At 71.5% G+C, this 56860-nt stretch carries 47 protein-coding genes and 2 pseudogenes (1 of these 49 cut by a window edge); 34 read left to right on the top strand and 15 right to left on the bottom strand.

Going from position 1 to position 56860, the window contains the following annotated elements:
• Both D7X96_RS17955 and D7X96_RS17950 read left to right on the top strand, forming a co-directional pair.
• A protein-coding gene (locus D7X96_RS17955; RefSeq protein WP_306449830.1) for a lamin tail domain-containing protein crosses the window boundary here: on the top strand, nt 1–529 show its 3' end. Its footprint begins 1100 nt before the window's first position; only the last 529 of its 1629 coding nucleotides appear in the window; its start codon lies off the left edge, out of view; it ends in the stop codon at nt 527–529.
• Nucleotides 526–966, top strand: a pseudogene (locus D7X96_RS17950) (thermonuclease family protein); the annotation flags it as partial. The gene D7X96_RS17955 and the pseudogene D7X96_RS17950, both read left to right, overlap by 4 nt.
• A 63-nt stretch (nt 967–1029) precedes the next feature.
• On the opposite strand, the gene D7X96_RS40285 reads toward D7X96_RS17950, so the two are convergent.
• Nucleotides 1030–1737, bottom strand: coding sequence for a hypothetical protein (locus tag D7X96_RS40285; RefSeq protein ID WP_167510851.1), 708 nt, complete (start codon nt 1735–1737; stop codon nt 1030–1032).
• Nucleotides 1738–2127: 390 nt separating this feature from the next.
• On the opposite strand from D7X96_RS40285, the gene D7X96_RS17945 reads away from it, so the two are divergent.
• Both D7X96_RS17945 and D7X96_RS17940 read left to right on the top strand, forming a co-directional pair.
• Nucleotides 2128–4386 carry a PAS domain-containing sensor histidine kinase gene (locus D7X96_RS17945; protein WP_121770281.1) on the top strand — a complete coding sequence of 753 codons (2259 nt, stop codon included), beginning with the start codon at nt 2128–2130 and terminating at the stop codon, nt 4384–4386.
• A 108-nt stretch (nt 4387–4494) separates the two neighbouring features.
• Nucleotides 4495–5316, top strand: coding sequence for a hypothetical protein (locus D7X96_RS17940; RefSeq protein ID WP_121724828.1), 822 nt, complete (start codon nt 4495–4497; stop codon nt 5314–5316).
• A gap of 4 nt (nt 5317–5320) precedes the next feature.
• Here the strand turns inward: D7X96_RS17940 and D7X96_RS17935 are convergent, their stop codons facing one another.
• The gene (locus tag D7X96_RS17935; protein ID WP_121770273.1) at nt 5321–6244 is read right to left on the bottom strand and encodes a TerC/Alx family metal homeostasis membrane protein; all 924 of its coding nucleotides are present in this window, start codon (nt 6242–6244) and stop codon (nt 5321–5323) included.
• Between the two features lie 197 nt (nt 6245–6441).
• Here D7X96_RS17935 and D7X96_RS17930 point away from each other — a divergent pair, with 197 nt between their 5' ends.
• The 11 genes from D7X96_RS17930 to D7X96_RS17880 all read left to right on the top strand — a co-directional run bounded on the left by D7X96_RS17930 (nt 6442) and on the right by D7X96_RS17880 (nt 22390).
• Complete coding sequence (locus D7X96_RS17930) at nt 6442–6849, top strand: arsenate reductase/protein-tyrosine-phosphatase family protein (RefSeq protein ID WP_120553188.1); 408 nt, start codon at nt 6442–6444, stop codon at nt 6847–6849.
• A gap of 256 nt (nt 6850–7105) precedes the next feature.
• Nucleotides 7106–8005, top strand: coding sequence for a DUF2135 domain-containing protein (locus D7X96_RS17925; RefSeq protein ID WP_120547262.1), 900 nt, complete (start codon nt 7106–7108; stop codon nt 8003–8005).
• A gap of 12 nt (nt 8006–8017) precedes the next feature.
• Complete coding sequence (locus D7X96_RS17920; protein ID WP_120547263.1) at nt 8018–8650, top strand: DUF1175 family protein; 633 nt, start codon at nt 8018–8020, stop codon at nt 8648–8650.
• A complete protein-coding gene (locus D7X96_RS17915) occupies nt 8647–10248 on the top strand; it encodes a hypothetical protein (protein ID WP_167510852.1) in 1602 nt (533 codons plus the stop codon). Before D7X96_RS17920 ends, D7X96_RS17915 begins: the two co-directional genes overlap by 4 nt.
• The gene (locus tag D7X96_RS17910) at nt 10245–14960 is read left to right on the top strand and encodes an alpha-2-macroglobulin family protein (protein ID WP_121770271.1); all 4716 of its coding nucleotides are present in this window, start codon (nt 10245–10247) and stop codon (nt 14958–14960) included. The genes D7X96_RS17915 and D7X96_RS17910 overlap by 4 nt, the downstream gene beginning before the upstream one ends.
• Nucleotides 14961–14963: 3 nt before the next feature.
• Entirely contained in the window at nt 14964–17234 is a 2271-nt protein-coding gene (locus tag D7X96_RS17905) for a SpoIID/LytB domain-containing protein (RefSeq protein WP_121770270.1), read from the top strand.
• Nucleotides 17235–17294: 60 nt separating this feature from the next.
• A complete protein-coding gene (locus D7X96_RS17900) occupies nt 17295–18281 on the top strand; it encodes a hypothetical protein (protein ID WP_147468342.1) in 987 nt (328 codons plus the stop codon).
• A 119-nt stretch (nt 18282–18400) separates the two neighbouring features.
• Nucleotides 18401–19084, top strand: a complete 684-nt coding sequence (locus D7X96_RS17895) for a DUF4142 domain-containing protein (protein WP_120547268.1) — start codon at nt 18401–18403, stop codon at nt 19082–19084.
• A gap of 81 nt (nt 19085–19165) precedes the next feature.
• On the top strand, nt 19166–20140 hold the full coding sequence (locus D7X96_RS17890) for a hypothetical protein (RefSeq protein WP_121770268.1): 975 nt from the start codon (nt 19166–19168) through the stop codon (nt 20138–20140).
• Nucleotides 20118–20906, top strand: coding sequence for an ATP-binding cassette domain-containing protein (locus D7X96_RS17885; protein ID WP_370450130.1), 789 nt, complete (start codon nt 20118–20120; stop codon nt 20904–20906). The genes D7X96_RS17890 and D7X96_RS17885 overlap by 23 nt, the downstream gene beginning before the upstream one ends.
• A complete protein-coding gene (locus tag D7X96_RS17880) occupies nt 20903–22390 on the top strand; it encodes an ABC transporter permease/substrate-binding protein (RefSeq protein WP_120547270.1) in 1488 nt (495 codons plus the stop codon). The genes D7X96_RS17885 and D7X96_RS17880 overlap by 4 nt, the downstream gene beginning before the upstream one ends.
• Before the next feature lie 4 nt (nt 22391–22394).
• On the opposite strand, the gene D7X96_RS17875 is transcribed toward D7X96_RS17880, so the two are convergent.
• A complete protein-coding gene (locus D7X96_RS17875) occupies nt 22395–23369 on the bottom strand; it encodes a COX15/CtaA family protein (RefSeq protein WP_121770280.1) in 975 nt (324 codons plus the stop codon).
• A 147-nt stretch (nt 23370–23516) separates the two neighbouring features.
• Here D7X96_RS17875 and D7X96_RS17870 point away from each other — a divergent pair, with 147 nt between their 5' ends.
• Nucleotides 23517–24641 (top strand): hypothetical protein, encoded by a 1125-nt coding sequence (locus D7X96_RS17870; RefSeq protein WP_120547271.1) that lies wholly within the window; start codon nt 23517–23519, stop codon nt 24639–24641.
• A 10-nt stretch (nt 24642–24651) separates the two neighbouring features.
• On the opposite strand, the gene D7X96_RS17865 is transcribed toward D7X96_RS17870, so the two are convergent.
• Nucleotides 24652–26058, bottom strand: coding sequence for an NAD-dependent succinate-semialdehyde dehydrogenase (locus tag D7X96_RS17865; RefSeq protein ID WP_121770267.1), 1407 nt, complete (start codon nt 26056–26058; stop codon nt 24652–24654).
• Nucleotides 26059–26465: 407 nt separating this feature from the next.
• On the opposite strand from D7X96_RS17865, the gene D7X96_RS17860 reads away from it, so the two are divergent.
• The 4 genes from D7X96_RS17860 (at nt 26466) to D7X96_RS17845 (ending at nt 29460) form a co-directional block, all read left to right on the top strand.
• Nucleotides 26466–26879: an ExbD/TolR family protein gene (locus D7X96_RS17860; protein WP_121723251.1), complete on the top strand. Its 414-nt coding sequence runs from the start codon at nt 26466–26468 to the stop codon at nt 26877–26879.
• A gap of 11 nt (nt 26880–26890) precedes the next feature.
• Nucleotides 26891–27328 carry an ExbD/TolR family protein gene (locus D7X96_RS17855; RefSeq protein WP_120547274.1) on the top strand — a complete coding sequence of 146 codons (438 nt, stop codon included), beginning with the start codon at nt 26891–26893 and terminating at the stop codon, nt 27326–27328.
• Nucleotides 27329–27409: 81 nt separating this feature from the next.
• Nucleotides 27410–28138, top strand: coding sequence for a phosphatase PAP2 family protein (locus tag D7X96_RS17850; protein ID WP_121770266.1), 729 nt, complete (start codon nt 27410–27412; stop codon nt 28136–28138).
• A gap of 170 nt (nt 28139–28308) precedes the next feature.
• Nucleotides 28309–29460, top strand: a complete 1152-nt coding sequence (locus D7X96_RS17845) for a hypothetical protein (protein ID WP_147442669.1) — start codon at nt 28309–28311, stop codon at nt 29458–29460.
• Nucleotides 29461–29478: 18 nt separating this feature from the next.
• On the opposite strand, the gene D7X96_RS17840 is transcribed toward D7X96_RS17845, so the two are convergent.
• The gene (locus tag D7X96_RS17840) at nt 29479–30840 is read right to left on the bottom strand and encodes an eCIS core domain-containing protein (RefSeq protein WP_158626595.1); all 1362 of its coding nucleotides are present in this window, start codon (nt 30838–30840) and stop codon (nt 29479–29481) included.
• 646 nt (nt 30841–31486) lie between these two features.
• Here D7X96_RS17840 and D7X96_RS17830 point away from each other — a divergent pair.
• The 4 genes from D7X96_RS17830 (at nt 31487) to D7X96_RS17815 (ending at nt 38465) form a co-directional block, all read left to right on the top strand.
• Complete coding sequence (locus D7X96_RS17830) at nt 31487–33247, top strand: histone deacetylase family protein (protein WP_121770264.1); 1761 nt, start codon at nt 31487–31489, stop codon at nt 33245–33247.
• Nucleotides 33248–33274: 27 nt separating this feature from the next.
• Nucleotides 33275–33943 (top strand): acyltransferase, encoded by a 669-nt coding sequence (locus D7X96_RS17825; protein WP_120547279.1) that lies wholly within the window; start codon nt 33275–33277, stop codon nt 33941–33943.
• Nucleotides 33944–34095: 152 nt separating this feature from the next.
• Complete coding sequence (locus D7X96_RS17820) at nt 34096–36195, top strand: ATP-binding protein (protein WP_120547320.1); 2100 nt, start codon at nt 34096–34098, stop codon at nt 36193–36195.
• A 209-nt stretch (nt 36196–36404) separates the two neighbouring features.
• Entirely contained in the window at nt 36405–38465 is a 2061-nt protein-coding gene (locus tag D7X96_RS17815; RefSeq protein ID WP_121770279.1) for a neutral/alkaline ceramidase, read from the top strand.
• A gap of 1 nt (nt 38466) precedes the next feature.
• Here D7X96_RS17815 and D7X96_RS17810 read toward each other — a convergent pair whose 3' ends face one another.
• Nucleotides 38467–39267: a hypothetical protein gene (locus D7X96_RS17810; protein WP_244219625.1), complete on the bottom strand. Its 801-nt coding sequence runs from the start codon at nt 39265–39267 to the stop codon at nt 38467–38469.
• A gap of 227 nt (nt 39268–39494) precedes the next feature.
• On the opposite strand from D7X96_RS17810, the gene D7X96_RS17805 reads away from it, so the two are divergent.
• The 3 genes from D7X96_RS17805 to D7X96_RS17795 all read left to right on the top strand — a co-directional run bounded on the left by D7X96_RS17805 (nt 39495) and on the right by D7X96_RS17795 (nt 41356).
• Nucleotides 39495–39989, top strand: a complete 495-nt coding sequence (locus tag D7X96_RS17805) for a gluconokinase (RefSeq protein WP_121770277.1) — start codon at nt 39495–39497, stop codon at nt 39987–39989.
• Nucleotides 39990–40065: 76 nt separating this feature from the next.
• Entirely contained in the window at nt 40066–40959 is an 894-nt protein-coding gene (locus D7X96_RS17800) for a hypothetical protein (protein ID WP_147468341.1), read from the top strand.
• Nucleotides 40960–40987: 28 nt separating this feature from the next.
• Nucleotides 40988–41356, top strand: coding sequence for a hypothetical protein (locus tag D7X96_RS17795; RefSeq protein WP_147468340.1), 369 nt, complete (start codon nt 40988–40990; stop codon nt 41354–41356).
• Nucleotides 41357–41371: 15 nt separating this feature from the next.
• Here the strand turns inward: D7X96_RS17795 and D7X96_RS17790 are convergent, their stop codons facing one another.
• The gene (locus tag D7X96_RS17790; RefSeq protein WP_121770261.1) at nt 41372–41998 is read right to left on the bottom strand and encodes a phenylalanine--tRNA ligase beta subunit-related protein; all 627 of its coding nucleotides are present in this window, start codon (nt 41996–41998) and stop codon (nt 41372–41374) included.
• Nucleotides 41999–42073: 75 nt separating this feature from the next.
• Between D7X96_RS17790 and D7X96_RS17785 the strand changes: the two genes are divergently transcribed.
• Both D7X96_RS17785 and D7X96_RS17780 read left to right on the top strand, forming a co-directional pair.
• A complete protein-coding gene (locus D7X96_RS17785) occupies nt 42074–42436 on the top strand; it encodes a cupin domain-containing protein (RefSeq protein WP_120547286.1) in 363 nt (120 codons plus the stop codon).
• A gap of 159 nt (nt 42437–42595) precedes the next feature.
• Nucleotides 42596–44218, top strand: a complete 1623-nt coding sequence (locus D7X96_RS17780; protein WP_121770260.1) for an ABC-F family ATP-binding cassette domain-containing protein — start codon at nt 42596–42598, stop codon at nt 44216–44218.
• Nucleotides 44219–44258: 40 nt separating this feature from the next.
• Here D7X96_RS17780 and D7X96_RS39600 read toward each other — a convergent pair whose 3' ends face one another.
• From D7X96_RS39600 to D7X96_RS17755, 6 genes are all read right to left on the bottom strand, one after another.
• Nucleotides 44259–44495, bottom strand: a complete 237-nt coding sequence (locus tag D7X96_RS39600) for a hypothetical protein (protein WP_147468339.1) — start codon at nt 44493–44495, stop codon at nt 44259–44261.
• Between the two features lie 4 nt (nt 44496–44499).
• On the bottom strand, nt 44500–45024 hold the full coding sequence (locus D7X96_RS17775) for a hypothetical protein (RefSeq protein ID WP_121725518.1): 525 nt from the start codon (nt 45022–45024) through the stop codon (nt 44500–44502).
• Nucleotides 45025–45182: 158 nt separating this feature from the next.
• Nucleotides 45183–45368, bottom strand: coding sequence for a hypothetical protein (locus D7X96_RS17770; RefSeq protein ID WP_147468338.1), 186 nt, complete (start codon nt 45366–45368; stop codon nt 45183–45185).
• A gap of 13 nt (nt 45369–45381) precedes the next feature.
• A complete protein-coding gene (locus D7X96_RS17765; protein ID WP_121770259.1) occupies nt 45382–46821 on the bottom strand; it encodes an aldehyde dehydrogenase family protein in 1440 nt (479 codons plus the stop codon).
• Between the two features lie 27 nt (nt 46822–46848).
• On the bottom strand, nt 46849–48300 hold the full coding sequence (locus D7X96_RS17760; protein WP_120547289.1) for an aldehyde dehydrogenase family protein: 1452 nt from the start codon (nt 48298–48300) through the stop codon (nt 46849–46851).
• A 40-nt stretch (nt 48301–48340) separates the two neighbouring features.
• Nucleotides 48341–49012, bottom strand: a complete 672-nt coding sequence (locus tag D7X96_RS17755) for a TetR/AcrR family transcriptional regulator (protein WP_120547290.1) — start codon at nt 49010–49012, stop codon at nt 48341–48343.
• Nucleotides 49013–49138: 126 nt separating this feature from the next.
• Between D7X96_RS17755 and D7X96_RS17750 the strand changes: the two genes are divergently transcribed.
• Entirely contained in the window at nt 49139–49765 is a 627-nt protein-coding gene (locus tag D7X96_RS17750) for a phospholipase D-like domain-containing protein (RefSeq protein ID WP_120547324.1), read from the top strand.
• A 46-nt stretch (nt 49766–49811) separates the two neighbouring features.
• Complete coding sequence (locus tag D7X96_RS17745) at nt 49812–51203, top strand: sensor histidine kinase (protein ID WP_121724790.1); 1392 nt, start codon at nt 49812–49814, stop codon at nt 51201–51203.
• 17 nt (nt 51204–51220) lie between these two features.
• Here the strand turns inward: D7X96_RS17745 and D7X96_RS17740 are convergent, their stop codons facing one another.
• Nucleotides 51221–51595, bottom strand: a complete 375-nt coding sequence (locus D7X96_RS17740; RefSeq protein WP_014393392.1) for a helix-turn-helix transcriptional regulator — start codon at nt 51593–51595, stop codon at nt 51221–51223.
• A gap of 427 nt (nt 51596–52022) precedes the next feature.
• Nucleotides 52023–52904 carry an NAD(P)H-dependent flavin oxidoreductase gene (locus tag D7X96_RS17735; protein WP_233610141.1) on the bottom strand — a complete coding sequence of 294 codons (882 nt, stop codon included), beginning with the start codon at nt 52902–52904 and terminating at the stop codon, nt 52023–52025.
• Nucleotides 52905–53143: 239 nt separating this feature from the next.
• On the opposite strand from D7X96_RS17735, the gene D7X96_RS17730 reads away from it, so the two are divergent.
• From D7X96_RS17730 to D7X96_RS40470, 3 genes and pseudogenes are all read left to right on the top strand, one after another.
• Nucleotides 53144–55114 carry a HEAT repeat domain-containing protein gene (locus tag D7X96_RS17730; RefSeq protein WP_121770258.1) on the top strand — a complete coding sequence of 657 codons (1971 nt, stop codon included), beginning with the start codon at nt 53144–53146 and terminating at the stop codon, nt 55112–55114.
• A 52-nt stretch (nt 55115–55166) separates the two neighbouring features.
• Complete coding sequence (locus D7X96_RS17725; protein ID WP_120547293.1) at nt 55167–56129, top strand: ParA family protein; 963 nt, start codon at nt 55167–55169, stop codon at nt 56127–56129.
• A gap of 8 nt (nt 56130–56137) precedes the next feature.
• Nucleotides 56138–56860: pseudogene (locus tag D7X96_RS40470) on the top strand (extensin-like protein); the annotation flags it as partial.

The following is a 56860-nucleotide window of genomic DNA, read 5'->3' as shown; positions in this document are numbered from 1 at the left end:
GACGGGCCAGTCCCGCGCGCCCCGCGTTCCCACAGTGGGCTCCCTGGTGCTCACCGAGTTCATGGCGGACCCCGCCGCCGTCCCGGATGCGCAGGGCGAATGGGTGGAGCTGCTCGCGCTGCGCGAGGTGGACCTCAACGGGGTGACGCTCGCCAACGAAGCGGGCAGCTCCGCCCTGGAGTCCCCGCTGTGCCTGTCGATGAAGGCCGGGAGCTTCGCGGTCCTCGCGCGCGTCGAAGACGCTTCGCTCAACGGTGGGCTGCCCTCGGTGCTCGGCACCTTCGCGTTCGGCCTGGGCAACGGCGCGGGCGCCCATGTCCTCAAGCTGTCCGCGCAGGGAACCGTCCTGGACTCCGTGGCCTTCACGGACGCGGCGAAGCCCGGGGTGTCTTCGCAGCTGGACGCCCGGGTGCGGGACGCCACCGGCAACGACGCGGCCGGGGCCTTCTGTTCCACGCCCCCGGGGCTGACCTACGGCGCGGGCGACCGGGGCACGCCGGGCCGGGAGAACCGGACGTGCGCGCCATGAGGACACAGGTCCTGGGATGGCTGTGGCTGCTCACCGTCCTGTCCGCCTGTGGCGGCGGGGAAGGGGAGTGCGGCCCGAGCACGGGCGTGGTGACGAAGGTCATCGACGGAGACACCGTCGTGCTCCAGGACGGCGAGCGGATCCGCTACCTGCTGGCCGACACCCCGGAGACGACGAAGGGCCACGACGACTGCTTCGGCGAGGAGGCCGCGGCGTTCAACCGCTCGCTCGTGGAGGGCCGCGCGGTGCGGCTGCGGGATGGAGAGGCGTGCACGGACCGCTACGGGCGGCGGCTCGCCTATGTGTCCGTGGACGGCGAGGACGTGAACGCGCTGCTCGTGCAGCGCGGCTACGCGTGCACGCTGTTCATCCCACCGGCCGGAGCCTCCCGGCGCGGCGAGTTCGAGGCCCTGGAGCTGGAGGCCCGGCGCGCACGCCGGGGCCTGTGGGGGCGCTGCCCGGCGCCGTGTCCCAGGGGCCGGCGCCCGGCGGCGTCCACCCTACGGCAGCGTGTCCATCACCGCCCGGGCCAGCTCCGACTCCAGCGGCCACGCAGCGGGGCGGCGCGACGTGGTGAGGCCCAGCGTGCCCTCCGAGAGCCGCGCCCCGAACGCGTCCCCCACGGACAGCTTCACCTTGCGCACCCGCTCCCGGAGCACGTCGCCCACGTCGGGCGTCGAGGCCAGCCTGGCCAGCACCTTGCCGGTGCGCTCGACGAGCCACGCCAGGGGCTGGATGTTGGCCTCGGACTCCAGCTCGTCGGCCGAGCCGAGCTCCACCGCGACCTTCGAGCCCCAGGCGCTGGACAGCGTGTCGGCCAGCGCGGGCAGGTGCCGGCGCAGGTGCATGGGCGAGGACTCGGGCATCGACTTCGCGGGCGTGTCCAGCACCGTGGCCTCGTGCAGCGTGAGCGCTTCAATGACGCCGTCCGGAACGAACGTCACGTCCAGGCCCTCCCCGTGCGAACCGTAGCCTCCGGAGGTGATGAGCAGCACGCCGCGCCCCTGGCGGAACTCGCCGTACTCCCGGATGAGCCCCGTCACCTCGCGCCCGCTGCGCAGGTACAGCGTCACCTGCGGCAGGTTCAGCGGCAGGCCCTCGTTGCGGCGGCGCATGAGGATGCTCATCGCCTCCAGCACCTCCCAGACGCTGCGCACGTTGCCCCGGGCCAGCGACTCCAGCGGATCCACCATGGGGGGCGTGCTCATGACCGGCCCTCCGCCGCCAGGGCTTGTCCCTGGGTCCACGTCCCCGGGGGCACCAGCCCCGTCGTCCGCGTGCCCTGTCCGCCGGTGCTGCGTTCCGCGAATGCCATGGCCTGCTGCCTCCCGTGTGCTGGAGGGACAGTTTCCCCCAGGTCCCTGACGGGACCCATCGGTTCACGGAGGCCTCCCATGGCCGCCCGCCATGTCCCCGGGTTCCATCCCAGAGGTGGACAATCCACCGCTCCCCCTCCCGCAGGCCCCATCCATATCGCGGCGCGTAATGGGCATCTTCCCTCCACTCCGGACACGTCCAGGAAGCAGGGTTACCTTGACGCTCACTCTTCCCACAGCAGGCGGCCTGCCTTGTCCGGCCCGTACCCTCGGGGCGCGGGCATGAACCCGGTCGCGTCCACGACGGACTCGCTCGCGGACCTGATGGAGGCGCGGCGCGAGGACATCCTCCGGCGCTGGGGCGCCCGGCTGGAGCCCGGCATGTCCGCGGAGCTCCAGGGCCGGCTGGAGGGGATGCTCAAGCTGGTGGACGCCCTCGTGCTCGTCCTGCGTCAGGGGGGCGTGGAGACGTGGTCCGCCGGGGCGGTGTGGGCCCATGCCCGGGAGATTGGACTGCGGCGCTTCCAGGCCGGCGCCCGGGTGGAGACGCTGGTGGAGGAGTACGGCCTCTTGCGCGAGGCCATCCTGGAGGTGCTGGATGCGTCCCACCGGCCGCTCGGCTTGGATGAGCTGCGCATGCTGTGGCGCGCGCTGGACCGGAGCCTGACGGAGGCCGTGGCCCACTACGTCCAGGAGCATGAGCAGGCGATGCGCTCGCGGGAGCGGCGGCTGCAGGAGATCCTCGACCACGCCCCGGCCGCCATCTACGCGAAGGACGGGGCCGGGCGGTACCTCTTCGTCAACCACCCGTTCGAGACCATCTCCGGCCACGAGCGCGCGTCGGTGCTGGGGCGCTCGGACCTGGAGCTGTTCCCCCGGGAGACGGCGGAGCGCTTCCGCCACAACGACCGCCGGGTGCTCAACGCGAAGGCGCCGCTCGTCTTCGACGAGGAGGTGCTCCAGCCCGACGGGGTGCACCTCTACCACACGATGAAGTTCCCCCTGCCCGGCGTGGTGCAGGGCGAGTCGTGGGCCCTGTGCGGCGTGTCCACGGACATCACCACCACGCGCGTGCTGCGCCAGGAGCGCGACGAGGCCCGCGAGCAGCTCCAGCGCGTGCTCACGCAATTGCCTGTCGTGCTGTGGGCCTTCGACGCGCAGGGCGTGTTCACCCTCTTCGAGGGTGAGGGTGTGACGTCCACGAGCGTGCCCTCGCGGGTGATGCGCGGACGGTCCGTCTTCGACGTGTTCCGGAACCGGCGCGACGTGCTGGAGGTCATCCTGCGCGCCCTGGCCGGCGAGCCGATGTCCACCGAGCTGTACCTCATGGGCGTCTGGTTCGAGGTCCGCCTCCTGCCGGTGTTCGACGCGGGCGGCCGGGTGGTGAGCGTGTCCGGCGTGTCGCTGGACATCACCGAGCGGCGCCGGGCGGAGCAGGAGCTGCGGGCGTCGGAGACGCGCTACCGCCTGGCCACCCAGGCCACCCGCGACGTCATCTGGGACTGGGACCTGGTGACGGATGAAATCCACTGGAGCGAGCTGGCGCCGCGCATGCTCCGGATGGATACGTCCCAGGGGCCGCCCGTCATGGACATGGCGTGGTGGATGGACAGCGTGCACCCCGACGATCGCGAGCGGGTGAGGCGGGAGCTGCAGGAGGCGCTCGACAGCCGCGAGGGCCACTGGGTGGCCGAGTACCGGCTGCGCCGGGGCGACGGGACGTGGGCCTTTCTCGAGGACCGGGGCCGCGTGGTGAAGGACCTCCAGGGCCGCCCCGTGCGCATGGTGGGCGCCATGCAGGACGTCACCCAGCGGCATGAGGCGGAGGCCGAGGCCAGGCGCCGCGCGGAGTTCGAACAGCTGCTCATCGGCATCGTGGGCCACGACCTGCGCAACCCCATCTCCGCCATCACCATGGCCGCCACGTCGCTGGCGAAGCGCGAGGACGCCGACCCGCGCGAGAAGAAGGCCGTGGCCCGCATCCTCTCCAGCGCCGAGCGCGCGCGCCGCATGCTGCGCGACGTGCTGGACTTCACCCAGGCCCGGCTGGGCGGCGGCATCCCCATGGATCCGCGCGAGGTGGACCTGCTGGACCTGGTGCGCCAGGTGATGGACGAGGTGCAGCAGGCCCACCCGGACCGGCGCCTGGAGGTGGACGGGCGGGGAGAGACCCGGCTGCGGTGCGACCCGGACCGGCTGGCGCAGGTCATCACCAACCTGGTGAACAACGCGCTCGCCTACGGAGACGCCTTCTGCCCGGTGCGCGTGCGGCTGCGCGGCCAGCCGGGCGCGGTGACGCTCGCGGTGAAGAACCAGGGCCCCCCCATTCCCCCGCAGCTGCTGCCGCACCTGTTCGAGCCCCTCAAGCGCGCCGAGGCCCGCGAGGGCAACCACCGCGCCGCCCACGGGCTGGGGCTGGGGCTCTTCATCGTGAAGCACATCGTGGATGCGCACGGGGGCCGGATGCGCGTGCGCTCCACCGTCCAGGACGGCACCACCTTCCTCATCCATCTGCCGCGCCGCCCGCCCGCCAGGGACTGAAGCGGCGGCCCTCCGGGGCGCGCTTGCCCTGGCGGGACGGCACGGGTAGCAAGGGGGCTCCGGCGGCGGGGGGCCCCGCCCTTGCCGGAAGGAGAGCGGAGCGGCGCCATGAACAAGAAGTGGATCCTCGGGCTGGGGCTGGGTGCGGCGGGGCTGCTCGTCGTGGGTGGAGGCCTGGTCGCGACGGGGTTCTGGGCGGACCGCCAGATGGACGGCAGCGGCATGGACACGCTCATGCAGACCCAGGAGCGCGCCCGGAAGACCGCCGAGCTCAACGCCCGCTATCCCTTCCAGCCTCCGGCCCAGGGCCGGGTGATGAAGCTGGACGAGGCGCGGCTGGAGGCCTACCTCGCCGCGCGCGAGGCGACCTTCCCCGCCTACCGGGTGCTGGAGAAGGAGTCCCTGGAGTTCGTCCAGGCGAACGGGCAGGCGCTCGGCAGCGGGGACCGCCGCGCCCGGCTCCGCGCCGCCAACGCCTCCCTGCGCATGATGGGCAAGGCCCAGGCCGCCCTGCTCCAGAACCTGGAGGCGCAGCGCATGTCGCCCCAGGAGTTCCGCCGCATCACCGCCGTGGTGTACCCGCCGCCCCCGCGGGCCACGCCCGACGCGGGCGTGGCGATGGTGTCCTCGCCGTCCGACCCCGCGAACCTCGCGCAGCTGGAGGCGCAGCTGGCCGCCATCACGCCGCGGCTGGAGGACCCGAAGCTGTCGGAGGCCGAGCGGCTGCAGCTGGAGCAGCGCCGCGCCGGGCTGCGCAAGTTCATCACCCAGCTGGAGCTCGCCTCGGGCAAGGACGTGAAGGACGCCAACGCGGCCCTCTTGAAGAAGCACGCGGAGCGCATCGCGAAGGTGGCCAACCCCACCTTCGACGACCTGCTGGCCCGGCCCCTGGAGGCCGCTGGCGGTACCGCGGGCCTGCCTATGCCCTGAAGGCTCAGGCCTCCGCGTGGCCCACGGAGCGCCGGTGGACGAGGCTCGCGCCCACCGCCGCGCCAATCACGGTCACGATGATGGCCACCGACAGGAGCGGCGGGATGTGCACCCACTCCTCCACCACCATCTTCACGCCCGCGAACGTCAGCACCCCCGCCAGACCGTAGTGCAGGTACTTCAGCTGCCCCACGGCCCCGGCGATGACCAGGTAGAGCGCGCGCAGCCCCAGGATGGCGAAGGCGTTGGAGCTGTAGAGGATGAACGTGTCGGTGGTGACGGAGAACGCCGCCGGCACCGAGTCCACCGCGAAGAGGATGTCCGTCACCTCCAGGCCCACGAGCGCCAGGAGCAGCGGCGTGGCCAGCCTGCGGCCCTGGTGCTTGACGACGAAGCGCGGCCCCTCCACCTGGTCCGCCACCGGCAGCTTCCTGGACAGCCACGCCACGACGCGGTTGTCCTCCTGCTTCGACGGGTCCTCGCGGAAGACGCGCCACGCGGTGACGAGCAGGATGGCGCCGAAGACGTAGGACACCCAGCCCCAGCGCTGCAGCGCCGCCGCGCCCACGAAGATGAACAGCGCCCGGAACACCAGCGCGCCGAAGATGCCCAGGAAGAGCACCTCGTGCTGGTAGCGCTGGGGCACGTTCAGGCTGCGGAAGATGACGAGGAAGACGAAGACGTTGTCCAGGCTGAGGCTCTTCTCGATGAGCCACGCCGCCAGGTACTCGTGGCCCGCCGAGCTGCCCAGCGTCACCCACACGAAGCCGCAGAAGGCCAGGCCCAGGCCCACCCACGCCAGGCTCCACAGGATGGCCGCGCGGCGCGACTGCCCCCGCCCGCCCCGGTGCGCCAGCAGGTCCACCACCAGCAGCGCCAGGAGCAGCGCCCAGAAGACGACCCAGGCCCAGGAGGGGGTGCTTTGCATGACCCCTCCAACGTAGGCATTCCCCCGGAGTGCGCGCGGGGAATGTATTCACGCGGAGTCAGATCCTACCCACATCCCTTGAGGCGAGCCCTGAGGTATGGGGTCCGGGTGAGCGTTGTCCTCTTCCCTGCTCAGGATGTGATACTTCCCAGGAAGCCCAGGAACCTCATGATTCTCAACACTCCAAAGGCGGTGCGATGAACACGGTCATCTTCGCTTGTACGCACAACGCGGGTCGCTCGCAGATCGCGGCGGCCTTCTTCAACCTGCTGGCGGACCCTGCGAAGGCGCGCGCCATTTCCGCTGGCACGCAGCCGGCCGAGCGTCTGCATCCCGAGGTGCTCGCCACCATGAAGGAGATGGGCGTGGATCTGGGCGACGCGAAGCCGCAGCGGCTGACCCCGGAGCTGGCGAAGAGCGCGCAGATCCTGGTGACGCTGGGCGGTCTGTCGGACGCGCCGGTGGTGACGGACCAGAAGCGCGAGGACTGGCCCATGGAGGACACGGTGGGCAAGTCCGCGGCGGACGTGGAGAAGATCCGCGACGCGACGGCCGCCATGGTGTCGGACTTCGTGATTCGCCACGGCTGGGAGCGCCCGCAGTAGCGAGCGGGTGCGGGAAGCAGGGCCCTTCCAGACGCGTGACCGTGGGTGTCCGGGCCTCCCAGGCGGACGGACGGAGCGCGCGAAGAGGGGAAGTGAAGGCCGCGACGCGCAGGTGTCGCGGTGGGGGGGCTTCCCGGGCCGGGACTCCGGCGGGGGGGCGGGGTGGCTTGAAAACGGGTAGGGGCTTGCCGCACGCTGTGTCCCATCGCGGACACTCTGGTTCGCGCGCTCCACTTCCAGGTTCCCAGGCTCCCCAATGCTCTCCGTCCTTCTCGCCGGGCTGCTGACGCAGACGGCGCCGCAGGTCTCCGCCCGCCAGCAGGGAGTGCCCATTGGCCGGGGCACCACGGTTCCCAAGGTGGTGTTGAGCGCGCCGTCCGGCGGTTGGACGGTGGACCGGATGCTCCAGATTGAGGGCACGGTGAGCGACGCCACGGTGGATCCGGTGGTGGTGTCCATCAACGGCGACCGCTACCTGATGCGCACGCAGGGCGGGCGCTTCAGCCGCAAGTTCCCCGCGGCCAGCGGCAAGAACGTCGTGACGGTGATGGCCACCAACAAGGGCGGCACGGCGCGCGCGCAGGCGACGAGCTACGCGCAGGTGCCCCCGGTGCCGCTCAAGGCCATCCTCACGAGCGACACGGACGGCGTCTACACGGACCTGCACATCTACGAGCCCACGGACGCGAGCAGCGCGGGGGACACGCTGGACGTGACGTCCATGGCGCACGTGTACTGGGCGAACACGGAGAGCCCGTCCGGCGGCACGTTCTTCCTCAACGAGCAGGGCGGCGACTTCGACCAGCCGGCGTACGGCCCGTACCTCTACATCCACCGCGCGCCGCCCCAGGGCGTGTACCTGGTGGCGACGAACTACTGGCCCAGCGGGGACAAGGCGCACACCGTGGCCACGCTCAACCTGGCGCTCTTCGAGGGCACGCCGGGAGAGGTCCGCCGCCGCGTGCGCATCCCGCTGGCGACGCCGGGCACGACGCGCGTGCTCGCGTGGGTGAACATCCTGGGGGACGGGAAGGCGGAGGTGTACGTGCCCTCCGCGGATCCGAAGCCGAAGGGGGAGGGCTGGCCCACGAACCTGGAGGAGGCCGTGAAGGAGCTCCAGAAGAACGGCGACGGCGGCGGAGACGAGGGCTACTGAAGCGCCGAAGCCATGCGCGCCCTGATGCTCACGCTGTTGCTGAACGCCGCGCCCGCTTCGTCTGGGAAGGCCCCGGCGCGCGAAGCCGCGGCCCTCGCCCCGGAGCCTGTCGCCGCTGAAACGCGCGCGCGGCTGCTGCGCCGGGAGGTCGCGCAGGTGGCGCTCGCGCAGGTGAAGGCTCCGGATTCAGCATGGCAGCCGGCGCAGCGTGACTGCGCGGGCCTCATCCGCTACGCGTACCGCGCGGCGTACCGGCGCGTGGCCTCTGAGCGGCTCGCCTCCCCGCTGTGGCGGGACGCGCGCGGCAATCCCTCCGACTTCGCGGACGCGGAGACGTTGATCAGCCGCAGCTTCACCCCCCTGGGCCGGGGCGCGGACGCGCGCGAGCAGCTTCGCACCGGGGACGTGGTGGCCTTCCGCCAGGAGCACGACGCGGGCCCCGTCTTCCACCTGATGCTCGTGGTGCGCCCGGAGGACCGGGCCCACGCCCCCGCGCGCGTCGTCTACCACCCCGGTGAGGCTGGAGCGCGCGTGCGCACCGGCGTCCTGGACTCCCTCGCCACCGAGGCGCCGCTGGAGTGGCGCCCCGTGCCGGCCAACGCCGCCTTCCTCGGCTTCTTCCGCTTCAAGGAGTGGATGTCATGACGTCTCCCGTGAGCCCGCCGCCCCCCGCTGGAGGCGGAGGCAAGGGCCCCTCGTCCGCCGTGCGCATCGCGCTCATCGGCGCCATCGTCGTGGGCGTGGGCGTGGGGGCCTTCGTCATCGGCCGCAAGAGCGGCGGCGGCGGAAGCTCCGGCCCCGCCTTCTCCTCCGGTGAGCCCAAGGGCCCGCCCACCGCGGGCGCCACCGTGGAGGGCATGCCGGAGGTGTCCTCCGAGCCCACGAAGATGGAGGTGCCCGGCGCCGCGGCGCTGCCCGCCGTCTGGGTGGACGTGCACTCGCCCGCGAAGGTGCGCGACGCGCTGGCGCGCAACGCGTGGCTGAAGTCGCAGTGGGAGAAGCCGCTGGGCCAGGGCTTCGCGAGCGGCTGGGCCGCGTTCCTGGGCTCCACCGGCACGGACCTCAAGGCGTCCTTCAAGGGCGCGGTGCTGGACGTCGTCGTCGGGCAGCTGCTCGACACGCCGTTCCGCACGGTGTGGTTCACCGGCGACGCGCGCGTGGGCACGCCCGCGCTCCTCGTCCCCAAGGCGAACAAGACGTCCCAGGCGGCGTGGGACGCGCTGGACTCCGTGGCGAAGCGCGGCGGGATGGTCGCGGACGGCTGCCCCTCCGGCATGGGGGAGAAGGTGCCGGACGGCGGCTTCCAGCTGTCGCGCTGGCTCGTCGCCGAGCAGACGGTGTGGGCCGCGCGCACGGCGGACCGGCTGGTGCTGTCGCGCCACCCGGTGGTGGTGCTCCAGGCGCTGTGCTCGCCGCTGCCGGAGCTGGAGGCGGATGACGGCGCGGACGTGGAGGTGGGCTTCGACGCGAACGCCTACGGCCGCGAGGCGCAGCTCTTCACCCACGTGCTGGGGCTGGGCGAGGACACGCGGCTGCAGCTGCGCGTGGACGGCGACCGGCTGGTGGCGAAGGGCATCGCCGGGAAGGTCAGCGGGACGTCCGTCACCACCGGCAAGCCCCTCTCCGACGACCTGCTCAAGCTGGTGCCCGAGGACACGCCGGTGCTGTTCGCGTTCCGGTTCATGCTGCCGGAGTCGCTGGAGCCCGCGCAGCTCAAGGCCTTCTGGAAGGGCGAGAGCCGGGCCCCGCTGCGCGAGCGCCAGGTGGCCCTGGCGTGGACGCCGCGCGGCAGCACGTCCCTGGCGCCGGAGCTGGCCCTGCTGTGGGGCGACGAGAAGGACGCGGAGGGGCTGTCCGCGCTGTTCTCCGGCGGCGCGCGGACGCTGGTGAGCGCGACGCTGTGCAAGCACGTGGTGCTGGCCACGAGCCCGCAGGAGGTCGAGCGGCTCAAGAAGGCGTGCGAAGGCAGCGCGCCCAACATGCTCAACGCCGCGGGCCCGGTGGTGGCGGGGCTGCGCGCGCCCTCCACGGTGATGCTGGGCGTCAACCTGGGACGGCTGCTCAGCGGGCTGGCCATGGACGGCTACACGTCCGAGGCGCGCGTGGACCGCGCGTCGCCCATGCCCAAGGCGCTGCCTCCTGAAATCGAAGCGGCCCGCCGCGACCTGGAGGCCCTGCCGTACCTGGGCTTCCGTGGCAACGCGCAGGGCTACGTCATGGCGTCGGAAGGATTTGGGACATGAAGACCTCCGTTCGTTTCGCGGCGCTGGCCGCGCTCCTGCTGTCCGGCGTGGCGCTGGCCAAGCCGCTCTACATCACCGTCCCCCGCTCCTACGGCAGCAGTGAGCCGGTGGCCGTGGACGTCGCCTTCGAGGACAAGGGCCCCGTCGAGCTGCGCGTGCTCCAGCCCGCGAACCTGGACGCGTTCATCCGCGCGCAGGGCGACCTGCGGCGCGCGTACGAGACGCCGCCCACGCTGCTCAACCCGGGCCGCGGCCTGAGCCGGGGCCTCAACGCGGTGAGCTCGCCGGGCCTCGTGCTGATGGAGGCGCTGTCGCCCGACTTCCGCCAGGAGGTGGGGACGTCCCTGCCGAAGCCGCCGCAGTCGTCGTCGTCCGGCGAGCCGCTGGCGAAGGTGGCCGAAGGGCCGGAGAAGCTGGTGGGCACGCCGCCGGGCTTCTCCGTGGTGCGCAGCCAGTGGCTCAACCTGGACCTGGGCGGCGCGAACCGGGACTTCAACGTGCCGGGCTTCGACACGGGCGACAGCAGCAGCGGCTTCCAGGAGCGCCGCGTGCTGCTCGCTCCGCTGCCCCCGGGCACCTACGTGCTCCAGCTGGTGCAGGGCCGGGTGGAGGGGCAGGTGGTGCTCGTCGTCAGCGACGTCACCGTGCAGCTCAAGCAGACGGATGGCCAGGTGCTGGTGCGCGTGGCGGGGCGCGACCAGCAGCCGCGCGCGGGGGCTCGGGTGCAGGTGTACCTGCCCACGGGCAAGGGCCCCTCGGGCACCACGGACGACAAGGGCGAGGTGACGCTGGCGGTGACGGAGCCGCGCATCATCGCGACGGTGACGGCCGGCAAGGACACGGCCATCGTGGACACGGACTTCTACTCCGCGCTGGCGGTGGCGCCGGACGTGTTCATCTACAGCGACCGGCCCATCTACAAGCCGGGCAACGAGGTGAAGTTCCGCGGCCTCGTGCGCCAGCCGGACACGTTCCTCGCGCGGCTCTTCACGCCGAAGAAGCGCGACGTGCGCGTGAAGCTGGTGTCGCAGGAGGGCCGTGAAATCGTCACCCGCGCGGCGGTGGACGAGTTCGGCGCGTTCAACGGCACGCTGAAGGTGCCGGAGGACCTGGGCACGGGCGTGCTGCGCATCGAGGCGGACCTGGACGAGCACCCCCACCAGGGCGAGGCGCGCGTGCAGGACTACGTGAAGCCCACGTTCTACCTGGAGGTGCAGCCGAAGTCGGAGACGGTGGTGCCCGGCCAGACGGTGAGCGTGACGGTGCGCGCGCGCCGCTACGCGGGCGGCGTGCCCAAGGGCGCGAAGTACGAGGTGTTCCTCTACCGCTCCCTGCTGGACGCGCCCGCGTGGGTGGACGACTCCGGCCGCGGCGGCCAGGGCAGCGCGGTGACGTACGGCACGGCCTCCAGCAACGAGGGCAAGCTGAGCGTGCCGGAGCGGCTGTACTCCTCCGTCGCGGAGCGTCAGGCCACGGACGACCCGTGGTCTTCCGCCAGTGAGTTCAACGCGGAGGGCGAGGCCGAGGTGGAGGTCGCCGTGCCCGCGCTCGCCGCGGGTGAGGACCGGCTGCCGTACCGCTACAGCCTCACCGTGCGCGCGCGGGATGATCAGGAGACGTTCGCCACCGGCACCGCCGCCTTCTTCCTGTCGAAGGTGGAGGTGCTGGGCGTGGCGCGGTTCTCCGACGCGGTGGTGCAGAAGGGCTCGGAGGCGCAGTTGTCCGTGCGCGCCACCACGCTGTCCGGCAAGGCCTACGGCGTCACCACGGGCGACGTGGACTTCGTGCTGGTCCGCGCGGACGGCAGCGAGAAGACGCTGGGCACGCAGACCTTCACCACGCAGCAGGACGGCACGTCCCGCCAGAAGGTGCCCACCACCGACGTGGGCCGGGTGGTGGCGCGCGTGACGGTGAAGGACAAGAAGGGCGAGACGTGGGAGGGCGAGGAGTCGCTGCTCGTCATCGGCGGCTCGGACGAGCCCGTGGCGCAGGTGCCCAACCTCACGCTCGCGTCGCTGTCCGGCACGCTGGCGCCGGGGGACAGCGCGAAGCTGGTGGCGCTCATGCCGGATGGCTGGGGGCAGGGCGGCAAGGACGCGGGCCCCGTGTGGGTGACGCTGACGGGCGCGGGCCTGTACGGCACCTCCGTGGTGAAGCTCACGGGCCGCACGCTGGTGCATGCGTTCCCGGTGGAGAAGCGCTTCGGCAGCGCGGTGTACGCGTCCGTGGCGTACCCCACGGCGACGGGCCGCTGGGAGGAGCGCACGGTGGCGTTCCGCGTCGTGCCCAGGGAGCGCACGCTCACGGTGTCGCTGCAGCCGCGCCGCGCGGAGGCGCTGCCTTTGACGGAGCAGGCCATCGATGTCCGCGTCACCGACAGCGACGGCAACGGCGTGTCCGCGCAGCTGTCCGTGGGCGTGGTGGACAAGGCCGTCTACGCCATCCAGTCCGAGTTCCGCCCCGGCGTGCTGGACTTCTTCTACCCGCCGGCGCGCGACAACGTGACGAGCTTCTATTCAGCGGAGTTCCAGGGCTACGGCTACGGCGAGCAACTGGCGCGCAAGATGGCGGGGCTGCCCGACCACGCGTTCGCGTCCATCAAGCCGCCCAGCCGCAACGCGAAGGACCTGGAGAAGGACACGGCGCACTGGGACCCGGCCGTGGTGACGGACCGCGACGGGCGCGCGACGGTGCGCTTCACGCTGCCCTCCAACCAGACGCTCTGGGTGGTGACGGCGGTGGCGGCGGACACGTCCGGCCGCTTCGGCGAGGGCACGGCGGAGTTCGCCACGCGCGGTGGGCTGAACGTCTACGCGGCGCTGCCGCAGTTCCTGCGCGAGGGCGACGAGGCGCTCGCGTCCGTGCGGCTGGCCGCGGGTACGAAGTCCAAGGGCAGCCAGGTGCTGGACGTGCGGTTGCAGCCGGGCGGCGCGCTCCAGGCGGACGCGCTCCAGCGCAAGGTGGAGCTGGGCGAGGGTGGCGAGCAGGTGGTGCCGGTGACGCTGCACGCGGCGAAGACGGGCCCGGCGCAGCTCACGGTGGACGTGGTGGGCGGCAAGGAGCCGCTGCGGGACCTGAAGCGCTTCGACGTGACGCCCGCCGCCGTGGAGGACGCGGTGCAGGTGAGCGCATGGGGCGGCGGCGCGCTGTCGCTGGAGGCGCCGGAGTCCTCGGCGCTGACGCGCGTGGAGCTGGTGCTCCAGCCGTCCTCGGTGGACGCGGCGCTGAGCAACGTGCGCGAGCTGCTCACGTACCCGTACGGGTGCCTGGAGCAGCTGGTCTCCACGACGGTGCCCAACGTGGCGGTGTACCAGGTGCTCCAGAAGGCGGGCGCGCTGGACAAGCTGGACCCGGACTCGCAGGCGCTCCTGGCGGAGGCGCGCAGCCGCTCCGTGCAGGGCACGGCCCGCATCCTGGGGCTCGCGGTGAAGGGCGGCGGCTTCACGTGGTTTGGCGGCTACAGCGAGCCCAGCCTGCCGCTCACGCTCATCGCGCTGGACGGTCTGGCGTACGCGTCCGAGGCGGGGCTGGTGGACCGCGACGACGCGCGCATCCAGGAGAGCGCGAAGTGGCTGGAGGCGCAGGAGGGCCTGCCGCCGGAGTACGAGGCGACGCGCGCCTACGTGCTGGCGCGGCTTCAGGGCCCGCGTCAGGCGGCGCGGGTGCGCGCGCTGGTGGAGTCCGCGAAGCCGGGGGAGTTGTATCCGCTGGCGCTGGCGGTGCTGGCCGCGGAGAAGGCGGGCGTGATGAAGGAGCCCGGCCTCCAGGAGCGCATCCAGGGGCTGGTGAAGGAGAGCAACGAGGGCTTCGCGAAGCTCGCCGGGCTCAAGGGCGAGGCGCAGACGTCCGAGGCGTTCTACCGCTTCCCGCTGCGGCGCGTGGGCCTCACCGCCATCACCGCGCACGCGGCGTCGTTCGGCACGCTGGACGTCACGCGCGCGCGCAAGCGCATCCTGGAGATGCTGAGCGAGCCGGGCCTGTCCACGTTCGACCGGAGCACGGCGCTGTTGCACTCGCTCTGGCTGGTGGAGCGTGACGCGAAGGCGTTCAAGGGCATGGCGCCTCCGGAGGTGAAGGGCTCCAGCGCGCCGGTGAAGTTCTCACCGCGCGGCATGGGCCTGGTCGCCACGCTGCCGGCGGGGACTCGCACGGTGGACGTGGGCGGCTTCGACGGCGTGGCCACGCTGCGTGCCGCCGCGACGACGCCGCTCAAGGCCGTGCAGCCGCGCGTGAACGGCATGTCCGTGGAGCGCGCGTACTACGTGCTGCGCGAGGGCGGGAAGGTGCGGCTGGAGGCGGGCGCGTCCGTGAACCAGGGCGAGGAGGTCTACGTGGAGCTGACGCTGGACGCGCGCGGGGAGAACCGGGCGCGCTCGGCGTACTACGTGGTGGAGGACGCGGTGCCAGCGGGCTTCGTCCCGCTCCAGGAGGACAAGGTCTTCCGGGGGCCGCCGCACTCGCTGGCGCTGGCTCCGGAGGCGCTGAAGCGCCGGCAGCTGGACCCGTCCCACGCGACGTTCTTCTTCGAGGAGCCGGCGTGGTGGAGCGACAGCCCGCGCACGGTGGGCTACGTGATGCGCGCGCAGTTCGCGGGCACGTTCGCGGCGCCGCCCGCGACCATCGAGGACATGTACTCGGCGCGCATCCGGGGCCGCACGGCGCCGGACGTGTTGAAGGTGGTGCCCTCGAAGACGTCCGTGAGTGACCTGTAGCCCATGGGGTGGGCCGTCGCCGTCGCCGTGGTGTTGTCGGCTTCGCCCACCTTCGTCACGCGGGGGGACGTGACGCCCGAGCAGGACCTGCGCCGCGAGGCCCAGGCCGCCTGGGCGTCGTTGGAGGCGCAGTACACGGCGCAGGCGGGCGGCCTTCCGCGGCGGGCCCCCGCCACCGTGACGCTCCAGAAGGGCACGGCGCTTCCGCCCGAGCGCAACGCGCAGGGACGGCCCGGCCTGGTGGAGCTGCGGCAGAACACGCCCGGCGTGCTGGACGCGAGGACGCGCACGGCGCTGCGGCATGAGCTGGCGCATCAGCTGCTGTGGTGGGCCTGTCCCGCGTCCAGCGAGGACCGGCTCTTTCACGAAGCCTTCGCGCTGACGGTGAGCGGTGAGCTGCCTGCGTGGCGGGACGGTCCCTATCAATCCCTGTCGAGCGCGGCGCAGGCGGTGGCGAACGCCCCCGCGATGGACACGACGCGAGCGAGGAGGGGACTGGCCCGCATCCTGGGAGAGCACACGGGCTTCCCCGCCGCGCTGACGCGCAGGCTGCGCCAGTGTCACGACGGAGCGCGGTGGGCCGCGCCGCTGACGGTGGAGGAGCTGGCGGACGTGGCGGTGCTCGCGCCCGAGGCGGCCACGGTGGTGGTGAGCCGGCACTCAGGGGAGGTGTTGTTCTCGGAGGGAGACGTGCGCCGCGCCGTGCCCTACGGCTCCGCGCTCAAGCCGTTCCTGTACGCGGCGGGAGATGCGCCGCCGCTGCTCGCGCCGCGCAGGGGCGTGCAGGAGTGGGCCTGTGGCGTGGGCCTTCCTCCGAAGGTCGATGCGCGGCTCGCGCTCCTGCGCTCGTGCAACGGCTGGTTCCTGGACTGGGAGGCCACGGGCCTTGCTCCCAAGGCCTTCGGTGTCTGGGGACCGGTGCTGTCCGCGGTGGGGCTCACGGGTCTGCCCTCGGACATGACGGAGGCCATCGGGCTTCGCTCCGCGCATGGGCTTTCTCCGTGGGGCATGGCGCAGGCATACCGGCTGCTCGCGGAGGCCCGGCCGGACGTGCTCGCGCTGCTCACCGGCAACGTGGACGAAGGCACGCTCAGCGGCCTCTCCACGTCGAAGGCGCTCAAGGGCGTCGCCACCAAGACAGGCACGGTGCGCGACGCCGCGAGCCGTCCCCAGCTCGGATGGATCGCCGCCGTGGACGCGGACCTCGTCGCCGTCATCGTGCGCCCGGGCAAGATGCCCCGGCACTTCGTGGATGAGCTCCCCGCGCTCCTCACCCGCGTGCGCCGGCAGGCGGGGCTGGAGGCCGCGCGCGTGCAGGTGCTCGGCCTGCTGCCCTCCGCGACCGTGGAGGCCCGTTGCTCGGGCGCGGGCTTCTCCCTGGAGGACGGCAAACCACGCGCCGCGCCGCCGGACTTCTCGCGCCTGGACGCGCTCACCTCGAAGGGGCCCGCCGTCTGCCTCGGCAGTCCCTGGCGCGTGCGCTTCCCGGACGGCCCCGACGGCGGCCGCGACTACGCGGGCGTCTTCACCTGGTCCACGCCGCCTCCGTACCGCCCTCCACCCGGCGTGCCCACCACGCCCAGCGCGCTCAAGGCCCGGCGTGGATCCGACTTCGTCTTCCGCACCACGCGCGTGCAGTACACCGCCGGCGTCGTCGCCGCCGAGGACGTCACCCTCCAGGGCGAAGCCCGCATCGCGCTGGCCCGCGTCGCCGCGCACAACGAGCGCCACGCCGACTCGCGCCACGCCGGCCGCGCCCTCTGCGACACCACCCACTGCCAGGCCTTCCGGGGCACCGTGCGCATCCGCCCGGAGGAGTCCCGCGCCCTCCAGCTCCCGCCCCTGAAATGGGACGCGTGGCTCACCTTCTCGCAGGGCGGATCCACCCCGTGGAGCGAGGTCCGCCCCCGCTCGGAGGTGGAGGCCCTGCTGGGCACGAACCTCGTCTCGCTGCGCTTCGAGTCCGGCCGCGTGCGCTACCTGCGCACCGAAGGCACCCCCGCCGCCCCTTACGAGGACGCGCGCTCCCTCCCGTGCGACACGCTGCGCGCCGGCCTGAAGCTCCCCTCCTGTCCCCAGCGCGCCTCCTTCGACGGACCCCAGGTCCGCTTCGAGGGCCAGGGCCGGGGCCACGGCGAAGGCCTGGACGTCGAAGCCGCCAAGGCCAGCCCCGGCCTCTCCAGCGACGCCCTCCTGGAGCGCGCTTTCGGAGCCGGGTTCCGCTTTACCCACCCGGGAAACCGTGAAAAACCTGCTGACACGGGCCGCGAGTAACAGCTATTACGGAAGAATACCGTAGCGCTGTTTGGTGCGAGGGGCCCAATGGCGGAGGGAATGAGCGAGGCGGAGGCCACGCGGCGCGCTTTGGAGGCGTTGCCGGAGGGCCTTCGGGTGCGCTGGGTCCAGGAGGGCCGCGGGGCCTGGGTGCTGGGCTGTCAGGACTCCCGGCCGAACCTGCACGCCCCCCGGGGCGAGGACGTGCTCATCCAGGGCGAGCTGTGGCTGCTGGGCGCGCGCTACGTGGAGGGCGCGGTGCCGCGCGGTGCCCTGAGGGTGTGGCTGTTGGAGGGCCCCGTGCGGCACGTGCTGGCCACGCGCGTGGCGGTGGGCGGCGAGGACCTGACGCTGGGGCTGGGGCCTCCGGGGGCGCGGGTGCCCTCCGCGCGCGTGGTGTGTCAGCGCGTGGAGTGGCGGCCGTACTCGGTCGCGAACGCGGCGCCGCTGGCGGCGGCCTTCGTGGACCTGTGGCGCGGCCTGGCCCGGGGCTCGCGGCTGGAGCGGCTGGGGCTGGAGGTGGACGGCACCGTGGAGGGCCGCGCGCGCGTGTCCCCCTTCGTGGAGGTGGAGGCGGACCGCAAGGGCAGCCGGCGGTCCGCGACGCGACACCCGCTGCCTCCCTTCGACGCGCCCTCCGCGGACGTGCTGCGCGACTGCCGCCTGTGGCTGCGCGCCATGGCGCACGCGCTGACCCGCGAGCCGCCCTTCCTGCGCGAGGTGTACCTGCCCTCCCTGTCGTCCGCGGACGGCGAGCCCCTGGCCGCGCTGCTGGAGCGGCGGCTGCGCTGGGCCGAAGGGTGGCTGAGGCCCTCCGCGCTCCTGGAGCTGGAGGTGTCGCGCACGGTGCCCGAGGGCGTTGGCGCCGGGGCCTGCTGGCTCACCGCGCGCTTCGAACAGGCGCAGACGGGCGGGGCGTCCACCACCGTCACGCTGATGGACACGCCGTGCTTCTCCTCGGAGGTGCTGGCGCTGCTGCGCGGCTGGGCCCAGGCCACGGCGCAGGGGCGCGGCGCGGTGGTGCGCGGCCTGCTGCCCGCGGAGTGACTTTGGGCCTCTGCCCCCGAGGGTGGGGCGCTCGGCCAGGCGATGCTGGCACCGGGCTTCCGCGTCCACACCTTGCCCCCGTCAAACGTGCATCCGCGAAGGCGGGGGAGGCAGGGACCATGAGCAAGACGAATTGGAAGACGCGGGCGGTGACGGCGGCGGTGATGACGGGGCTGATGGGCTTCGCGGCCCACGCCCAGGAGGACATGTCCAAGCAGGAAAAGCACGAGAGCAAGCAGGGCAAGGCCGTGGGTGAGGCCGCCGCCAGGCGCGTGCAGTACGTGGGCAAGCTGGCCGTCTTCAACAACCGGCAGATCAAGCTGGCGCGGCTCGCGGAGCAGCAGGCCACGGACCCTCAGGTGAAGCAGTTCGCCACCAAGCTGCGCGAGGACCACGAGAACAGCCAGAGCCAGCTGCGCGACTGGGCCCAGCAGAAGAAGGTGGAGGTCAGCGCGCTCAGCGACAGCAACCAGACGTCCGAGGCGCAGGGCACGGGCGGCTCCGGCGTGCAGGAGGGCTACCAGGAGAAGATGAAGGGCTCCGGCGAGAAGCTGGGCAAGGCCGTCGACGAGACGAACGCGGAGATCACCAAGCTCCAGGCGAAGCAGGGCCCCGAGTTCGACAAGGCCTTCCTGACGCGCATCGCGGAGGACCAGAAGAAGGGCAAGGACATCCTCAAGGAGGGCCGCAAGGAGTACAAGAACGACGCCAGCTTCCTGGCGCTCCTGAGCGACACCGAGCGCACCGTCAGCGGCAACGAGACGCAGGCGAAGGAGCTCGAGAAGCAGATGAAGAAGCAGTAGGGCCCGCGCGTGTGTAGCGCGGTGGGCGTCGGGCCGACGGGCCGGTTGACTCGGCCGGGTCCGGCGCCTAATCCCTCGCGGATGCGCACGGCACTGGCGGCGGTGGGGGTGGCACTGGGGACGCTGCTGGGCGCGTGTCAGGCGACCGTGCCGGTGGTGCCCGCGGTCCCGGCCGTGGGCGTCACGCCCTCGGGCCCCTTCGTCCAGGACGCGCGCGACCTCTTCGACGGCTGTGTTCCCGTCCCGGACAGCGCCGCGTCGCGCACCTACCGCTGCGGCGCGCTCTCCGTGTGGCTGCACGAACAGGCCGGCCTGAGCGAGGCGCAGGCCGTGGACTCCGGCCGCGAGCGCGTCCAGGCCCGGCTGGGCACGAACCTCACGGAGGCCCGGGGAGAGCTGCCGCTCGCGGGACAGCCGCACCCGTCCCTGCGCTTCGAGCAGCGGTGCTCCGGTGACAGCGCCTGCACGGTGGGCGGCTACGTGACGGCGGTGACGCCCTCCGCGGGCCACGTGCGGCAGCTGGGCTGCGTGGCGCGCGAGCCGGTCCGGGCGGGGCTGGGCCGGTGCCTGGAGCTGTTCGCGTACCTGGCCACGCGGGGCAACCCGGAAGGCGACACGCTGTCCCCGTCCGCGCTCATCACGCCGCCCCGGCTGCCGTGGCGGGTGCTGTACCTGCCGGCGGAGTGCGACCTGGCGGACTCGACGACGCGCGCGGGGAGGATCCGCTGCCCCAGGTCCACCTTCTCCTGGAGCGTCTTCCTGCCGGTGCAGCCGGGCTCGGCCCAGGTGGAGCGCTGGCGCGACCGGAGCGTGGAGGAGCTGCGCGACGCGCTCCCCGGCGCGAGCCCCGTGGAGCTGCGCGACTGCTACGTGGAGGGCCTGGCCACGCGCTGCTCCCGCTTCACCGCGCCCTCGCCGGAAGGCGGCGGCGACATCCAGGTCTGGGCCGGCGGTGTGGAGCGGCAGGTCTGGGGCCTGTTCGCGGCCTGCAGCCTCCCCGCGAACGCGACCTTCCCCTTTCCCCCCGCCTGCAATGGCGTGTTCGCTCCGCGCTGAAAGGGACGTGGCGTCCGTGTTCCTCCTGGAAGGTGTGTCCAAGCGCTTGGGTGAAGCGCAGGCCCTGCACCCGCTGGACTTGAAGCTGCCCAGGGGCGCCACCACGGTGCTCATCGGGCCCAGCGGCTGCGGGAAGTCCACGCTGCTGCGGCTGCTCAACGGCCTGCTGCGGCCCGACACGGGGCGCGTGGTGTTCGACGGCCAGCCCCTGCCTTCGGACGAGGACGCGCTGCTCGCCGTGCGCCGCCGCGTGGGCTACGCGCTCCAGGGCGGCGGCCTGTTCCCGCACCTCACCGGCGAGCGGAACGTCACGTTGATGGCGAGGCACCTGCGCTGGCCGGAGGCGCGGATCCGCGAGCGCCTGGCCCAATTGATGGACCTGACGCGCCTGCCCTCCGATGCACTGGAGCGGTTTCCCAGCGAGCTCTCCGGAGGCCAGCGGCAGCGCGTGGCGTTGATGCGCGCGCTGATGCTGGACCCGGACGTGCTGCTCCTGGATGAGCCGCTGGGCGCGTTGGATCCGCTGGTGCGCCATGACCTCCAGGCGGACCTGCGCGGCATCTTCGAGCGGTTGGGCAAGACGGTGGTGCTCGTCACCCACGACCTGGCGGAGGCCGCCTTCCTGGGGGACGGCATCGTGCTGATGCGCGACGGCCAGGTGGTGCAGCAGGGCACGCTGGACGCGCTGGAGTCGCGGCCCGCGGATCCGTTCGTCACGCGGTTCATCCAGGCGCAGCGCCCGCTGCCGCTGCGGAGGCCGGGATGACGCGCGCGCTGGCGTTGGCGTTGCTGCTGTGGGGCGTCGCGTGCACGAGCACCGACGACGGCGGGCCCCAGGTGCGCGTGGGGTCCAAGAAGTTCACCGAGTCCGTCATCCTCGGGGAGATGGTGACGCAGGTGGCGAAGGACGCGGGCGCGCGAGCCTCGCACCGGCGCGAGCTGGGCGGCACCACGGTGCTGTGGGAGGCGCTGCGCCGGGGCGAGCTGGACGTCTATCCCGAGTACACCGGCACGCTGCGCCAGGAGCTGCTCGTGGGCCGCGCGCTGCCGGACGACGTGGCGCTGATGAAGGCGCTCGCGGGCGAGGGCCTGCGGATGAGCGCGCCGCTGGGCTTCAACAACACGTACGCGCTGGGCATGAAGGAAGCGGAGGCCCAGCGGCTGGGCATCCGCCGCATCTCTGATTTGAGGGCGCACCCGGGGCTGCGCGTGGGCTTCAGCAACGAGTTCATGCAGCGGGGCGACGGCTGGCCCGCGCTGCGTGACGCGTACGGCCTGCCCCAGCGCGACGTGCGCGGCCTGGACCACGACCTGGCGTACCGGGGCATGGAGAGCGGAGCGATCCAGCTCACGGACCTGTACTCCACGGACGCGGAGATCGCCGCCTATGGCTTGCGCGTGCTGGAGGATGACCGGCACCACTTCCCCGCGTACGACGCCGTGCTCCTGTACCGCGCGGACCTGGAGACCCGCGCGCCTCGAGTGGTCCAGGCGCTGCGCCGGCTGGAGGGCTCGCTGACGGAGGCGAAGATGGTCCAGCTCAACGCCCGCGCGCGGCTGGAGCGCATGCCGGAAGCACAGGTCGCCGCGGGCTTCCTCCGGGCGACAATGGGCCTGGCGGCGGAGGTGCGCTCGGACGGGCGGGGCGCGCGCCTCTGGCAGCGCACGCGCGAGCACCTGTTCCTCGTGGGGCTGTCACTGGTGGCGGCCATCGCGCTGGCCATCCCGCTGGGCGTGGTGGCCGCGCGCCGTCCGCGCCTGGGGCAGGGCGTGCTGGGCCTCTCCAGCGTCATCCAGACGGTGCCGTCGCTGGCGCTGCTGGTGTTCATGATTCCGCTGTTGGGTATCGGCTCGAAGCCGGCCATCGCGGCGCTGTTCCTCTACAGCCTGCTGCCCATCGTGCGGAACACGGCGGCGGGGCTGCAGGGCATCCCGTGGGAGGTGCGCGAGTCCGCTCGGGCGCTCGGCCTGCCGTCCGGCGCCAGGCTGTGGCGCATCGAGCTGCCCATGGCCGCGGCGTCCATCCTCGCGGGCATCCAGACGGCGGCGGTCATCAACGTGGGCACCGCCACACTGGGCGCGCTGGTGGGCGCGGGCGGCTACGGCCAGCCCATCCTCACCGGCATCCGGCTGGACGACGTGGGGCTCATCCTGGAAGGCGCGGTGCCCGCGGCGGTGCTCGCGCTGGGGGTCAGCGGCCTCTTCGAGGCGGTGGCGCGCGTGCTGGTGCCCCGGGGACTCCGGGGCTGAGGCGCTACACCGGCTCCACGCGGGAGGCGGGCTCGGCCACGGGCTCCAGGCGAGGCGCGTCCTCCGCGAGCCCCGCCGCGCACAGCCGCACCACGCACATCCACACGCAGTCCGCGAGCAGCAGGTGCACCAGCTGCATCGCCACGGGCGCCAGCAGCACCAGGTTCACGACGCCCGCGCCCAGCTGCGCGACGTACACGCCGGTGAGCAGCGCGGAAGCGCGCCGCACGTCCGGCGAGGGCCGCAGCCGCGCCACCCAGCGGCCGCCGAACACCAGCAGCGCGCCCATGGCCACCGCGATGATGGGGTGGAACACGCGCAGCCGCAGCAGCACGTGCGCCGCCTCCGACAGGTCCTGCTCGAACCCGTGCGCCAGGCTGGTCGCGGGGAACAGCGTGTCCCCCAGCGCGGCCACCGCGCCGCTGATGCCCAGCACCAGCATGCCGAGGATGCTCGCGCCCAGCACCACGCCCACCGGGCCCTGGCCCCGCAGCACCATGCGCGCGCGGCCCTTCGACGCCCACACCACCAGCGTCTGCGCGCCCACCAGGAGGAAGGTGTTGGTCAGGTGCAAGCCCATCCACACCGCGCGGCCCAGGCGCGCGTCCTGCGCCACGTACTTCAAGAGCACGATGCCCGCGCCCACCAGGCCTTCGGTGAGCATGAACACCAGCGCCCAGAACGCCGCCTTGCGGCCCGGGTGGCCCTTGGGGAACTCGCGGCGGCCCCAGACGTAGAGGGCCACGGCGAGCAGCGTGGCCAGGCCGCTGGTGAGCCGGTGCGTGTATTCGATGAGGGTCTGGATGGACGGCGCGCGCGGCACCACCTCGCCGTTGCAGACGGGCCAGTGGTCGCCGCAGCCCGCGCCGGAGCCGGTGGCGCGCACGAACGCGCCCCAGAGGATGACGCCCAGGCTGTAGAGGAGCACGCCCAGGGCGAACCCCTGGTAGCGGCGGGTGGCGGCGGTGGGAAGGGTCATCGTGCCCACCCAGTACCGCATCCGTTCACAGCGGACCACCGCGCGTCCGCGTCCGCCTGCCCGCCGCGCGCCACTGGCTCAACACCTGGGCTTATGGGGCGGCCCGCGACAGTCCCCAACCCCCGGAGAAGTTGTTAGCGTCACCTCGTGCCCCGAGACCGCGAAGCGCCCCCTGCCTCCTCGCCCCCTCACGACGCGGCCGAGCGCCTGCGCCGGCTGGAGGCGGCCATCGAGGAGGGACGCGCGCGCAAGGACGCGGCCCTGGAAGCCTGGGTGCGCCGGATGGGCCGCCTGCCCACCGACAAGGAGCGCGACCGCTGGGAGCGGGAGTGGGAGCGCGGCGCGGAGCGGGAGCGCCAGCGCTGGGAGAAGCAGTGGGAGCGTGAGTCCAAGGACGCCCTGCGCCGCGCGGAGCGGCAGGCCAAGCGCGACGCGTACATCGCCCAGCAGCAGGCGCACCGCGATGCGAAGCGCGCGGAGCGGGCGGCGCGGGAGGAGGCCTCGCGCAACCCGGTGGTGGGCGTGGGGATGCTCATCGTCGCGCTGGCGTGCATCGCCACGGTGCTGCGGCTGCCGAACCAGTACTGGTGGCTCGTGTTCGTGGCGCTCGGGTTCTTCAAGGGCGCCGCGAAGCACCTGCGCCCGGCCAACAACCCGCTGCTGACGCGCGTGGAGGAGCCGCCCGCGCCGGTGCTGCCACAGGTGAAGATGCCGGAAGCGCCCTCGGATCCGCGCCTGACGCGGGTGGACGCCGTCTGCGAGAAGCTGCTCGCGGAGCTGCGCGCGGGGAAGGGCGTGTTGCAGGAGATGGTGCGCTCGCCGGAGCGCACCGTGCAGGACCTGCGCAAGAGCTGCCATGAGCTCATCCGCCGCGAGCGCGAGCTGCGCACGGTGGCGCCGCCGGAGGACGTGCAGCGGCTGGCGGACGAGCGCAAGAAGCTGGAGACGCGCTGGGCGTCGGAGGAGGACGCGGTGGTGCGCGACCGGCTGCGCGCGGCGTTGCAGGTGCTGGATGAACAGGTGCGCCAGCGCGCGGAGCTGACCAAGGCGGCGGACCGGCTGGAGGCCGAGTTCACGCGCCTGGCGTACACGCTGGAGAACCTCTACGCGCAGGTGCTGCGGGTGCGCTCGGCGGACGCGGCGGACGCGGACGTGGCGGGCGCGGGCCTGAGGCACAGCGTGGAGCAGCTGGGCGCGGAGGTGGACGCGGTGACGTCCGCGCTGGAAGAGGTGCACGGCGCACCCATGGACGGCAGGGTGCGCACGCGCTGAGGCGCGAAGGCTATTCGCCCGCGTGCTTCGACGGCGGCGGAGCGCCGGACGCGCTGGTGATGCGGACGGTCTTCGCGTTGACGAACTCGCGGATGCCCAGGTCGGCCAGCTCGCGGCCGTGGCCGGAGTGCTTCACTCCGCCGAAGGGCAGGCGCGCGTCGGAGGCGACGAGCGCGTTGACGAAGACCATGCCGGCCTCGATGCCGTCGATGAGCCGGCGCTGCTCGTTCGCGTCCTGGGTCCAGACGCTGGCGCCCAGGCCGAAGGGCGTCGCGTTGGCCAGCTCGATGGCGTGCTCCAGGTCGCGGGCGCGCAGCAGCGTGGCCACGGGGCCGAAGAGCTCGTCATGGAAGGCGGGGGCCTTGGGAGGCGGATCCGCCAGGACGGTGGGCGGGTAGAAGTTGCCGGGGCCGCCCTGGGGCTTGCCGCCCAGGAGCAGCCGGGTGCCGGCCTTGACGCTCTCCTCTACCTGGGCGTGCAGCCCTTCGAGGATGCCGGGCGTGGCGAGCGGCCCGACGTCCGTCTTCGGGTCCATGGGGTCACCGACCACCATGGTCTTCATGCGTTCGACGAAGCGGCGTTCGAACTCCTGGGCGATGGGCTCGGCGACGATGAAGCGCTTGGCGGCGATGCAGGACTGGCCGTTGTTGATGAGGCGCGCGGACACGGCGGTGTGCACGGCCTTGTCCAGGTCCGCGCTGGGCATGACGATGAACGGGTCGCTCCCGCCCAGCTCCAGGACGACCTTCTTGATGGCGCGGCCCGCGGCGGCGCCCACGGCGCGGCCGGCGCCCTCGCTGCCGGTGAGGGTGACGGCCTTCACGCGCGGATCCTCGATGACGCGGTTCACCTCCGACGTCTCGATGAACAGGGATTGGAAGGCGCCTTCGGGGAAGCCGGCGGTGCGGAAGATCTCCTCCAGCGCGATGGCGCACTGGGGCACGTTGCTGGCGTGTTTGAGGAGGCCCACGTTGCCGGCCATGAGGGCGGGGGCGGCGAAGCGGACGACCTGCCAGAAGGGGAAGTTCCACGGCATGATGGCGAGGACGGGGCCCAGGGGCTGGTAGCGCACGAAGGCGGTGTCGCCGTCCACGTCGATGGGCGTGTCGCGCAGGAGCTTCTCCGCGCGGGTGACGTAGTAGCGGCACGCGGTGGCGCTCTTGCTGGACTCGGCCTTGGCGGCCTCCAGGGGCTTGCCCATCTCCTCCGTCATCATGCGGCCGAAGCGTTCGGCCTCGACCTCGAGGATTTCAGCGGCGCGGCGCATCCAGCGGGCGCGGTCGGCGAAGGACGTCTCGCGGTAGGAGCGGAACGTGTCCGCGGCCTTTTGCAGCTTGCGCTCCAGCTCCTCGGACGAGAGCACATTGAACGTGCGCAGCGTCTTGCCGGTGGTGGGGCTGATGGTGGCGATGGCCATATGCGGGTGCCTCCCGGTGGGAACGTGACCGGGTGATAACAGGCCACACTCCCCTGACAATGCTCCCGGAAGCAGAGCGTCCAGGGGCGTACGCCGCTGAAGAGGAATCATGGCCTATCAGAACGAGTGGCGGCCCCGTTTCTCGGGTCCACCCAACACATCGAGCTACGTCGTGGAGGGCCGCCCGGTGGATGTGGACGCCTTGCGCGTTCGCTCCATGAACTTCAGCCAGCACTGGCGGACACCGGGCAAGACCCCATGTCCCTGACGTGCCCTATGCCTATCAGGACGTCTGAGCCCACCCGTGACCGAACGATGACCGAACCACTGACTGCCCAAGGCCAACGCCAGCCCGGCTCCGTGGTCCCATGGCTTCCGACTCGCAGGTGCTCGCGCGGAGGCTTTGCATGGGAATGGCCGTGGGAGGCAGGGGCGGAGTGAAGTCGGACATCAACGTCACGCCGCTGGTCGACGTGGTGCTGGTGCTGCTGATCATCTTCATGGTCATGACGCCGCTGGCCCAGGAGGACAAGGACGTCGCCCTGCCCACCGCCGCCGAGGGTGAGCAGCATGAGAAGCCAGAACCGTTCGTCTTCTTCCTCGCCGCCGACAAGGTCCTGTCCGCCGGCCAGGAGGTCTTCCCGGATGCCGCGAGCTTCAAGGAACGCGTCCAGCAGGAGCTGCGCGCCCAACCCGACCGCAAGCTGCTCCTCAAGGCGGATGAGACGCTGACCTGCGGCGACGTGCTGGGCGTCCTGAACCCGTCACGGGACGCGGGCGCGCAGAAGGTGTCCCTGGGTGTCTCCATGAAGAAGAACTGAGGAGGACCGCCATGCACGCCAGACGCTCCGCCATCGTGAAGCCCCAGTCCGGTCTCCAGGCCGACATCAACGTCACGCCCCTCGTGGACGTGGTCCTCGTGCTGTTGATCATCTTCATGGTCATGACCCCGCTCCTGCGCGGCGAGCTCCAGCTCCAGCTCCCGCCCATGCAGACCGCCTCCGCCGAAGACGCCCCCACCTCCAGGGAGCTGGCCCCCGGGCTCGTGCGGCTCACCGCGGACGGCACGCTCCTGCTGGAAGGCGAACCCGTGAGCGAAGCGGAGTTCGTGCCCCGCCTGCGGACCTTCCTGGAGGCCCGTCCCAAGGGCCAGCGCGGCCTGTTCTTCCAGCCGGACGCCCGCGCCCCGTACACGCGGCTCATCAGCGCCCTCGACGGCGCGAAGGCCGCGGGCGCGGAAGCCCTGGCCCTGTCCGTCCAGAACCCCTGAGAACCTGGAGCCTGGAGCCTGTCCGACACTCGCCGCGAAAAGCCCGTGGCCAGCCCGCACCCGCTGTCTTAAGTCACGGCCATGTCACGAGGGCCATGGCGGTGGGTGTCGGGTTGGGACGCGATGGTGACGCGGCCCCTGGGGCTGCTGCTGCTCGTGGTGGCGTGCGTCCTGGGCTTCGTCGTCCTGTCGGACGAGGTGCATGAAGGCGACACGCAGGACATCGACGAGCGCATCGTCCGCTCCCTGCGCCGCGAGGAGGACCCCGCGATGCCCCGGGGCCCCTGGTGGCTTTCGGAGACCGCTCGCGACGTGACGTCCCTGGGCGGCTTCCCCGTCCTGGCGATCCTCACCGCGGCCGTGTGCGGCTTCCTGCTGGTGGCTCGCCGCTACCGCACCAGCCTCTTCGTCCTGTCCTCCATTGTCGGAGGGTGGATCCTCAACGCGGCGCTCAAGAACCTGTTCCACCGCCCGCGCCCCTCGGTGGTGCCCCACCTCACCGAGACCCTGTCCACCAGCTTCCCCAGTGGACACGCCATGCTGTCCGCCATCACCTACCTCACGCTCGGCGCGCTGCTGGCCCAGTTCGCGGAGCACCGCCGCGTGAAGGTCTACCTGCTCTCCGTCGCCCTCATCCTCTCCGTGCTCGTGGGCTGCACCCGCGTGTACCTGGGCGTGCACTACCCCACGGACGTGCTCGGTGGCTGGGTGGCCGGGCTTGCGTGGGCGCTGTTCGTCACCGTCGCCGCCCGCACCGTGCGCCGCCGCAGCCCCGCCCTGCGCGAGGAGGCCCAGCGCCCCGTGGAATGAGCCTTGCGCCGCAAGGTGCCTCGGCTGCGGATGGAGTGTGAAATCCGAAGAACGCGGCGGCACATTCAACCGGGATGTTCGTAAGCGGGCAGCGGTGTGTTCTCTCCCCCGGGTGTGATGGGGGGAAATCGCGCTTCGGGACATACTGGTCCCACTTTCACGGTTGGCTCATGGGCGCCTTCTTCACCAACTTCCAGGTGCATACGGGCGGGCTCTCCCCGGGAGTCGCGCGCGAGCGATTGCTGTCAGGCCTCCGGGAGCGGTTGGTGGGGCTCGGGCTGGTGGAGGCCGGGCCCGGAGTGCCGGTCACCCGCCGTTGGTGCGTCGCTCCCGCGTCGCAAGGCCCCTGGCTCGCGGTCTACGACGAGGCCACGGAGGGCCAGGATGACGCGATGCTGGAGGCCGGTGCTTTGCTGTTGTCCTCGGTGCTTCCAAGCGCGGTGGTGGGCGTGCGCGTTCACGACAGCGACGTGCTGGACCTGTGGCTCGCGAAGGAGGGCCCTGTCGTCGACCGGTTCCGCAACTGGCCGGGATACTTCACCGGCAAACCCATCCCCTCCCGGCGGACGGGCCGGCTCGCGGGAAGGCCCGAGGCCTGGCGGGAGTTGCTCGTCTCCGGAGCACCGGACCTGCTCCGGGCTGCTTGGGATGCACCGCCCACCCGGCAGGGCGCCAGTGAAATCCTGGGCCGACTCGCGCCGCTGCTGGGGTGGGACTCCGACCGGGTGACGGTGGGCTTCCGCTCACTGCCAGACGCGGTGCGCGCGGGCTGCACGGTGCTGGCGCTCCGTCCCGCGGCGTCCCCGGTGACGGCCCCTTCCACTCGCTTGCCCGCGCTCGGACACGAGGGCGGCGTGGGGCCGTCGCTGAACGCCCGCGTGGGGGAGCAGCTCACCCTCTCCGCGGTGGCCCACAACACAGGTGGCGCGCTGAGGGGACTGAGCATCGTCCTCTTCGGCCAGGCCTTGGAGGACGGACTGGTGACGCCCGGCGTCGCCGCGCTGACGCTCGGGGCCCCAGAGGATGGGCGTGAGCAGGAGGCTCCACTCTCGGCGTCGCGCATCGGGGAGCAGTGGGTGTGGGAGGCGCACTTCTCCGATACGCTCCTCCCCGAAGGCCATGCGGACCCTGCCGCCGCCTTCAGGGCGTCCACCAGCGCGGAGCAGGCTGTGAGCCTTTGGGCGGCGACCCGCGTCCAGGTGAGTATCTCCGCCAGCGCGGCGCGCGCGGGGCGCGGCGAGCTGCACATCGGACTGGTCCCCATGCAGAACCCGGAAGCGGGACAGACCTCCTGGACGATGCGGCTGCGCGTGGCGCGCTGAGTCCTGCCCTCCTCCTGCTCACGGAATGGCGAGGTTGAGGGGAATGGACGGCGGGAAGAAGAGGGAGGGAATCATCCGCACGCCCCGATAGATGAGGTAGCCAATCCCGATGCCAGCCCCGGCGGCGGCCACGCCCCTCACCACGTCCCTCCCATCTGGCCCGCTGGAAGGGGCCGGTGCAGGGGTGGGCGTGGGTACGGGAACCGGGACGGGGACACGCACGGGAACCCGCACGGGAACGCGCACCCGTCGCCGGGTGCCGCCCGTGCAACGATAGAAGTAGAGCCCTGCCGCCGGCCCGAATGCGCTCAGCTGCTGCGAGGGATTCAACAGGAACGGTGCGGGCGAGAAGCGGAAGGACCACATCGGGACCGCGCCGGGCCCCGGATAGGCCATATTGTAGGCGGCGATGTAGCTGGCGAGCTGCGCCGCGGCGAGGGCCGTCAGCCCCCGGCCAAGCCACGAAGCGGGTTTGATCTCCCCGATTTCGGTCAGCGCCGGGATGTGGTTCCGCACGAGGTCCGCGTAGCCGCCCCCGGGAATGCGCACCTCGCCCCGGCAGCCGGGGGACGTGAGCCGGCAGCTCGCCTGCATTTGCCGGTGCGCGGCGATGCCGATGACGTTGGCGGAAACGCCTGGCACGTTGCATCCGGCGACAATGGCGCGCTGGAGGGGCTTTCCCAGGGAGGCGGTCTGCAAGGGGCGCTCGAGAGCGAAGCCCTTCGCGACCGGGTCCGGCCTGCTCCCAGCCGGCTCGGCGGGGACCGGCCCCTCCATGGCGAAGGACTCGTCCATGAGCGTCAGCGGGCCTCCTGCCTCCGCACGCAGCCGCACGAGCAGCTCGCGCAGCTCCTGAGGCGAGTGGGCCTCACCGAGGAAGGGGAGGCCGTACGGCGAGTCCTCCGTCCCCACCGCCTCCGCCTGGGCACCCGGGTCCTCGCTGCGCTGGACTCCGCGCTCCGAGCCGGGCGCCGAAGCGATGCGCATGGGCTCGCCTCGCGCGAAGGCTGCACCGGCCCTGTCTGCTTCACGCTCATACGCGTCCCCCGCGACTCCGAGCGACTCCGCCGACAGCCCCCGCCGCTGCTGCACCACGTGGGCGAGCTCATGTCCCAGCAGCCGCAGTCCCGCGTCGGTATGCGGCATGTAGTGGCCAGTGCCGAAGTACACGTCGCGCGCGATGGTGAACGCCCGCGCGGACAGCCTCCGCGCGGCCTGGGCCGCGGGACCGCTGGTGTGGATGCGCACGTCATCGAACCCGGCCTGGAAGACGCGCTCGGCGCGTGCTTGATGCTCCGCGGGTAGCGGCGTGCCGCTGGACTGGGCAATCTCAGGCACCAGCCCACTGAAGAGGGCGCCTCCCGCGCCAATGCCAGTCACGGCTCCGGTACCGCTTCGCTGGAGCTGCTCGTCCTTCGCGCAGGTCGTGCACGTGCCGCCACCCGCTCGTTCGCCGCAGGCACACTTCGCCTGAAGGACGCGAGTCCCTGCCAGTGCCGGTGGGAACAGGGGGATGCTCCCGAAGTCGAAGCCTCGCGAGGAGGCAGGTGGCACATGAAGTACCTCGCCCTCCAATGCCATCCCCGACACACGGGGAGTCGCGATGAACGATGGAGAATGGCCAGTCCTGGACCGCTCTCCCGTTGACCGTGCGGCAGCCTGCTGGACTCGCGCGCGCATGTTCTGGCCCTCATCCGAGTGAATGCCATGGCCTCACGCACGGAGAGTGTAGGTGAGAGGGGTTTCAGATGTCTCACGCGTGTCCAGTCCCGCTGTTGCCCAACCGGCACATCGGGGCGTGCACCACCCCACGGACGTGCTCGGCGGCTGGGTGGCCGGGCTTGCGTGGGCGCTGTTCGTCACCGTCGCCGCCCCGCCCTGCGAGAGGAGGCCCAGCGCCCCGTGGAATGAGCCTTGCGCCGACGGTCCCCTCGCAGGATGAAGGGGACTCCACCCTGTCCGCCCCACCGCCCGTGTCCCTTCCTCCCCTGAACGCCCACCGTCCCCAGCCGCCCGCGAGGCGCGGATGATTCAAGCGTGGCTGTGGAAGCTGGGCCTGGGCCGCGGCCGGGTGCACGTCTTCTACGACGAGTCCTACCGCCTGCCCCTCTCCGGCATCGAGTCCTCCGTGGGCATCGAGCCGCGCGGCACCGACTTCACCACCTGGTACCTGCTGGAGTCCGGCGTGGTGCGCGCCGCGGACGTGCGCCACCCCGTGCCCGTGTCCTACGCGCAGCTGGCGCGCGTGCATGACGCCCGCTACCTCGAATCCCTCTCCGACCCCGCCACCCTCGCGCGCATCTACGCCACCGACCCGTCGGAGGTCCCCGTGGACGCGCTCCTGGACAGCGTGCGGCTCGTGTGCGGCGGCACGCTGGGCGCGGCCCGGCTGGCGCTCGCGAGGCAGGGGCCCGTGGTCAACATGGCCGGTGGCTTCCACCACGCGCGCCCGGACAAGGGCGGCGGCTTCTGCACCGTCAACGACATCGCCGTGGCCGTGGCGGACCTGCGCGCCGCCGGCTTCGACGGCTCCGTGGCCGTGCTGGACCTGGACGCGCACCCGCCGGATGGCACCGCCGCGTGCCTCGCCGGTCAGCCCAAGACGTGGATCGGCTCCGTGTCCGGCAGCGACTGGGGCGTGCTGCCCCCCGGCGTGGATGAGACGCGCGTGCCGGACGGCTGCGACGACGTCACCTACGTGCAGAAGGTGAAGGACCTGCTCGCGCGCATGCCCGCTTCCGACATCACCTTCGTCATCGCGGGCGGGGACGTGCTGTCCGGGGACCGCTTCGGTCGCGTGGGCATCACGCTTCAGGGCGCGCGCAAGCGCGACGTGGCCATCGCCGCGGCGCTGCGGGGCCGGGCCAGCGTGTGGCTGCCCGGCGGCGGCTACCACGCGGAGTCCTGGAAGCTGTTCGCGGGCACCGTGCTGGTGCTCGCGGGGCTGGGCCACCAGCGCATCACCGCGCGCTATGACCCGCTGAGCGCGCGCTTCCAGCGCATCGCGAACCTGTTGGATCCGGAGACGGCCAGCACCGCGGGCAAGGCGCCGGAGTGGGAGCCCTTCTCGCTGGAGGACCTGGAGGGCCCGCTGCGGCTGGGGCCGGAGGTGCAGCCGCGCGTGCTGGGCCACTACACCGCGCAGGGCATCGAGTACGCCCTCTTCCGCTACGGCCTGCTGTCGTACGTGGAGCGCCTGGGCTACAGCCGCCTGCGCGTGCAGGTGGCCTCCACCGGCGGCACCGGCGACCGCATCATGGTGCTGGGCCACGCGGGCGGCCGCGAGCACCTGCTGTCGGACTCCGTGCTGGAGAAGAAGGTCCTCCAGGGCGAGACCTTCCTCTTCGCCAACTGGCTGTCCCTGCGCCACCCGCGCGCGCGCTTCAGCGACAAGCGCCCGCAGCTGCCCGGCCAGGAGGTGCCCGGCCTGGGCCTGTCGCGCGAGACGACGGAGGTGCTGCTCACCATGGCGCAGCGCCTGGGCCTCGCGGGCGTGGCCTTCCGGCCCATGTGGTACCACCTGGCCGTCGTCGCGCGCGGCCGCTTCCACTTCTCCACGCCAGAGCGCCAGGGCCGCTTCGAGGCGCTGATGCGGGACCTGTCCGGGCTGTCGCTCGTGGAGGCCACGCGCGCGGTGGCCGAAGGGCGCGTGCGCCTGAACGGCCAGCCGTACCCGTGGGAGCCGGACGACCTGCTCTGCCGCCAGTCCCCCGTGCCCCTGGACGAGGAGGCCGTGGCGCAGGAGCGCGAGCGCTGCCTCTTCAGCGTGGAGCCCGCGTCCGGCTGAAGCCACACCCGTGGTAGTCAGGACGGCGTGGACCTGGACGCGCAACGCCGTGAACAACACAAGCTGCGGCTGTCGTGGATGCCGTGGCTCTACTTCAGCCTGAAGCCGCGCCACCGCGAGTGGGCGGAGGCCTGGCAGCGCGAGGTGCAGGACCGCCTGCGCGCGCTGGAGACCGTCGAAATCGCCGAAGGCTGCTTCATCGCCCCGGAGGCGCGCATCTTCGCGGAGCCCGGCCGCACGGTGCGCATCGGGCCGGGGTGCAGCATTGGCGCGGACGCCTTCGTGCACGGGCCCGTGGTGCTGGGGCCTCGCGTCAGCCTCAACGCGCGCGTGAGCCTGGATGGCGGCGCGTGCGGGATCCGCATCGGCGAGGGCAGCCGCATCGCCACCGGCGCCACGCTCTACGCCTTCGACCACGGGCTCGCGCCGGACCGCCCCGTGCGCGAACAGCCCGTCACGTCCAGGGGCATCGTGATCGGCCAGGACGTCTGGGTGGGCGCCAACGCGGGCATCACCGACGGCGTCACCGTGGGCGACCACGCGGTGATTGGGATGGGCGCCGTCGTCACGCGCGACGTGCCTCCGTGGGCCATCGTCGGCGGCGTGCCTGCACGCCTGCTGGGGGACCGCCGTCAACGTCCACGTTCTGGAATCCCCGGGGGCTGGGAGCCTCCTGATACAGAGGGAAACCCTTGAGTCCCGGGTGGGTCCATTGACTTTGAAACATTCGCGCGCCCTATGCTTCAGGCCGCGGTGAGACGGAGAGAGGGCTTCAGCCCGGACGCACGGGGTGGGTTTTCCTTCAATCCAGGTTTCATTCCGTTTCATCCGTGATGAAGGAGGCCGCGGTGTCGCAGGAGCAACGCGAGACGGGGAGCGCCACTGCCCTGGGGCAGTCATCCGTCGCGAGCGACCTCGTGGACACGCGCCGCTTCCAGCGCGCCGGCTCACTGCTGCGCGAGGTGCTCTTCGAACTGGACGCCGCGGGCCGGCTCGTCCTGGCGAGCCCCGCGTGGGAGCGCCTGGTCGGAGCCCCCGTGCACGCGTGGACGGGCCGCGCGCTGGTGGAGCTGTTCCATCCGGAGGACCGGGACCAGGCGCGGGCGCTGCTGTCGCGCACGGCCTCCGCGCGCACGGACGCGCCCACGCGGCTGGAGCTGCGGATGTCCGGCGGCACGCAGCCGCGCTGGGTGGAGCTGTCCGCCACCGCGGATCCGGAGCACCTGGGGGGCGTGCTGGGTACGCTGGTGGACGTCACCCCGCGCCGCCTGGCGGAGGACGCCGCCGCCACGCGCGAGCGCTACCTGGGCGCCATGGTGGAGGTGCAGCGGCGGCTGCTGGCGCCGGAGGCCTCCGGGGATTTGTACAACTCCATCCTGGATCCGCTGGGCCGCGTCGCGGGCGCCAGCCGCGCCTACGTCTTCGAGTTCCACCGCGACGGCTCCGGACGCATCCTCCAGTCCCAGCGCGCGGAGTGGTGCGCGCCCGGCATCTCGCGCGAGCTGGACAACCCGGACACGCAGGCGTGGCCCGTGGACCAGGCCTTCACGCTGCCCCAGCTGCAGCAGCTGCACCGGGGCGAGGCCGTGCAGGGCGCGCCGGAGGACTTCGGCGCGGACAACGCGCCCGTGCTCCTGGCGCAGGGCATCCGCTCGCTGCTGGTGCTGCCCCTGGTGGTGCACGGCGAGCCGTTCGGCTTCATCGGCTTCGACAACTGCGACGACGCGCGGCCCTGGTCACACGTGGAGGTGAAGCTGCTCTCCGGCGCGGCCGGCGCGCTGTCGCTGGCGCTGGAGCAGCACACCACGGACGCGCTGCGCATGCGCACGGAGACGGCGCTGCGCCGCACGGAGGCCGGCTTCCACCTGCTCATCGAAGGGTTCCCGGACCCCGTGGTGGTGCACACCACGGACGGCATGCTCCTGTCGGTGAACCCGGCCATGGCCAACTACCTGGGCTACCAGGACCCCGCGGAGCTGCTGGGCCGGCACCTGTTGGGCCTGGTGCGGCGCGAGGACCAGGAGGTGGCGCGCCGCCACCTGGAGGAGGCGCAGGACGGGGCGCTGGCGGCCCGCTCGCATGAAGTGCCGCTGGTGCGCCGCGACGGGCAGGTGGTGAGCGCGGACCTGGTGACGCTGGGCGTGCTCTTCGACGGCGTGCCCGCGCGCGTGACGGTGGCGCGCGACTTCACCGAGCGCAAGCACATGCAGGCGCAGCTCATGCTGGGGGACCGGCTCGCCTCCATGGGCATGCTGGCCGCGGGCATCGCGCACGAGCTGAACAACCCGCTGTCCTACGTGCTGTCCAACCTGGAGTTCCTGCACCGCGCGCTGGGCCCCATGCCCCGCCCCCTGGGCACCGAGGAGCTGCTGGAGTACCAGCAGGTGCTGGACGACGCGCGGGAAGGCTCCGAGCGGATGCGCCAGATCGTCCGCCAGCTCAAGGTCTTCTCCCGCGTGGACGACGCGCACGAGGAGGCGGTGGACCTGCACCGCGTGCTGGACTCCGTCGCGCAGATGGCGGCCAGTGAAATCCGGCCGCGCGCCCGGCTGGTGAAGCAGTACGGCGCCGTGCCGACGGTGCGCGCCAACGAGGGCAAGCTGTTCCAGGTGTTCCTGAACCTGGTCATCAACGCCGCGCACGCGATTCCGGAGGGCTTCACGGACGCGCACGAAATCCGCCTCATCAGCCGCATGGACGACGACGGCCGGGTCGTGGTGGAGGTGCGCGACACGGGCCGGGGCATCGCGCCGGAGCTGCTGCGCCGCATCTTCGACCCCTTCTTCACCACCAAGGCGCCGGGCCAGGGCACCGGCCTGGGCCTGTCCATCTGCGACACCATCGTGCGCGCGCTGGGCGGCACCATCGCGGCGGAGTCCACGCCGGGCCACGGCGCCACCTTCCGCGTCACCCTGCACGCCGCCGCGCGGGCCGCACGCGTCGCCTGAGCCAAAGCCCGCATTCCGCGTGCGTGCGAAGCAGCGCGCTGCCCGTCCGCTGCCGCGAACTGGACTGAATCCGCCGCGCTCCCGTGTTCGAGTGTGGAGCGCCGGACGGCCTGCCCTCGCGCGCGCTGCCCTTCGGGGGGCAATGGCGACACGCTGGGTGCGCCGCCTTCCGGGGCCCTGCTTCTTGCCGGAAGGCCGTGGAGGATGCCATGCGCACGCTGAATGCCCGCCTCGCCCCCGTGCTCGGGTTGCTGCTGGGCTGCGTGCTGGCGCTGGGCCCGGCCCGCGCACAGGAGCCGTCACCCCAAGCTCCGGCGAACGCCTGCGCGGGCTCGTCGAACTTCCTCATCGGCGCGGCGCGCTCGGACATCACGGGCCCCGCGGCGGAGGTGGGGATGATGGGCTACGGGCAGGTGGGCCAGAAGACGGAGGGCATCCACCTGCGGCTCTTCTCACGGGCGTTCGTCATCGCGTCGCCCTGCAACGGCAAGAAGGTGGCCTTCGTCAGCGCGGACCTGGGCATGGTGTTCCAGGCGGTGAAGCAGCAGGTGGTGGAGCGGCTGCGCGCGAAGCTGGGTGACACGTTCTCCGACGACAACGTGCTGCTGAGCGCCACGCACACGCACTCCGGGCCGGGCGGCTTTTCCCACTACACGTTCTACAACCTGACCACCTTCGGCTTCGTGCCGCAGAACTTCGAGGCCATCGTCTCCGGCATCACCGACTCCATCCTTCGCGCCAACGCGCGCCTGGCCGAGGGCTCGCTGCGGCTGGCCTCGGGGGACCTTCACGGTGCCAGCGCCAACCGCTCGCCGGACGCCTACCTGCGCAATCCGGAGGCCGAGCGCGCCCGCTATCCCGACAACGTGGACACGCGCATGACGCTGCTCCGGATGACGGGCGCGGACGGGCGCGAGCTGGGGCTCGTCAACTGGTTCGCCGTGCACGCCACGTCCTTTGGCAACACGAACCCGTACATCAGCGGCGACAACAAGGGGATGGCGGCGCACACCTTCGAAGTGGAGAAGGGGGGCCGGACGCCCGGAGGCCCGGACTCCTTCGTGGCGGCGTTCGCCAACTCCAACGAGGGCGACGTCACGCCCAACATCCTGGGCGGCACGAACGGCGGAGGCGCGAACGACTTCGAGGACGCGGCCATCTCCGCGAAGAAGCAGTCCGACTTCGCCGAGCACCTGTGGACGAACGCGGGCATGCCCGTGATGGGCGGCGTGGACTCCCGGCACACCTACGTGAAGATGGACGCGGTGGACGTCGCGCCCGCGTTCGCGGATGGCAGCGCGCACCGCACCTGCCCCGCGGCCATCGGCCTGTCCATGATCGCCGGCGCGGAGGACGGACCCGGCTTCGGTTCGGAAGGGGCCACGTGCGAGTCCGTGCACGACGTGTGGAGCCAGTTCTCCTGCGCCGCCGTCACCACGCCCTGCCAGGGGGAGAAGCCCATCGTGCTGGAGATGGGCACCATGAAGCCCTACCCGTGGTCGCCGGAGGTGCTGCCGCTCCAGGTGGTGACGGTGGGGCCGCTGGCGCTGGTGGCGGTGCCCTTCGAGGTGACCACCATGGCGGGCCGGCGCCTGCGCGACACGGTGCGCGCGCAATTGCAGGGCGCGGGCGTGACGGACGTGGTCATCGCGGGGCCGGCCAATGCCTATTCAGGCTACGTGGCCACGCGCGAGGAGTACGCGCGCCAGGACTATGAAGGCGCGTCCACGCACTTCGGCCCGTGGACGCTGGCGGCGCTGCAGCAGTCCTTCTCCGGGCTCGCGGCCAGCCTGCGCGAAGGGGCCTCCGTTGCGCCCGGTCCCACGCCGCGCGACCTGCGCAAGGCGGTGGTGGGGCTGCAGCCCGGCGTGGTGTTCGACGACAAGCTGCTCTGGGTGGACTTCGGCGCCGTCGCGAAGGAGGCGAAGGCGGCCTACGCGCGGGGCGACACGGCGAGCGTCACCTTCTGGGGCGGCCATCCGCGCAACGACTTGAAGCTGGGCGGGACGTTCCTGCGCGTGCAGCAGCGGCAGGCGGACGGCACGTGGAAGGACATCGCGAACGACGGGGACGGCGCCGCGCTGTACCACTGGCAGCGCGAGTACTGCGTGCCCACGCTCGCGTGTTCTCAGGTGCGCATCGACTGGCCCATCCCCAGGGACGCGCAGCCGGGCACGTACCGGCTGGTGCACGAGGGCAACTGGAAGTCGGGCTGGGACGGGCGCATCCATCCATACTCGGGAAGCTCGCGCCCGTTCAGCGTGCGCTAGCTCAGTCGCAGCTGCCGTCCGGGTTGCAGCGCTTGTCGCACTTCTTGCAGGCCTGGCCGCCCTTGCCGCAGTGGTTCTTGTCGGGCGCGGCGAAGCAGCTGTTGCCATCGCAGCAGCCGTTGCAGGTGGACGGGTCGCACTTGCAGAAGCCGCCAATGCACGCCAGGCCCGGGCCGCAGGCGTTGTTGGAGCCGCAGAAGCACTTGCCGCCCTTGCAGCTGTTGGCGTTGTTGCCGCAGGCCGGGCCGGTGCCACAGCCGCAGGTGCCCCGGCTGGTGCAGGAGTCGGTGCGGTCCGCGTCGCAGGCCTCGCACGCGACACCACCCACGCCGCAGGTGCGGAACGTGCGGGCCGTGCACACGCCTTCGCGGCAGCAGCCGTCCGGGCAGTCCAGGCAGAAGGTACCGCCGCCTCCGCCCGTGGCGGTCAGCCGCACGCTGGCTTCCACCTCGTAGCCGTCACGCACGCTGGCGGTCGCCTCACCCGTGGCGGCGACGGTGCCGTCCTCGCGCAGGCCGTCCACGCGGACGGTGGCCTGGGTGCCGTCGCTTGCGCCCTCGAGGAGGACGCGGAACGTCTCGCCGCTGCGCAGCAGGCGGCTGGAGTCATCCGGCAGCAGCCCGTCCGGCACGGTGGTGCCGTCCGCCACGGTGGTGGTGACGCGCAGCTGGGTGAGGTTGAGCGCGGGGTCGAAGTCCGCGGTGACGAAGAGGGCGGTGCCAGCCGCGGCGGCGGGGTCCCGGCAGGCGGCCAGTGCCACCGAACCCAGGACGATGCAGGACAAGAGGAGCCGGGCGAGCATCCGGCCGGGGGTTGCTCCCACGGAAGTCATGATGGCGAAGGAGGGTAGCGGTTTGCCGCCGCTGCGTGGAAAGAGCGGCGGGCCGGGGCCCGAAGGCGTTGGACAGCGGACGCTCAAGCGCGGGGGCCGGATGTCCGGTGTGTCACCGCTGGCACTTCTCGCGTGGCGCCGGGGCGGCGGAGGCCGCAGCATGGAGGACGCGCGAGTGAGTGGGAGGCGGCAACGGCATGGTGGTCATCGTCATGGGCGTCTCCGGCACCGGGAAGTCCACGGTGGGCCGGATGCTCGCGGACCGGCTGGGGTGGACGTTCGTGGACGCGGACGACCTGCACTCGGTGGAGAACCGGCGGAAGATGGCCGAGGGCACGCCGCTGACGGACGTGGACCGGCAGCCCTGGCTGGAGCTGCTGCGAGCACGGATGGAGAAGGCGCTGGAGCAGGACGAGGACCTGGTGCTGGCGTTCTCCGGCCTCAAGCAGTTCTACCGCGCGCGCCTCACCGTGGACCCCGAGCGCGAGCGCTGGGTGTACCTGCACGCGCCCGCGTCCGTCATCCGCGAGCGGCTCCAGAAGCGCCTGGGCCACTTCATGCCGGCGGCGCTGCTCGACAGCCAGCTGGAGACGCTGGAGGTGCCCGACGACGCCTTCACCGTGGACGTGACGCCCCCGCCGGATGAGATCGCCGGGCGCATCGTGGCGGGGCTGGGGCTCGGGCGCCGCTAGACGCGCTCTGCGAATGTCAGAGGGGCGGAGCAGGATGGGCGCCTGCTTACGCTTGAATACATCCTTGGTGGAGAGGATGCCGGTGTTCGTGACTGACGGTATATTGCCCGCGCCCATGTCGACCTCCGCAGCACTCCCTTCCGCGTTCTCCCTGCCCGGTGGGGCGGGCCTTCTGGCGCTTGTCGAGAGGGTCTTCTCGCTCGTGGCGCGGGAGCGGATGACCCCTCAGGAACGTGCGCTCCTTGAGCAGATTCACGAACTCAGTGGCTCTTTTGGAGGCTACATCCTTGAGGCGGAAGACCGGGATGATCTGATCAACCGGATTGATGCGGTGATTGGAGATCCTCGGTTTCACGAGGCACAGCAGTTCGTAGGGGAAAGCACCCGTGACGGCCTTCTTCCCGAAGGGGAAGGCGGATTTGCAGAAGGCTCGAATGAAGAGGTCTCTCCTGCGGTGCTGGTGCAGGCTTTGGGACCTGCCTCCGTGCCGTTCTTGCACAACTTGCACCTCAACCTCGCGGAGACCATGCGGTGCTTGGGGCACCTCATGGAAAAGATGCCGCCGGACATCGCGGGTTCCCTGACTCCCGATGCGCCGAACAAGAGTGAGGATCCGCTTGCGTTCATCAACTCTCCCTCCGTGCCGGTTCCAGTGGCAGAGGCGCTGCTTGCTTCCCTGAGAATCTGCGCTCTGGTGCTGGCCCCGGTGGCCCTGCTTTTCAAACAAGGGGCTGCGGAACCTTGGCTCAAACTCGCGATTGCCGAACTGCTGGCCAGCTCGAGCAGGCGGGGGTTGGCGCTAGCGGCAGCCATGTCTGGCGCCGAGGTTTCGGTGGATCTCCTGCCGACGGACGAGCGGCTTGACCTGACAGGGCTCGAACAGCATTCGAAGGCCGTGCAGCTGGCCTATGCGCGATTCAACATGGCCGCGGAGCGTTCGGGTGAGCCGGTATACCCCTCCTCCTCCTAAGCCTCAGTTGCGCGAACGCGGTGTGGTGATGGTTGACGTGGGCGGTAAGCCCCACCCCGCCATTGTCGTCCGCCTTGTCCCGGGTGAAGAGCGATTGGTCGTTCTGTGTGGCACCGGGACCCAGCGATTCGAACTCGCAGGCATCCCGGTTCAAAGCCACTCCGCTGCGGGGAAGGCGTTGCGACTCACCAAGGACACGTACTTCTACGCCACGAATCTGCGCAGCGTGCGTCTGGGGCATGTCGAGGTCAGAGAGGGCTATTGCCCTCCTTCGCTCTTCCTGCAGGTGAGGTACCTGGTCGAAGGCGCCCTGATGGTCCTTTCCGCGGCCGAGCAGGAAAAAGACCTGTCTGAGGATGCGCGTCCTCGTCCGATCCAGACGCCGGGGCAGACCTGAGCACTCAACGGAGTCTCAGCGCACGCGCTCGACGGTGGCGCCCAGGCGCTCCAGCAGCTCGCGGTACCAGGTGAAGGCGCGCTCGGTGTGGCCCTTGAGCTCCTTCGTGCCCCACAGCAGCGTGAGCGTGCGGCGCGTGGTGGCGTCCGTCTTGGTGCGCTGCGCGTCCTTCACCGCGTTGGCGCACGGGCCCTGCGCGTCGAAGAGGCACAGCAGGCCCTCCAGGTCGATGGTCTGCCCCGACGCGTTGAAGACGTAGTGGTCGCCCTGGATGGCGATGGAGACGCGGAAGGGCGCCTGGGCCTTGTCCAGGTCCACCACGCTGATGGGCAGGCCGCTGTGCAGCGACACGGCATTGCACGCATCCACCGCGGCGTTGATGGTGCCCAGGGTGCCGTCGCCGGAGGCGCGGACCAGGTACTCGGACGCGGGCTTGCCCCGGCCCGTGGGCTTGTAGCCACCGTGGCGGAGCAGGTCTCGCACGGCGCCCCGGACGGCGTCGTCACTCTGGAGGGGCGCCGCAGCGCCGGGCTTCAGCAGGGCCTGCAGCCAGTCAGGCGCGGGCAGGTCCCCCAGGGGGGCGGCCCAGGTGGACGTGAAGGCGACGAGGTCGAGGAGGGGATGGTTGTCGACGGTCAGCACGGCGGCACTCTACGCGACGCGCTGGTAGGGTAGGGATGGCTGCTGTTCCCCTTCGTCCCCTCCTGGAGCATCCGCATGCCCACGCTCATCCCGAAGCCCACCCGTGTGACGGCGGTGGGCAACAAGCCGAAGCTCATCGACGAGTACGTGGGCCGGGTGACCTCCAAGACGTCCAACATCAGCGTGGCCCACATGCGCAGCCCGGGCGGGTGGGAGGAGCCGGGCCAGACGCCCGAGTTCCGCGAAATCACCCTGGTGCTCGCGGGCACGCTGCGGGTGGAGCACAAGGGCGGGGTGATGGACGTGCACGCCGGCCAGACGGTGGTGTGCGAACCCGGCGAGTGGGTCCGCTACAGCACCCCGGAGGAGGAGGGCGCCGAGTACGTCGCCATCTGCACCCCGGCGTTCTCCCCGGGCACGGTGCACCGGGACGCCTGAGCGCCGCTTTCCACGCTGAGCGGAATCCCGGGCAGGGGCATGCCTGTCCGGCTGCGTGGAAGGACCGGGGCGGGTGGGTGGTTCGGAAGGGTCCCTCTGGCGGGCGGCTCGTGGCATAAGGGCGCGCCGCCTGATTCCCCGGGCCTTTTCGGTACGCACATGATCCGTCTCGACAACATCGGCAAGCAACACGGTCAGCAGATCCTCTTCATCGAGGCGTCGGCCGCGCTCCACAAGGGCGAAAAGGTGGGCCTGGTGGGCCCGAACGGCGCGGGCAAGACGACGCTGTTCCGGATGATGACCGGCCAGGAGTACCCGGACGAGGGGCAGGTCTCCATCGACCGTGGCGTCACCATTGGCTACTTCAGCCAGGACGTCGGTGAGATGGACGGCCGCAGCGCGGTGACCGAGGTCATGGACGGCGCGGGCCCGGTGAGCAAGGTCGCGGCGGAGATGAAGGAGCTGGAAGCCGCCATGGGGGACCCGGACCAGGCGGACAACATGGAGAAGCTCGTCGAGCGCTACGGCGTCGCGCAGGGCCGCTTCGAGGAGCTGGGCGGCTACGCGCTGGAGGGCCGCGCGCGTGAAATCCTCGCGGGCCTGGGCTTCAGCGAAGAGATGATGGACGGCGACGTGGGCAAGCTGTCCGGCGGTTGGAAGATGCGCGTGGCCCTGGCCCGCATCCTCCTGATGCGCCCGGACGCCATGTTCCTGGACGAGCCCTCCAACCACCTGGACCTGGAGTCGCTCATCTGGCTGGAGGGCTTCCTCAAGGGGTACGAGGGCGCGCTCCTGATGACGTCGCACGATCGCGAGTTCATGAACCGCATCGTGACGAAGGTGGTGGAGATCGACGGCGGTTCGCTGACGACGTACTCGGGCAACTACGACTTCTACGAGGGCCAGCGCGCGCAGAACGAGGCGCAGCAGCAGGCGCAGTACGAGCGCCAGCAGGCGATGCTCGCGAAGGAGATCAAGTTCATCGAGCGGTTCAAGGCTCGCGCGTCGCACGCGGCGCAGGTGCAGAGCCGGGTGAAGAAGCTGGAGAAGATTGAGAAGGTGGAGCCGCCCAAGCGCCGCTCCACGGTGCTCTTCGAGTTCCAGCCGCCGCCGCGTTCGGGTGACGACGTGGTGAACCTGAAGAACGTGAGCAAGGGTTACGGCAAGCGGACCATCTACGACGGCCTGGACTTCCTGGTGCGCCGCGCGGAGCGCTGGTGCGTGATGGGCGTGAACGGCGCGGGCAAGTCCACGTTGCTGAAGCTGGTGACGGGGACGACGCAGCCGGACGAAGGTACGGTGGCGCTGGGTGGCAGCGTGAAGATGGGCTACTTCGCGCAGCACGCGATGGACCTGTTGGACGGGGAGAAGACGGTCTTCGAGCAGCTGTCGGACGCGTTCCCCCGGGCGGGGCAGGGCTCGCTGAGGGCGCTGGCGGGCTGCTTCGGGTTCAGCGGCGACGAGGTGGAGAAGAAGTGCCGGGTGCTGTCGGGAGGAGAGAAGGCGCGTCTGGTGATGGCGCAGATGCTCTACGACCCGCCGAACTTCCTGGTGCTGGACGAGCCCACGAACCACCTGGACATGGGCACGAAGGAGATGCTGATCACGGCGCTGTCGCGCTACGAGGGCACGATGCTGTTCGTGTCCCACGACCGGCACTTCCTGGGAGCGCTGTCCAACCGCGTGCTGGAGCTGACGCCGGACGGCATCCACAAGTACGGCGGCGGCTACACGGAGTACGTGGCACGCACGGGCCACGAAGCCCCGGGTCTGCGCAGCTGAAGAAGGACCGGATGCCCAGGGCGTGAAAACGCTCTGGGGCTCAGCCCTCGACTTGCGTCCAGTCGTCAGAGCCTACTGAAAACTCAAACTTCGCCTGACGCATGGCCTCCTCAAGGCTTGGGTGCCATGTGTCACCGAGGGGCTGTTCATTGGCGCCCAGGCGGAACAGGTAGCAGGCGCCGTCGGCGCTTGCGATTTCAAGTGACGCGACGGTCTCGCGCACTGATTTTGATGCGTGTGGCTTGACGATTGACCTCAGCTTCATGGCGTCGGTCATCAACTCAGTGAAAGCCGTTTGTGATGTCGATCATCTTGTGAGGAGAGAAGGACTGGGCTGCGGTCAGGATCATCCAGCCCGTTCCTCCGTCCGCGGGGCGGTGCTGCTTGCAGCAGATGCGAAGCGAGGAGTCACTGAGACGCCACGTTTCACACTGCTTTCCTTCAGCGCCCCCATCCTCCGTGGAAGGGGTGGAGGCGCCGAAGGCCGAAGTCATCTCATCGTGGATGGCCTTGAGCGCTGAGGCGCAGCGCGCTTCTCGGTGAAAGACCGAGAGCCCGATGTCCTCGAGTCGCTCGTCGGGAGAAAACCAGTAGGTTGCCTTCGCCGGGTATCCGCCCAGGGTGGCGCCCTGCACGAGCGCTTCCGCTTCGGCGCGCGTCATGCCACGGCGGAGTCGGGCAAACAGGGGGCGGGGCTGGGCTTCCGACGCGGCTGGGCTCGCCGAGCTCATCCAAAACCATGCACCTGACAGCAGGATGCAGTGCCACGCCCATAGGGCCTGCCTGGATTGAACCTGCTTCTGCATTCATTCTCCCGAAGACAGCTCCAGTCAATATCCTGTCGGCTTTCATCCGGGCAGGTCAACGGAGAGCAGGGATGAGGTGTTTGTCCTTATGAAGCGACTCAGCCTGCCCGCCAGTCGCATCAGGCGCTGGCGAACCAGATGCTGGAGTTGACGCTGTTCTACTCGTCTCGTTCGCGGGTGTTGATGTAGCGCATCCGCTCCTTGATGCTGAGTGCGAGCAGCACCCGTTCCCGGGGTGTCATCGCGGCCAGTCGTTCGAACTGAGCCCTCCGAGCCGCGTCCGCGCTCTTGCTGGGGCGCTGTCCGTAGAGGCCACGAGGCGGCGATGTGTCGTCGGAGCTCATCGTGCCTCCCATCCTATTCGAACAGCTTGCTCGCGAGCCGGGCCAGACGCTGAGCCTTGCCCCGGTAGGGCGGGAAGAACAGATTCGTGAAGGCCGTGCGGCCCTGCCGCACCACCGCGCGTTCGTGGCTGAAGGCCTTGAAGCCCGCTTCACCGTGATACGCGCCCAGGCCGCTCTGGCCCACTCCACCAAACGGCAGGTGCGGGTTCACGTTGTGCAACACCACGTTGTTCACCACCGTGCCGCCCGCGCTCGTCTCCTTCAGCAGGCGCTCCACCGTGGCCTCTTCGTGGCTGAAGACATACAGGGCCAGCGGCTTCCCGCCCGCGCGCACCTGCGTCACCACTTCGTCCAGTGACTCGAAGCGCAGCACCGGCAACAGCGGCCCGAAAATCTCCTCGTCCATCACCGCCGACTCCGGCGTCACGTCCGCCAGCACCGTCGGCGCGATGTAGCGCGTCTCCGCGTGCACGCCGCCTCCCGCCACCACCCGCGCCCCTCCCGCCACGGACTCATCCAGCAACCGGGACACGCGCTTGAACGCACCGTCATCCACCATCCGGCAGAAGTCCGGCGTCGCCCGCCGCGCCTCCTCCGTCTTCCCGTAGAAGCGCTCCAGCGCGGACTTCATCCCCGCCAGCAGCGCCTCCTCCTTCGACGCGTGCACCCAGACATGGTCCGGCGCGATGCACGTCTGCCCCGCATTCAGGAACTTCCCCCACACAATCCGCTCCGCCGCCGCGTCCACGTCCGCTGACGCATCCACGATGACCGGCGACTTCCCGCCCAGCTCCAGCGTCACCCCCGCCAGGTGCCGCGCCGCCGCCTCCATCACCCGCCGCCCCACGCGCGGCCCGCCCGTGAAGAAGAAGTGGTCGAACGGCAGCCGCAGCAGCGCCTCGCCCACCTCCGGGCCGCCCTCCACCAGCGCCACCTCGTCCTGCGGAAACACGTCCCGCAGCAGCTGGGCGATGAAGCGCGCCGTGCCCGGGGTCTTCTCACTCGGCTTGCACAGGACGGCGTTGCCCGCCGCCACCGCCGCCACCAGCGGCGACACCAGCAGGTGGAACGGGTAGTTCCACGGCGCCAGGATGAGCACCACGCCCCTGGGCTCCGGGTGCACCTCGCTCTTCGTGCCCGTGAGGAGCAGCGGCGCACCCACCCTGCGCGGCTTCATCCACGCCTTCAGGTGCTTCTGCACGTGCGCCAGCTCCAGCAGCACGGGCAGGATTTCCGTCGCCTCCACCTCCGCGGGCGGCTTGCGGAAGTCCTCGTGCAGCGCGTCCGCCAGCTCCTCGCGCCGCTCCAGCAGCAGCGCCTTGAGCTTCTCCAGCCGCGCGAGGCGCTCCTTGGGCCCTGTCTTCGCCAGCTCCCAGCGGCGCGCCTGGAGGCGGTCGAACACCGCCTGCAGGTCTCCCGGGACCAGGGCCTCCTCCACTGACACCACGCGCATGCCGGTTCCTCTCTCCACCCCCCGGACCTACTCCAGCATCCGGGTCGCGCGGGAGGCCCATTCCTGGGCCTTTCCCCGATACGGCGGGAAGAACACAGCAGCCAGCGACTTCATCCACTGGACCATCACGGCCCGCTCATGGCTGAACGTCTTGAAGCCGTAGTGCCCGTGGTAGTTCCCCAACCCGCTCATCCCCACCCCGCCAAACGGCAGGTTCGGGTTCGCCACGTGGATGAGCACGTTGTTCACCACCACCCCGCCGGACGTCGTGTGCTGGAGCACCTCCTCCACCATCTTCGAGTCCTGCGAGAACACGTACAGCGCCAGCGGCTTCCCGCCCTCGTTGATGTGCGCGTAGACCTCCTCGCGCCGCTCGTACGTGAGCACCGGCAACACCGGCCCGAAAATCTCCGCCTCCATGATGGGCATCCGCGTCGTCACCCCGGACAACACCGTGGGTGCCACGTACCTGGACGGCCCGTCCGCCGTGCCGCCCGCCTCCACCTTCGCTCCCGCGGCGACCGTCCGGTCGAGCACCTCCTTGAGCCGCCTCCACGCCGCCGGGTCCACCACGCGCGCGAAGTCCGGGCTCGCCTGACGCTCGGTCTCGGTCTCACCGTAGAAGCGCGTCAGCACCGCCTTGAACGCCTCCAGGAACGCCTGCTGCTTCGACGCCGGCACGTAGATGTAGTCCGGCGCCACGCACGTCTGGCCCGCGTTGACGAACTTGCCCCACGCCAGCGCCTGCGCCGCCGCCTGGATGTTCGCCGATTCATCGATGATGACCGGCGACTTGCCGCCCAGTTCCAGCGTCACGCTGGAGAGGAACTTCGTCGCCGCCGCCATCACCTTGCGGCCGATGTTCGGGTTGCCCGTGAAGAAGAAGTGGTCGAACGGGTGCTGGAGCAGCGCCTCCGCCACCTCCGCGCCGCCCTCGAACACCGCCACCTCGTTCTCCGGGTACACGTCCCGCACCAGCTTCGCCAGGAAGCGCGACGTGTGCGGCGTCTTCTCACTGGGCTTGATCATCACCGCGTTGCCCGCGGCGATGGCCGCGATGAGCGGCGCCGCCACCAGCTGGAACGGGTAGTTCCACGGCGACAGGATGAGCACCACGCCCTTCGCCTCGAAGCGCACGTGGCTGGACGCGCCCTTGAGCGTCAGCGGCGTCGCCACCCGCTTGGGCTTCATCCACGACTTCAGGTGCCTCACCGTGTGGTTCAGCTCCTCCAGCGTGGGGTGGATCTCCGTCAGCTCCACCTCCATCGCCGGCTTGCGGAAGTCCTGGTGGATGGCCTCCGCCAGCTGCTCGCGCCGCTGGATGATGGCCTCGCGCAGCTTGCGCAGCCTCGCGATGCGCTCCGCGGGAGTGCTGCGCGACAGGTTCCAGCGGTTCGCGCGCTGCGACTCGAACACCGCGCGGATGCGGTCCACTTCAACCGAGGCCTGGGGCAGCAGGGACGCGACGGCTTCCAGCATGACTTTGCGCTCCGTTCTTTCAAAAACGCGTGAGAGGGATTCAGCGGGCCTCGAGCCCGCGAAGAAGGGTGGTGATGGCCGCCGTCAACTCAGCGCGGAAGTCCACGCGCAGGGGCGCCATGTGCGGCAGCGTCAGCACCTCGCGCGCCACGGGCGCGATGTCCGCCATCTGCCGCAGGCCCGTCACCAGCGCGTGCACGCAGCGGATGAGCTGACCCGCCGTCTCCGGCGTGAGGAAGGGCAGCCGCGCCTGGAGCAGCGCGGACGTCGTGCCCATGGCCACCAGCACGCGCTCCTTGAACGCGCGCGCCTGCGCCACCGTCACGTTCTGCTCCAGCACCGTCTGCGCCAGCGCCAGGAGCCGCGTGAAGGTCTCTTCCCCCTCCAGCGACTCGGCCACCGAGCGCGCCAGCTGGTGGCCCGTCCACGTGCCGTCTTGCGCCAGGCGCCCGTTGAGCTTCGCGAACCACGCGGTGAGCAGGTCGTCCAGGAGCGCCAGGAACAGCGCCTCCTTCGTCGGGAAGTAGAGGAACACCGTCCCCTTCGCCAGGCCCGTGCGCGCCGCGACGTCCGCCATCTTCACCTCGGCGAACGACGTGGCCTCGAACAGCGCCCGCGCCGCGTCCAGCAGCTCCCGCCGCCGCGCTTCCTTGTCCTCGTCCCGCCGCGCTCGCAGCGGAACGATTCGCTTCTCGGCCAGTGCTCCCACCATGACCCGGAGTTAAATGACCGCCGGTCATCGCGTCAACCCGGTGCGTGGGTCTTCTTCCACCGCAGGACGCTTGGCAGGGGAGGGGGATGGTGTCGTGTAATCCCGTGTGCGACGCTGGGTGACATGATGAGGCCCATCGACGCGGAGCTGCTGTCGGGGAGCGCGCTGTACCAGGAGGTGGTGCTGCGCAAGCTGGCCCACGCGCGCGAGTCGGTGTGGATGGCCACCGCCAACGTGAAGGCCATGTACGTGGAGCGCTCGAAGGGGGCGTTCGTGCCGCTGCTGGAGGTGCTGGATGGCCTGGCCGCCCGGGGCGTCGCGCTGCGGCTGTTGCACGCGGAGCTGCCCAGCCGGCCGTTCCGGGCCGCGTTCGACGCCCGCTCCCGGCTGGTGAAGGGCGGGCTGGAACTCAAGGTGTGCCCCCGTGTCCACTTCAAGGCGGTGGTGGTGGACGGCGCCTGGGTCTACCTGGGGAGTGCCAACCTCACCGGCGCGGGTCTGGGCGCCAAGGGCGATGATGTCCGCAACTTCGAGCTGGGTTTCGTGACGGAGGACTTCGACACCATCGACCGGACGACCGCCCTCTTCGACGCCGTGTGGAGCGGCGCCGAGTGCCGGGGCTGCCGGCTCCGGGCGGTGTGTCCCGACCCCATCTTGCCCTCCGGCGGCGGACAGGCGAAGACACGGGGACGGGACGCGGTGCGCTTGGGGAAGTCCCGCCGGCTGCGACGTCCACGGGAGGACTCGACATGAAGGGGGACTTCGCGCCGCGCAGCGCTCCCGGGTGGACCGGGCCGGGGTGACGCCTCCAACCTCCAGCGCGTGGGATGACGCGGACGCCGAAGTCCGGGCCCGCCGGCGGGTCCGGCGGCGCACGTATTGGTGGTGCGCGCTCATCATCACGCTGGGCTCGCTGGCGCACCCGGTGCTGCTGGGCGGCTTCCGCGCGGACTTCCTCGCGGTGCACCTGGCGTGGGCCGGCAGCTTCCTGGTGCTGGGGGCCGTCGTGGGCGCGGGGTGGCTGCGCCCGCCGTTCAGCGGCATCGCCGCGGGCACCGTCAGCCTGGCGTCGCTCACCGTGTGCATCGAGCTCACCGGCGGCCTGGCCAGCCCCCTGTTCCCCTCGTTCTACACGGTGCCCCTCCTCATCACCGTCTTCATCCCGGGCCAGCGCCTGCCGGTGTGGATCTCCATGGCGGGGACGCTGGGGGCGGTGGTGCTGATGCTGTGGCTGTCGCACGTGCCCTGGACGGCGTTCGTCAGCCAGTGCTTCAGCATGCTCTTCGTGTTCGTGGTGTCCGCCCACGGCGCGGAGACCTTCCGCAAGCTGCGCGCGGCCGAGCGCAACGCGCACCTGGAGCGCGTGGACGCCCTGCGCCAGCTGGCGGAGAGCGAGTCGCGCCGCGCGCGCGTGGAGCGCCAGCGCGCGGAGGTGGAGCGGCTGGTGGTGGTGGGGCAGCTGGCCGCGGGCGTGGCCCACGAGGTGAACAACCCGCTCGCGTACGTGAAGTCGAACCTGCACTACCTCCAGGAGGAATGGGCGCACGGCGTCCCCGACGACCTGGAGGACGTGCGGCGCGTGCTGGATGAGACACAGCAGGGCGTGCTGCGCATCCAGCAGATCGTCACCGACCTGCGCCTGTTCTCCCGCGAGGCCCCCGACGAGGCGGAGTCCTGCGACGTCGCGCAGGCGCTGGGCGAGGCGCAGCGGCTGGCCTCGGTGCGCCTGCGCAGCCTGGGGGTGGTGGAGCGCGACGTGGCACAGGGGCTGTCCCCCGCGCGCGTCACGGCCCGCCACCTGGTGCAGGTGCTGGTGAACCTGTTGCTCAACGCCGCGGACGCGCTGGAGGCCGCCCGCTCCAGCAAGCCCGCGCACGTGACGCTGCGCGCGCGCATGGAGGACGGCCGCGTGCGGGTGGAGGTGGAGGACAACGGGCCGGGCATCCCCGAGGCCGCGCTGCCGCGCCTCTTCGAGCCCTTCTTCACCACGAAGCCGCCCGGCAAGGGCACCGGCCTGGGCCTGGCGCTCTGCCGCGACTACGTGGCGCGCGCGGGCGGCACCCTGGAGGCGGAGAACCGCGCGGAAGGCGGTGCGCGCTTCATCCTCCGGCTGCCCGTCGCCGGGACTTCATCCCCCCCTGTGCACCGCGAACCCCCCGCGTCCGTGGACGCGGAGCCCGCGGCCGAGTAACGCGGGCGTTTCGCGCCTCATCGCTCCAGCGCGTGCGCCACCTGCCCCAGGAGGCGCAGGCGCGGGGAGTCCAGCTTGCGCACGGTGCGCATCAGACGCCGCACCTCCGGACGCTCGCGGTACTCCGGCGGATCCTCCGCGAGCTGCGGCGCGCCGTCCTCCGTCACCGCCGCCGTCGCGCTCAAACCCAGGAGCACGTCCGACGAACAGCTGAGCACGAGGCACAGCTTCCGCAACGTCCGCACGCTGGGCAGCATGTGCCCGCGCTCCAAACGGCCGTACACCTCGGTGGCGATGCCGACGCGCTCGGCGACATCGGCCTGCGTCAGCTCCAGCCGCTGCCGCGCCACTCGCACCGCGTTTCCAATGAGGGTTGCCAGTCGCTGTTCCATGGCGTGCAAAACCTGTCGAAAGAGGAGCTTCTCCCCCCGCTTTTCAGACGGAGAGGTACCGGGGAGAAGTCGCTGCCTTGCGTGACCTCGTGAGACACAGATTACGAGTGGGGTCTGACATCTCCGGGCATGCGGACAGGGCTCGCAAACCCGCGACAATCCGCCGTTTCCGCCGTTCTCGCGCACGCGTTTCGCAAGGCTTCCCGGGTGATTTTTCTTGCCCGTCGCGCGCGTCGAACCGGGGTGGTAGGCGCGCGCGCTTCCGCCCCTCCCATGACGTCACGGGAAGGCCGTGCGAGGTCGCCCGACGTGCCAGGTTGCTTCGTGGGCTTGCGGACGAAAGCGAGGGTCCGGGCAGACCGCGCGCTTCCGGCGGGACTCATGCCGGAAGCGGGGCTTCACACCCGGAAGGGTCTTCAGTGCTGCTTCAGGATTCGGACGGCAGCGCGGCGCGGGCCTCGGAGTACTCACGCACCATGCGCTCGACGACGGTCGCGGCGGGCAGCACGTCCTTCACGAAGGCCACGCCCTGGCCCGCGCTCCAGGTGTCCTTCCACGCCTTGCCCTGGCCCGCGCGGAAGCGCTCCAGCGCGCTCTTGATGAAGTTGCCGTGCACGCCCGTCACTTCCTTCGTGTACTCCAGGTCCTCGGGGCTCGAGTCCACCAGCGCCTGCTTGTAGTCGGGCGCGGCGCCGGCCTCTTCCGTGGCCAGGAAGCGCGTGCCCACGTACGCGCCGTCCATGCCCAGCGCGAGCGTGGCGGCCAGGTGGCGCCCGGTGGACAGCGCGCCCGCGAGCACCACCGGCACGCCCAGCTCCGCCTTGAGCCACGGGCCCAGCACCATGGGGCTCAAGTTGCCCGCGTGGCCACCCGCGCCGCTGCCCACCGCGACGAGCGCGTCCACGCCGGCCTTCACGGCCTTCTCCGCGTGGCGCAGCGAAATCACGTCGCTCCACACCTTGCCGCCGTACGCGTGCACGCGCTCCACGATGGGCGTGGGGTCACCCAGGCTGGTGATGACCAGCGGCACCTTGCGCTCCACCGTCGCGGCCACGTCCTCCTCCAGGCGCTCGGCCCACTTGAGGATGAGGTTCACGCCGAAGGGCACGTCCTGGGGGAACGTGTTGAGGAAGTCCCGGTACGCCTGCGCGGTGCGGTAGTTGAGCGACGGCACCGCGCCAATCGCTCCCGCGCGCCCGGCGGCCTCCAGCAGCGCCGCGTTGGACACCAGGAACATGGGGGCGGCGATGATGGGGTAGCGGATGCCCAACATCCGGGTCACGTCGGTGTCGATGCGCGAAGGGGCCATGCGCCGCATTGGACCATGCGTGCACGCGAGCGCGAGGCCGAAAAATCGGCCTGGGCGGCGTTGTCAATCACGGCGTGTCCTGGCGGGGGAAAACCCCAGGTGTTTCCGTGGTTTACGTAGCACGTAGGGCTGACATAAGGTGCCCGCCCCGGCAGCGAGCCGGGGAACCGGGGAGTCCCTTCGGTGAAGCGAACCGGGGAGCGCCGCCGAGCGCCTTCGCGGGGAGGCCAGAGCCAGTCGTGAGTGACGAGCGTCCGGACGCGCTGCTCAAGAGCGCACTCGAAAAGATCGTCTACTTCGAGGCCCGTGCGCAGCAGTTGCATGGCGAGCTGGCGTCCGCGCGCGACGAGCTGACCCACCTGAAGGAGGACCTGGCCGCGGGGCACCAGCGCGAGCTGGAGCTGCGCCGGGAGGTGGCGTCGCTGGAGGTGAAGAGCGCCCGCGCCCAGACGGAGCGCGAGGAGCTGTCCCGGCTCAACCAGGCGCTGCGGCTGGAGCGCGACCAGCTGATGGCGAAGCTGCTGGACGCGAGCCGGATCCACTCCTCCGGCCAGTCGCGCGCGGCGGCGGAGGACGATGCCGACGAGCTGGGGTTCGACCTGGCGTCGTTCATCTCGCAGCTGCGCAGCGAGGTGATTCTGCGCGGGGACGTGCCCGCGGTGCGCACGCCGTACAGCGGGCCCGCGGTGCCGCTGAAGTCCTCCGAGCCGAACGTGCCGTGGACGGAGCGTCCCGCGCCGCCCATTCCGCCCCGGGCCCCGGCGGCCGTGTCGGATGCGGGGCTGTCGCCGGTGGCGCGCGAGGCGCAGCGGCTGCAGAGCGAGGGCCGGCTGCGGGTGAGCCCGGAGCAGATGGCGGAGCTGTCCGGGCACGCGGGCAGCACCACGGACGAGACGCTGTTCGGGTTCTCCGTGCGGGAGCTGTCGGCGGCGGACGCGGCGGCTCGGGTGCGGGCGGCGGAGCGGCTGAAGGCGCTGGCGCATCCGGCGGCGGCCCCCGCGCTGGCGGCGGCGCTGCACGCGGAGACGGACGCGACGGCGCAGGTGGCGCTGGTGCAGGCGTTCGCGGGGCTGTGCCGGGAGGAGGGCGCGTCGGTGGTGTCGCCGCTCCTGTCGTCGCCGGTGCCGGAGGTGCGCATCGCGGCGCTGAAGGCGCTGCTGGTGCTGGCCCCGAAGGACGCGGCGCCGCACCTGGCGCAGGCGATGAAGGACTCGGACCGCTCGGTGCGCCGGCGCGCGTCGCTGTTGGCCCTGGGGTTGGAGGGGGAGACGGCGCGGCGGCTGGGCGAGGACGCGATCCACGACACGGATCCGGAGGTCCGCGCGCTGGCCGCGCTGGCGCTGGGCGCGGGCCGGGGTGAGAACGCCCGGACGCTGCTCTTGGGCGCGCTGGACGACAGCGAGGCGCGCGTGCGCAAGGCGGCGGCGCAGAGCCTGTCGCGCATCCTGGGGCACGACGTGTCCGCGGTGGTCGCGCTGGATGATGCGCACCGCCGCCGGGAGATCCGCCGGCTGGCGACCCTGCCCGTGAAGCCCGTGCGCGCGACGCTGGACGCGAAGCCCGTGCCCGTAGCCCCCGTGGTCGCGGACTCGCAGCCCGTGGCGGTGCAGGGCACGCAGCAGGTGGCCGCTCACGCCGCGCCGCAGTCCATCCCTTCGATTCCCGAGCACGCCGCCGTGCCGGTGTCGCTCGCGGACGTCGCCGCGAACACCTCGCAGTGGACCGCCGCGCCCATGGCCGCCCCCGCGCTCGCGGTCGCCACCGTGGCGGCTTCCCGTGCCGCTCCGGCCGTGATGCACGGTGCGGCTCCCGCGCCCGCCCGGGTCGCGAACGGTGGGCCCGTGTCCTTCGCTTCGGGCCCTGCCTCCGCGCCGCCTTCGCGCCCGGTGGCCGCCGTGCCCGCGCCCCAGGCCGCTCCCGCCGTGCGCCGGACGCCCGTGCAGGCCGCGCTCGTCGCCATGGGCGCGCCCCCTCCCGTCCGGGCTCCCGCGCCTTCCGCTCCTCCGGTTCCCCCCAAGCGCGGCCCGTCTCCCGTGGAGGCGCTGTGTGGGGCGATGTTGCAGGAGGTGCGGGTCGCCGTTCGAGGACGCTCGCTCGCCGAGCTGACGTCCGGGCTCTCTGCTCCCGCGGAGCTGGCCCAGGAGGCTGTTGCCCTGCTGGTGGCCCGAGGGGCCATCGTGCGAAGGGGGCACAAATACTTCGCCGCTTGAGGCAAGGTGCGGCATCCCGCCCAGGCCTCACACGTCATCCGAAGGGTCGTTCATGGAAGCGCCGACGTACAGCTCGAAGCAGGTAGCCGAGATGCTCGGCGTGACTCCGAAGTCCATCCCCGCGGAGCTGCGCAAGGACGCCTACGGCCCGGACGACGTGTGGGAGCTGCGCACCACGCTCAACAAGTTCCCGCCCACCGCGGGCCTGCGCAAACAGCTCTTCCTCAACTTCAAGGGCGGCACCGGCAAGACGTCCCTGTCCACGTCCTACGCGTGGCGCCTGGCGGAGCTGGGCTACGCGGTCCTCCTCATCGACCTGGACAGCCAGGGCCACGCCACCAAGTGCCTGGGCTACGAGGGCGAGGACTTCGAGAAGACGCTGCTGGACGTGCTCGTCCGCAAGACGCCGCTCGCGCAGGTGGTGCAGAAGTCCACCCTGCCCAACCTGGACTTCATCCCGTCCAACCTGAGCATGTCCACGGTGGACCTGGCGCTGATGCCCATGTCCGGCCGTGAGTTCAAGCTGCGCAACGCGCTCAAGGACGTGGAGGCGCAGTACGACTTCATCGTCTTCGACGCGCCCCCGTCCTTCGGCCTGCTCAACCTGAACGCGCTGATGGCCGCGAACGACCTGTTCGTTCCGGTGCTCGCGGACTTCCTGTCCTTCCACGGCCTCAAGCTGCTGTTCGAAACGGTGCAGAGCCTGGAGGAGGACCTGAACCACGTGCTGGACCACGTGTTCATCGTGGTGAACTCCTTCAACGCCACCTTCAAGCTGGCGAAGGAGGCGCTGGAGGCGCTCCAGACGCACTACCCCGAGTACCTGCTGCCCACCATCATCCGGCAGTGCACCAAGTTCGCGCAGGCCTCCAGCGAGGGCCGCCCGGTGTTCGTGGCGGACCCCACGTCCAAGGGCGCCAACGACATCCAGGCCATGCTGGACAACGTGCTGCCGCGCCTGGTGGCCGCGCACGCCGCGGCGGTGAAGGCCGGCACCGCGACGAAAGCCGGCTGAGACTTCCCATGAAGAAAGCCTTCGAACAGAACGTGTCCCGCGCGAAGCCGCGCCTCCGTCTGGGGGCGCTGACCGGTGCCCTCGACCCGGCCGACCCCACGGGGAGCGCCGCCTCGGAGCCCGCCGCGCCTGAAGCGCCGCCCGTCGCGGAGGCGACGGACCTGTCCTCCGAGGTGCGCTCGCGCATCGAGCGCCGCGCGGGCCCGCGCCCCACCGCCGCCGAGGCGATGGAGGCCGCGCTCAACGCACCGCCCAGGCACGCGGCTCCGCCCCCCGCCGCGCAGCCGCTGCCGGCCGTGACGGCGCCGTCGTTCTCGCCCGTGTCGAACGCGCTGTCCGCGCTGGTGTCCCCGGAGGCCGCGCGCGTGGAGGAGGAGTCGCCGCCCGCGCCGTGGTTGGAGTCGGACTCGGAGCCGGAGTCGCAGGAGACGGCGCCCGGCTGGAACGTGGCGCAGGCCCCCGCGCCCGAGGAGTCCGCCTGGGACGCGGACGCCGTGCCGCCGGTGTCGCACCGCGAGGTGGCGGAGGCCGTCGCCGCGTCCGCGTGGAACGTGTCCGTCGCGCAGCAGCGCGAGTCCGTGGTGGAGGCCTTCAGCCGTGAGCCCGTGGGCGCCGAGCCCACGCCCACGCACGTGGAGCCGCCCCCGCCCGCCGCCGCGCGCTGGGATGCGCTGACGGCGCGCCCGGAAGCCGCCACCCACGTGGACGCGACGCGCGTGGCGCCCCTGGCC

It is taken from the genome of Corallococcus interemptor, assembly GCF_003668875.1.
GTDB lineage: Bacteria > Myxococcota > Myxococcia > Myxococcales > Myxococcaceae > Corallococcus > Corallococcus interemptor.
Note: the sequence above shows the minus strand (reverse complement) of the source record. Positions and strands in the feature narration are given on the sequence as shown.

Coding starts and splice junctions, on each gene's coding strand:
- D7X96_RS17740 (WP_014393392.1), bottom strand. CDS start 51,595: ATGGAACAGCGACTGGCAACCCTCATTGGAAACGCGGTGCGAGTGGCG.
- D7X96_RS17945 (WP_121770281.1), top strand. CDS start 2,128: ATGAACCCGGTCGCGTCCACGACGGACTCGCTCGCGGACCTGATGGAG.
- D7X96_RS17890 (WP_121770268.1), top strand. CDS start 19,166: ATGCGCACGGCACTGGCGGCGGTGGGGGTGGCACTGGGGACGCTGCTG.
- D7X96_RS17865 (WP_121770267.1), bottom strand. CDS start 26,058: ATGGCCATCGCCACCATCAGCCCCACCACCGGCAAGACGCTGCGCACG.
- D7X96_RS17905 (WP_121770270.1), top strand. CDS start 14,964: ATGGGGTGGGCCGTCGCCGTCGCCGTGGTGTTGTCGGCTTCGCCCACC.
- D7X96_RS17815 (WP_121770279.1), top strand. CDS start 36,405: ATGCGCACGCTGAATGCCCGCCTCGCCCCCGTGCTCGGGTTGCTGCTG.
- D7X96_RS17880 (WP_120547270.1), top strand. CDS start 20,903: ATGACGCGCGCGCTGGCGTTGGCGTTGCTGCTGTGGGGCGTCGCGTGC.
- D7X96_RS17760 (WP_120547289.1), bottom strand. CDS start 48,300: ATGCTGGAAGCCGTCGCGTCCCTGCTGCCCCAGGCCTCGGTTGAAGTG.
- D7X96_RS17910 (WP_121770271.1), top strand. CDS start 10,245: ATGAAGACCTCCGTTCGTTTCGCGGCGCTGGCCGCGCTCCTGCTGTCC.
- D7X96_RS17765 (WP_121770259.1), bottom strand. CDS start 46,821: ATGCGCGTGGTGTCAGTGGAGGAGGCCCTGGTCCCGGGAGACCTGCAG.
- D7X96_RS17885 (WP_370450130.1), top strand. CDS start 20,118: ATGGCGTGTTCGCTCCGCGCTGAAAGGGACGTGGCGTCCGTGTTCCTC.
- D7X96_RS17725 (WP_120547293.1), top strand. CDS start 55,167: ATGGAAGCGCCGACGTACAGCTCGAAGCAGGTAGCCGAGATGCTCGGC.
- D7X96_RS17810 (WP_244219625.1), bottom strand. CDS start 39,267: ATGCTCGCCCGGCTCCTCTTGTCCTGCATCGTCCTGGGTTCGGTGGCA.
- D7X96_RS17920 (WP_120547263.1), top strand. CDS start 8,018: ATGCGCGCCCTGATGCTCACGCTGTTGCTGAACGCCGCGCCCGCTTCG.
- D7X96_RS17775 (WP_121725518.1), bottom strand. CDS start 45,024: ATGCAGAAGCAGGTTCAATCCAGGCAGGCCCTATGGGCGTGGCACTGC.
- D7X96_RS17845 (WP_147442669.1), top strand. CDS start 28,309: ATGGGCGCCTTCTTCACCAACTTCCAGGTGCATACGGGCGGGCTCTCC.
- D7X96_RS17855 (WP_120547274.1), top strand. CDS start 26,891: ATGCACGCCAGACGCTCCGCCATCGTGAAGCCCCAGTCCGGTCTCCAG.
- D7X96_RS17735 (WP_233610141.1), bottom strand. CDS start 52,904: ATGGCCCCTTCGCGCATCGACACCGACGTGACCCGGATGTTGGGCATC.
- D7X96_RS17800 (WP_147468341.1), top strand. CDS start 40,066: ATGCCGGTGTTCGTGACTGACGGTATATTGCCCGCGCCCATGTCGACC.
- D7X96_RS17895 (WP_120547268.1), top strand. CDS start 18,401: ATGAGCAAGACGAATTGGAAGACGCGGGCGGTGACGGCGGCGGTGATG.
- D7X96_RS17795 (WP_147468340.1), top strand. CDS start 40,988: ATGGTTGACGTGGGCGGTAAGCCCCACCCCGCCATTGTCGTCCGCCTT.
- D7X96_RS17915 (WP_167510852.1), top strand. CDS start 8,647: ATGACGTCTCCCGTGAGCCCGCCGCCCCCCGCTGGAGGCGGAGGCAAG.
- D7X96_RS17930 (WP_120553188.1), top strand. CDS start 6,442: ATGAACACGGTCATCTTCGCTTGTACGCACAACGCGGGTCGCTCGCAG.
- D7X96_RS17750 (WP_120547324.1), top strand. CDS start 49,139: ATGAGGCCCATCGACGCGGAGCTGCTGTCGGGGAGCGCGCTGTACCAG.
- D7X96_RS17935 (WP_121770273.1), bottom strand. CDS start 6,244: ATGCAAAGCACCCCCTCCTGGGCCTGGGTCGTCTTCTGGGCGCTGCTC.
- D7X96_RS17805 (WP_121770277.1), top strand. CDS start 39,495: ATGGTGGTCATCGTCATGGGCGTCTCCGGCACCGGGAAGTCCACGGTG.
- D7X96_RS17770 (WP_147468338.1), bottom strand. CDS start 45,368: ATGAGCTCCGACGACACATCGCCGCCTCGTGGCCTCTACGGACAGCGC.
- D7X96_RS17900 (WP_147468342.1), top strand. CDS start 17,295: ATGAGCGAGGCGGAGGCCACGCGGCGCGCTTTGGAGGCGTTGCCGGAG.
- D7X96_RS17785 (WP_120547286.1), top strand. CDS start 42,074: ATGCCCACGCTCATCCCGAAGCCCACCCGTGTGACGGCGGTGGGCAAC.
- D7X96_RS17860 (WP_121723251.1), top strand. CDS start 26,466: ATGGGAATGGCCGTGGGAGGCAGGGGCGGAGTGAAGTCGGACATCAAC.
- D7X96_RS17850 (WP_121770266.1), top strand. CDS start 27,410: ATGTCACGAGGGCCATGGCGGTGGGTGTCGGGTTGGGACGCGATGGTG.
- D7X96_RS17925 (WP_120547262.1), top strand. CDS start 7,106: ATGCTCTCCGTCCTTCTCGCCGGGCTGCTGACGCAGACGGCGCCGCAG.
- D7X96_RS17830 (WP_121770264.1), top strand. CDS start 31,487: ATGATTCAAGCGTGGCTGTGGAAGCTGGGCCTGGGCCGCGGCCGGGTG.
- D7X96_RS17940 (WP_121724828.1), top strand. CDS start 4,495: ATGAACAAGAAGTGGATCCTCGGGCTGGGGCTGGGTGCGGCGGGGCTG.
- D7X96_RS17755 (WP_120547290.1), bottom strand. CDS start 49,012: ATGGTGGGAGCACTGGCCGAGAAGCGAATCGTTCCGCTGCGAGCGCGG.
- D7X96_RS17875 (WP_121770280.1), bottom strand. CDS start 23,369: ATGACCCTTCCCACCGCCGCCACCCGCCGCTACCAGGGGTTCGCCCTG.
- D7X96_RS39600 (WP_147468339.1), bottom strand. CDS start 44,495: ATGACCGACGCCATGAAGCTGAGGTCAATCGTCAAGCCACACGCATCA.
- D7X96_RS40285 (WP_167510851.1), bottom strand. CDS start 1,737: ATGAGCACGCCCCCCATGGTGGATCCGCTGGAGTCGCTGGCCCGGGGC.
- D7X96_RS17780 (WP_121770260.1), top strand. CDS start 42,596: ATGATCCGTCTCGACAACATCGGCAAGCAACACGGTCAGCAGATCCTC.